A 57,671-nucleotide genomic window follows, 5' to 3' on the forward strand; every position below is an offset into this window, starting at 1 on the left:
GGGACGCTGGCGCAACCTGATCATGATCCTGGTGATCGCGCCCTTCTTCACCAGCTTCCTGATCCGCACCCTCGCCTGGAAGACGATCCTCGCGGACGGCGGGCCGGTCGTGGGCGCCCTGAACACGCTGCACGTCCTGGACGTCACGAGCTGGCTCGGCTGGACGGCCGGCGACCGGGTGCTGGCCACGCCGCTCGCGGTGGTCTGCGGTCTGACGTACAACTTCCTCCCCTTCATGATCCTGCCGCTGTACACCTCGCTGGAGCGCATCGACGGGCGGCTGCACGAGGCGGCGCGCGACCTGTACGCCAAGCCGTCCACGGTGTTCCGCAAGGTCACCTTCCCGCTGTCGATGCCGGGCGTGGTCTCCGGCACGCTGCTGACCTTCATCCCGGCGACCGGCGACTACGTCAACGCCTCGCTGCTCGGCTCGGCGGACACCGGAATGATCGGCAACGTGATCCAGTCGCAGTTCCTGAGGGTGCTGGACTATCCGACGGCGGCCGCGCTCTCGTTCATCCTGATGGCCGCGATTCTCGCCATGGTCACCGTCTACATTCGCAAGTCCGGCACGGAGGATCTGGTTTAAATGGCCTTCGTCAACTGGTTCAAGCGCAATCTGGTCGTCATCGCCGGACTGCTGACGCTCGCTTATCTCCTGCTGCCCAACGTCATTGTCACGGTGTTCTCGTTCAACAAACCGAACGGGCGCTTCAACTACGAATGGCAGAAGTTCTCCACGGACGCCTGGAAGGATCCGTGCGGTGTCGCGGGGTTGTGCGGTTCGCTGTCGTTGAGCCTCCAGATCGCCCTCTGGGCGACGCTCGGCGCCACGGCGCTGGGCACCGCGATCGCCTTCGCGCTGGTCCGCTACCGCTTCCGCGCGCGGGGCGCGATCAACTCGCTGATCTTCCTGCCGATGGCGATGCCCGAGGTCGTCATGGCCGCCTCGCTGCTCACCCTGTTCCTCAACATGGGTGCCCAGCTGGGCTTCTGGACGATCCTGATCGCCCACATCATGTTCTGCCTCAGCTTCGTGGTGACGGCCGTCAAGGCACGGGTGATGTCGATGGACCCGAAGCTGGAGCAGGCGGCGCAGGACCTGTACGCCGGTCCCTTCCAGACCTTCGTGCGGGTCACGCTCCCGATCGCGGCCCCCGGTATCGCGGCCGGCGCGCTGCTCGCCTTCGCGCTCTCCTTCGACGATTTCATCATCACCAATTTCAACGCGGGTTCCACCGTCACGTTCCCCATGTTCGTCTGGGGCTCGGCGCAGCGCGGAACGCCCGTTCAGATCAATGTCGTCGGTACGGCCATGTTCGTCATCGCCGTACTGTTCGTTCTGGCCTCGATGGCCATCGGCAACCGCCGAAATCGCCGCAAGGCGTAGCGCACGGAGCAACACATTCGTAGGGAGTTGAAATCATGGCCCCTAGCGCCATGAGCCGCAGCAACGACTGGACGAAATCCCTTTCCGACGCCCAGCCGGTCCCGTACTGGCTGGACGACCCCGGTCGCCCCCGCCCGCAGCCCGCCCTGACCGGCGCCGAGACCTGCGACCTGCTGGTCGTCGGCGGCGGCTACAGCGGCCTGTGGACCGCTCTGATCGCCAAGGAGCGCGACCCGGGCCGGGACGTGGTGCTGCTGGAGGGCCGCGAGGTGGGCTGGGCCGCCTCCGGCCGCAACGGCGGATTCTGCGCGGCCTCCCTCACCCACGGCCTGTCCAACGGCCTCACCCGCTGGCCGGAGGAGATCCACAAGCTGGAGGAGCTGGGCGCCCGCAACCTCGACGCGATCGAGACCGCGGTCGCCCGGCACTCCCTGGACTGCGACTTCGAGCGCACCGGCGAGATCGACGTGGCGACCGAGCCCTACCAGGCCGCCGAGCTGAAGGACTGGTACGAGGAGATCCGCGGCAAGGGCCTCGCCGACGGCGTGGAGTACCTGGACGCCGACGCCGTACGGGAACAGGTCGACTCCCCGACCTTCCGGGCGGGCCTGTGGGACCGCCGGGGCGTGGCCATGCTCAACCCCGCCAAGCTCGCCTGGAACCTCAAGCGGGCCTGCCTGGACCTCGGCGTGCGCGTCTACGAGAACACCCCGGCGCTCACCCTGAAGCCGTACGGCGCCGGGATGGCCGTCCGCACCCCCTACGGCGGGGTCCGCGCCCGCACGGTCGCGCTCGGCACCAACATCTTCCCGAGCCTGGTCAAGCGGGTGCGTCCGTACACCGTCCCGGTCTACGACTACGCCCTGATGACCGAGCCGCTCACCGACGGGCAGCTGGCCTCGATCGGCTGGCAGGGCCGGCAGGGGCTCGGGGACAGCGCCAACCAGTTCCACTACTTCCGGCTCTCCTCGGACAACCGGATCCTGTGGGGCGGTTACGACGCGGTCTACCCGTACGGCGGCCGGGTGCGCGCCGAGTACGACGACCGCCCGGAGACGTACGCCAAGCTCGCGGGGCACTTCTTCACCTGCTTCCCGCAGCTGGAGGGCGTCCGCTTCACGCACGCCTGGGGCGGCGCGATCGACACCTGCTCGCGCTTCTCGGCGTTCTTCGGCACCGCTCACCAGGGAAAGGTCGCCTACGCCGCCGGGTACACCGGCCTCGGCGTGGGCGCGACCCGGTTCGGTGCCGAGGTGATGCTCGACCTGCTGTCGGGGGAGCGCACCGAGCGCACCGAACTGGAGATGGTCCGCAGGAAGCCGCTGCCGTTCCCGCCCGAGCCCTTCGCCTGGACGGGCATCGCGCTCACCAAGTGGTCGCTGGCCCGCGCGGACGCGCAGGGCGGCCGGCGCAACCTGTGGCTGCGGACCATGGACAAGCTGGGCCTGGGCTTCGACAGCTAGGCCTGGGGACCCCCTTTCGGGCCCTGTGATCCGGATCACCCGAACGAGGTGCGGCGACTCGCGTAATGCCCGCCGCCGGCCGCCCTCTCCCTCGTGACGCACCCGCGTCCAACGAGCGAGAGGGAGGTCTCACATGCCTGGTGCGAAGACGGCGGTCGCGTGGCTGGCATCCGTCGCACCGGATCCCGAGTCCTGCCGGCGGGAGTGGGAGCGCAACCCCCTGGGGGTCGCCCTGCTGCCCGCCGGCAAGGCCTGGGACGTGCTCATCCTGCCGAGCAGACTCGGCTATCCCACCCTGGACGTGCTCTCCCGCGTCCTCGACCAGCCGGGCCCTGTACTCGTCGACTTCGGCGACGCGCGCACCGGCTTCTTCGTGCCGGCCGGCACCGCGACCCGCTGGGTGGGCACCGGGGTCCGCACGGCCGGGCTCGGCACCTGGATCGTGGTGCCCTACCCCGGCGGGCTCTCGGCCGGCGGAACCCGGTGGCTGATCCCGCCGGACGGGTCCGGAACCCTCACCGACCCGGCGCTGCTGGAGCTGGCGATGCACGAGGCGGCCGCGGCGCTCGCGGGGGAGGAGGGAGGGACATGACCTGCGCAAGGGGTTGACAAGCGAATTGGTCTGGACCAAGTTGGGCGCGCTCCACCCTCCCCATCTCCCCCATGTCCGGAGGCACTTGTGGACCGCTCCAGACCGCTCGCGCGTCGCCCCCTCGTCACCCTGCTCACCGCCGCGGCACTCGCCGCGTCCGGACTGACCGCGCTCACGTCGGCCGCCCGTGCGGCCGACGCGGACCTGGCGCGCAACGGCGGCTTCGAGTCCGCCCTGGACGGCTGGACCTGCACGGCGGGCGCGGTCGTGAACGCGCCCGTGCACAGCGGCGGCGCGGCCCTCAAGGCCACCCCGGCGGGCGCCGACAACGCCCGGTGCGCGCAGACGGTGACGGTCCGGCCCGACTCCCAGTACACGCTCTCCGGGTACGTCCGCGGCACCTACGTCTACCTGGGCGCGAGCGGCACCGGCACCACCGACGTCTCCACCTGGGCCCAGTCCGCACCCGACTGGCAGCGCCTGACGACGACCTTCCGCACCGGCCCCGCCACCACCCGCGTCACCCTCTACACCCACGGCTGGTACGGCACCGGCGCCTACCACGCCGACGACATCTCCCTCACCGGCCCGGGCGGCGAGACGGGCCAGCCCCCGGCGGTCCCCGGCGGCCTGACGGCCGGTTCCGTCACATCGACCGGCGTCGCGCTGAGCTGGTCGCCCGTCCCCGGCGCGACGGGCTACGCCGTCTACCGGGACGGCACCCGCGTCAGCACGGTCACCGGCACCTCCACCACCGTCACCGGCCTGACCCCCTCGACCGCGTACGCCTTCCAGGTCGCCGCCGTCAACGACGCCGGAGAATCGGCGCGTTCGGCGACGGTCACCGCCACCACCGCCGAGCGCCCCGACGGCGGGGGCTCCGGCGACCTCCCGGCCCACGCCCTGGTCGGCTACCTGCACGCCAGCTTCGCCAACGGCTCCGGATACACGCGGCTGGCCGACGTGCCCGACAGCTGGGACGTCATCGACCTGGCCTTCGGCGAGCCCACCACGGTCACCAGCGGCGACATCCGCTTCGAACGCTGCCCGGTCAGCGAGTGCCCGAACGTGGAGAGCGACGCCGAGTTCAAGGCCGCCGTCAAGGCCAAGCAGGCCGCGGGCAAGAAGGTGCTGATCTCCATCGGCGGCCAGAACGGCCAGGTCCAGCTGACCACGACCGCCGCCCGCGACAAGTTCGTCTCGTCCGTCTCCGCGATCATCGACGAGTACGGCCTCGACGGCCTCGACATCGACTTCGAGGGCCACTCCCTGTCCCTGAACGCCGACGACACGGACTTCAAGAACCCGAAGACCCCGGTCGTCGTCAACCTGATCGCGGCCGTGAAGACCCTCAAGGCCAAGTACGGCGACGACTTCGTGCTGACCATGGCCCCCGAGACCTTCTTCGTCCAGCTCGGCTACCAGTACTACGGCACGGGCAAGTGGGGCGGGCAGGACCCGCGGGCCGGCGCCTACCTCCCGGTCATCCACGCCCTGCGCGACGACCTCACCCTGCTGCACGTCCAGGACTACAACTCGGGCCCGATCATGGGCCTCGACAACCAGTACCACTCCATGGGCGGCGCCGACTTCCACATCGCGATGACCGACATGCTCCTCACCGGCTTCCCGGTCGCCGGCGACGCGGCCAACGTCTTCCCGCCGCTGCGCCCCGACCAGGTCGCGATCGGCATGCCCGCCTCCGTCAACGCGGGCAACGGCCACGTCTCCCCGGCCGAGGTGAACAAGGCGCTGAACTGCCTCACCAAGAAGACCGACTGCGGCTCCTACGCGACCCACGGCACCTGGCCGGAGCTGCGCGGCCTGATGACCTGGTCGATCAACTGGGACCGGTTCGCGAACTGGGAGTTCCAGAAGAACTTCGACGCGTACTTCGGCTGACCGCCCCCGGGGTGCGGCGGACCGACCACCACACCCCGGCGAGCAGCAGCGCGCCCAGGCACCAGGAGGCCGCCACGTCCAGCGGCCAGTGGTAGCCCCGCCGCACCAGCCCGTAGGAGGTGCCCAGCACGAGGAGTGCGCAGAGCACGGCCGACGCCCGGCGCACGGCCGGCGAACGCACCACGCCGAAGAGCAGCAGCGTCGCCGTGCCGTACGCGACGACCGCCGTGGCGGTGTGGCCCGAGGGGTAGTAGCCGACGGCCGGGGGCACCGCCGGGGTTCCGGGGCGGTCGGTCCACGCCTTCAGCGGCGCCACCAGCGCCGGAACCAGAGCCATCGCCAGGGCGCCGGCCAGCGGCGGCAGCCACCAGCGGTCCGCGCCGCGCGACCGCCCGTGCCAGGCCGCGTACCCCAGCGCCACGGCCAGGACGGGCACGGCGACCTGTACGTTGCCGAGGTCCGACAGCAGCTCCGAGAACCGGTCCGGACGGACGAGCGCCCGGCTCAGGCGCTCGTCCGCGCCGACGAGCGGCCCGTCGGCGAGGACCTGCCAAGTGATCAGCGCGAAGAGGAGCAGCGGGAGCCCGAGGAGGGCGGACGGTGAACGGAGCGGAGCGGCGGCCGGCATGAGGCCCAGCTTCGCAGGCCCGCCGGCACGTAGGCTCACCGGCCGTGACGACCATACGAACGGCACGGGACAACGAGTGGGGCAAGACCTTCGCTCGGCTGCGGACGATGACCGAAGAAGGCCGGTACGAGGAGGTCGAGGCAGAGGCGCGGGCACTGGCGAAGCTCCCGCGGCGGCCCTGGCGCAGGCGTCCGCCGCACTGGGAGGCGAGGGTGCTGGCCACCGGATCGGCCGTCATGCACGGCCGCGGGGCCGAGGTGCTGGACGAACTGGACGCGCTGATCGCGGAACTGGAACCGGTCGGCCTCAACTCGCAGATGCTGCGGCTGATCGCCCGCGGCCACCGCGCGGCCGCCCTGTCCGGCGCTCGGCGGTACGCGGAGGCGGAGACCGAGGCGCTCGCCGTGCTGAAGGAGCTGTCCCGGATCGCCCACCGCACGCCGGTGGCCCGGCTGGAGGTGACGATCCTGACGCACCTGGCGGGCGCGCTGTGCGGGCTGGGCCGCCACGAGGAGGCGGAGGCCGTCGCCCGCGGCAACCTGCCCCGGGCCCAGCCGCCCACATCCCTCGTCCTGCACCTGATGCTGGTGCGCAGCCTGAACGGGCAGGGCCGCCACGAAGAGGCGCTGGCCGAGGCCCGCCGGGGTGCGCCGGAGCCGCCGCGCATGGCCGGAAACCTGGACCTGGTCACCGCCGAGGCCCTGCACGGCCTCGGGCGCCGGGAGGAGGCGGAGGCGGCCGTGCGCAGGGCGCTGGGCGCGTTCGAGCGGCGTGTGCATCCCGGTCACCCGCGCTTCCGGGACGGCCGCGAACTGCTGGGCCGCATCACGGGCGGGGCCTGAGGGACAGCGGGCGCGAACGCGCCGAAGGGCCGGCACAAGGGGGGGAGTGTGCCGGCCCTTCGGAGAACGGCCGGCCCGGGTGCCGAGGCGGCCGTCGTGACCGGAACGCCGCGCGCCCCGGGGGGTTTGGGGCGGGCGACCGTCCGATCGGTGAGGATCCGGAACCCGTGGATTCCGGTTGTGTGCGCGAGGCACGACCAGGTCGAGGCTGGGGAAGCGACGGCCTGAGATCCGCCCACAGTCCCCTGTGGGCGGGTGTATCTCTCATCTGCGTAGAACCTACGGCAGGGGGTGCGCTCAGGGCAGGGCCATCGGCGTCCTGCCATCCACCCCGCACACGTTCTTCACACGCTCTGCCGCTCGCTTCGCCAGGCGTGCGAAACGCGGCTCGGATGGGCGTTCGGACACTCGCGCAGCCGCGCGTCCTAGAGCCCCGCGAAGCCCTGCTCGATGAGGTCGAGGCCCTCGTTGAGCAGGTCGTCGCCGATCACCAGCGGCGGCAGGAAGCGCAGCACGTTGCCGTAGGTGCCGCAGGTCAGCACCAGCAGGCCCTCGGCGTGGCAGGCCTTGGCGAGCGCGGCGGTCGCCTCCGGGTTCGGCTCCTTGGTGGCGCGGTCCTTGACCAGCTCCACGGCGATCATCGCGCCGCGGCCCCGGACGTCGCCGATGACGTCGAACTTCTCCGCCATGGCGGTCAGCCGGGCCTTCATGACCGCCTCGATGTGCTTCGCCCTGGCGTTGAGGTCCAGCTCCTTCATGGTCTCGATGGCGCCGAGCGCGCCCGCGCAGGCCACCGGGTTGCCGCCGTAGGTGCCGCCGAGGCCGCCGGAGTGCGCGGCGTCCATGATCTCGGCGCGGCCGGTGACCGCGGCGAGCGGCAGGCCGCCCGCGATGCCCTTCGCGGTCGTGATCAGGTCCGGGACGATGCCCTCGTCCTCGCAGGCGAACCACTGGCCGGTGCGGCAGAAGCCGGACTGGATCTCGTCGGCCACGAAGACGATGCCGTTGTCGTTCGCGAACTTCACGATCTCCGGCAGGAAGCCCTTGGCCGGCTCGATGAACCCGCCCTCGCCGAGCACCGGCTCGATGATGATCGCGGCCACGTTCTCCGCGCCCACCTGCTTGCTGATCTGGTCGATCGCCTGGGCGGCGGCCTCCGGTCCGGCGTTCTCCGGGCCGGTCGGCCAGCGGTAGCCGTAGGCGACCGGGACCCGGTACACCTCGGGCGCGAACGGACCGAAGCCGTGCTTGTACGGCATGTTCTTCGCGGTCAGCGCCATCGTCAGGTTGGTCCGGCCGTGGTAGCCGTGGTCGAAGACGACGACCGCCTGCCGCTTGGTGTACGCACGGGCGATCTTGACGGCGTTCTCGACGGCCTCGGCGCCGCTGTTGAACAGCGCGGACTTCTTGGCGTGGTCGCCCGGCGTCAGCTCGGCGAGCGCCTCGGCGACGGCGACGTAGCCCTCGTACGGCGTCACCATGAAACAGGTGTGGGTGAAGTCGGCGAGCTGCGCGGACGCCTTGCGTACGACGGCCTCCGCGGAGGCGCCGACGGAGGTCACGGCGATGCCGGAGCCGAAGTCGATCAGGCGGTTGCCGTCGACGTCCTCGATGATGCCGCCGCCGGCGCGGGCGGTGAAGACGGGCAGGACGGAGCCCACACCCTGCGCGACCACGGCCGTGCGCCGGGCCTGCAGCTCCTGCGACTTCGGGCCGGGGATGGCGGTGACGACGCGGCGCTCCTGCTCAAGTGCGGTCATGAGGGCTCCTGGGTCTTGCGCGATGGTGCGGACTCTTGCTTCTTTTCTCGCAGGCTAGGACCGGTGGCGCGGGGTGGGCATGCTCCATGTGGGCGTTGTCCGCGGCGCCGGTTGTCCGTCCTGGACAGGTGCCGGGAAGGGCGGCGTCGGGACACGTCGGTGCGGGCCCGGCCGCGTAAGCGGTGAACTCCCCTTGGGAGGGCGTTAGATTGGCTCGCTGATGGTGGACGGAGCGGCTGGTCAGGGGGCAAGGGCGATGGACAGCGACGGGAACCGGGACGCGCGGGGTACGCATGCGAATCCTGTGCCGCGTCCGGCGGGGCCTCCCGAGGTCCCCGGGGTGCCGCCGCGCCCCTCCCGGGCACCGGGGGCGGCCCCGCCGCCGCTGCCCGACGGGTCCGCCTTCCTCTCCTGGCTGCGCACCCCGCGCCCCGAGGCGCCGCCCGGCGTCTGGCGGCTCGGGCACCGGCCGCGCCCGCAGGAGGAGCCCGAGCGGGTGCCGGGCCGCCAGCTGGTGAGCGGCGCGGTGATCGCCTTCCTCGTCGGCTGGCTGATCTGGTCGCTGCTGTGGAACGGCTACCTGGGCGGCTGGTGGCTGCTGCCCCTGTACGCGATGATCCCGGACTCCTGGGCCGAGCCGCACAGCTTCGGGTCGGTCGTGGTCGTCTACGCCTACTACGCCCTGATCGCCGGCATCATCATGGTCGGCGTCGGCAGGCTCGGCCGCTGGGACGAGATCTGGCGGCGCTACGGCCCGCCCGCCTGGCGCCCCGCCACCCCGGCCGCCGGCCCGCCGCCCGCCCCGCGGGAGGACCCCGCCGCCTGGCCCGCGCTGCGTGCCGCCGGTGCCGTCGAGGCCGCCGAGCGGCTCGCCACCGAGGCGCACCAGGGCCTCATGCGGGACGTCGACCACGCCCGCATCGCGCGCGCCTGGCAGGGCGTGCAGAACGGCCGGCACAGCCTGGCCACCTTCACCGGCGCGGTGCTCGGCGCGGGTTCCGGCGCCTGCCCGCACCCCTCCGGCGACCGCGACCTGCCCGCCCGGCGGGCCCACCACGACCTGGTCACCGGCCAGGTGCGCATCGGCACCGCCGCCGACGACGCCCGCAACCCGTACGCCTACCGCGGGACCGGCCTCGCCCTCGGCCCCGACCTGCTCGGCACCTCCCTGCTCGCCGTCGGCCCCGCGGGCTCCGGCAAGACCGGCGGCGTCGTCCGGCCGCTGGCCGAGTCGCTGTGCCTGCACGCCCTCGCCGGACGGGCGGCGGTCGTCGTGGTCGGCGCCGCCGGCTCCGACCTCGGGCCCGCCGAGGCCTACGACGTCGTCGTGCGGATCGGCCACCCGGACTCCGTCTACGACCTCGACCTCTACGGCGGCACCACCGACCCCGACGAGGCCGCCGTCGTGCTCGCCGAGGCCCTGGTCGGCGACCTGACCGACCCGCACCCGGGCGGTGACACCCGCCGCTCCACCACCGTCCTGGCCCAGCTGCTCGGCCCCTTCCGCGCGGTGCACGGCCGCTTCCCCGGTGTGCCGGAGCTGCGGCAGCTGCTCGACGGGACCCCGGGGCCGCTCGCCGAACTGCGCCAGGGCCTGCGCGCGGCCGGCCAGGAGTCGCTGCTGCGCGAGCTGGACGCCCGCGAGCGGCAGATGGGCCACCCCGGAGACGTCGGCGGGGTGCTGGCCGACCGGGTGGCGCTCCTCGACCGGCCCGCCTTCGCCCCCTTCTTCGACACCTCGGGGCAGTCCCGGCCCTTCTCCCTCAAGTCCCTCGACCACCCCGTGCGGGTCCGCATCGACCTGCCGGAACGCGGCCACGCGGACGCCTCCCGGATGCTGGCGCGGCTGGTCCTCGCCCAGTTCACGGCGAGCGTCACGGTGCGCGAGGACCGGTCGCTCTTCGCCTGCCTGGTGCTGGACGACGCGAGCGGGGTGGTGACGCCCGAGGCGGTACGGGGCGTGCAGCGGCTGCGCTCGGCGGGCGCCGGGGCCGTACTGACCCTGCGGACCCTGGACGACGTGCCGCGGGCGCTGCGCGGGCCGCTGCTCGGGGCCATCGGCTGCCGCATGGCGCTCTCCGGGCTCACCCCCTGGGACGGCCAGGACTTCGCCGAGGTGTGGGGCAAGGAGTGGACCGAGGCCCGCGACGTCACCGACCGGCAGATCATCGCCGAGACCCCGGCGGGCAAGGCCGTGCACATGGTGCGCCGGGTGATCACCGGCAAGGCGCCCACCGCGCGCGCGGTCACCGTCCGGCAGGTCGAGCGGGAGCGCTGGTCGGCGTCCGAACTGGCGCACGCCGTGCCGGCCGGGCACGCGGTGCTGTCGCTGACCACCGTCCGGGGCGAGCACGCGCCGCCGCTGCTGGTGGACCTGCGGGGGTGACCCACCGGGGCGGGCACCCCGGACCGTACAGTGAGGCAGAATCGACACAGGTCGTTCATACGCGGCGGCCAAAAGATCACCGGTACCTCACACCACTGACACGGATCCGAAGGCCCAGGACCCCATGCCACCCACGCTCGCCTCGCTCGTCCACCACTCGGCGCTGAAACTGACCGTGCGCGCGGGCGGGGACCGCCTCGACACCCCCGTGCGCTGGGCCCACGTCAGTGAACTCGCCGACCCCGTCCCCTACATGGAGGGCGGGGAGCTGCTGCTGATCACCGCCCTCAAGCTGGACGCCGAGGACCCCGCGGCGATGCACCGGTACGTGAAGCGGCTGGCGGACGCCGGAGTGGTGGGCCTCGGCTTCGCGGTGGGCGTCAACTACGACGACATCCCCGCGGCGCTGGTCGACGCCGCCCGGCAGGAGGGGCTGCCCCTGCTGGAGGTGCCCCGCCGCACGCCCTTCCTCGCCATCAGCAAGGCCGTGTCCGCCGCCATCGCCGCCGACCAGTACCGGGCGGTCACCGCGGGCTTCGCCGCCCAGCGCGAGCTGACCAGGCGGGCGCTGAGCGACGGCCCGGAGGGACTGCTGGCCGCGCTCGCCGCGCAGGTCGACGGCTGGGCGGCGCTGTACGACGCCTCGGGCGCCGTGGTGGCGACGGCTCCGGAGTGGGCGGGGCGCAGGGCCGGGCGGCTCACCGCCGACGTCCGGCGGCTGCGCGAGCGGCCCGCACCCGCCTCCGCCGTGGTCGGCGGCTCCGACGACCCCGACCACCCGGAGAACGCCGACCGGGTCGAACTGCACTCCCTCGGCACCTCGCGCCGGCCCCGCTCCGCCCTCGCCGTCGGCACCGCGGCCGCCCTCGGCACCGCCGAGCGGTACGCCGTGCACTCGGCCGTCGCCCTGCTGACCCTCACCACCGAACGCTCGCGCTCCCTGTACGAGGCCGTGCTGCGCATCGACGAGGCCGTGCTGCGCATGCTGCTGGCCGGCGAGCCCGACCACGCCCGGACGGTCGCCGGTGACCTCTACGGCGGCCTGCTGGACGCGCCCTTCCGGCTGATCGTCGCCGAGTCGGCGCCGTCGTCCGGGGCGCGCTCGCAGGGGCGCGGGGGCACCGCGGGCGGCGGCGACCGGCTGGGCGGGCTCGCGGAGGCCGTGGAGTCCGCGGCGGCCCGCGCCGGCGAGGCGGTTCTGGTGGTCCCCGAGGGCGAGCGGCTGGTGGTGCTCGCCACCGACGGGGGCGCCGCCGTGGCCGCCTGCGTCGACTACGCGTCCGCGCTGGAGTCCGGCCGTCCGGCACCGGACCCGGCGGGCGGCGACGAGGAGGGCCTGACCGTGGGCCTGTCCGCGCCGTCCGGGCCCATCGCCGCCTCCGGCGCCTACAAGCAGGCCGAGCAGGCGCTGTCGGTGGCCCGCAGGCGCGGCCGGGTCTGCGTGGAGCACGAGCACCTGGCGGCGGGGTCGGTGCTGCCGCTGCTCGCGGACGACGCGGTGCGCGCCTTCGCCGACGGGCTGCTGCGGGCCCTGCGCGACCACGACGCGACCGGCCGGGGCGACCTCGTGGCGTCCCTGCGTGCCTGGCTCTCCCGGCACGGCCAGTGGGACGCCGCCGCGGCCGACCTCGGCGTGCACCGCCACACGCTGCGCTACCGGATGCGGCGCGTGGAGGAGATCCTCGGCCGGTCCCTGGACGACCCGGACGTGCGGATGGAGCTGTGGCTGGCCCTGAAGGCGACCTCGCCCGACTAGCGGGCCCGCCCCGGCCCGCATCTGGCCACACCGTCGAACAACCCGACCCCATCACTACACCCCGGACAAACGCCGACGGCCGCCCACCGCCCTACCTTGGATTCCGCAACCCCGTACAACACCCCGATGCGGAAGGGCCCGGACGCCACGATGACTTCCACCCACGCCTTCTGGCTCGCCGGCCGCCAGGCCACCGGCGAGGCCGCCTTCGACGTCACGTCCCCCTGGGACGGCGCCCTGGTCGGCGCCGTGAGCCTGCCGACCGACGCCCAGGTCGAGGAGGCCGTGGCCGCCGCGTACGCCGTACGGGACGAGTTCGCCGCCACCCCCGCCCACGTCCGCGCCGCCGCGCTGGACCACGTCAGCCGCCGGCTGGCCGAGCGGACCGAGGAGATCGCCCGCCTGATCTCCGCCGAGAACGGCAAGCCGGTCAAGTGGGCCCGCGGCGAGGTCGGCCGCGCGGTCTCCGTCTTCCGGTTCGCGGCCGAGGAGGCCCGCCGCTTCAACGGCGGCGAGGCGCAGCGCCTGGACACCGACGCGGGCGGTCAGGGCCGCCTGGCGCTCACCCGGCGCTTCCCCAAGGGCGTCGTCCTCGGCATCGCGCCCTTCAACTTCCCGCTGAACCTGTGCGCCCACAAGATCGCCCCCGCGATCGCGGCGGGCGCGCCGATCATCCTCAAGCCGGCCCCGGCGACCCCCCTCTCCGGGCTGATCCTCGGCGAGCTGCTCGCCGAGACCGAGCTGCCGGCCGGCTCCTGGAGCATCCTCCCGGTGCCCAACGACAAGATGCCCGCCCTCGTGCAGGACGAGCGGCTGCCGGTCATCTCCTTCACCGGCTCCGAGACCGTCGGCTACGCGATCATGGACTCGGTGCCGCGCAAGCACTGCACCCTGGAGCTGGGCGGCAACGGCGCGGCCGTCGTCCTCGGCGACTGGGCGAGCGACGCCGACCTGGACCGGGCCGCGCAGCGCATCGCGACGTTCTCCAACTACCAGGGCGGCCAGTCCTGCATCTCGGTGCAGCGCGTGATCGCCGACGCCGCCGTCTACGACCGCCTGCTGCCGCGGATCGTCGCCGCCGTCGAGGCCCAGGTCACCGGCGACCCGGGCGACGACGCGACGGACGTCGGCCCGCTGGTCAGCGAGGCCGCCGCCGAGCGCGTCGAGGCGTGGGTGCGGGAGGCCGTCGACGCCGGCGCGACCCTGCACACCGGCGGCAAGCGCGACGGAGCCTCGTACGCCCCGACCGTCCTCACCGGCCTGCCCGCCGACGTCACCCTCGCCAACGAGGAGGTCTTCGGACCGGTGCTCAGCGTGCAGCGGACCGAGGGCGAGGCCGAGGCGTTCGCCGCGGTCAACGACTCCAAGTACGGCCTCCAGGCGGGCGTGTTCACCCACGACCTCCAGGCCGCCTTCCGCGCCCACCGCGCCCTGGAGGTCGGCGGCGTCGTCATCGGCGACGTGCCCTCCTACCGCGCCGACCAGATGCCGTACGGCGGCGCCAAGCAGTCCGGCGTGGGCCGCGAGGGCGTCCGGTACGCGATGGACGACTACACCTACGAGCGCGTGCTGGTCCTGACGGACCTCGCCCTCTGAGTCGTCCCGGGAAGACCGGCGGCCCGAACCCACTGTGCGGGGGTTCGGGCCGCCGGTGCGTGTGCCGGGCTCACCCGGCGTCGAGCTGGTGATCGGCCCACACATACGTCTCGGGCAGCAGCTCGGCGACCGGAACGGCCCGCGGCGAGCCGCCCCCGCCGACGATCACCTCGATCGCGGGAAAGTAGTCGAGCAGCACCTGCCGGCACCGCCCGCACGGCGGAACGACGCCCCGCTCCCGGTCGCCGACGGCGACGATCGTGTCCAGCTCGCCCGCGCCCAGCGCCGCCGCGGCACCGATGACGACCAGCTCGGCGCAGGGGCCGCCGGTGAAGTGGTAGGCGTTCACCCCCGTGACGATCCGCCCGTCCCGGGCCCGGGCGGCCGCGGCCACCGTGTGGTTGTCCCCCCGGCACCGGCTACGGGCCACCTCCGCGGCGGCCGCCACGAGTTCGTGATCGACGGCCCGGCTCTGCGCGCTCATCCTCAGCACCTTCCTGGAGTGTCCGCCGACGGTGCCCCGGCCTCCGCGGCGGGCGCAAGGGGATATGCCGAGGGCGCGGACACCACGTCACTCCGGCCGCCCCGCTTCGGGCCTGGCCGTGGGGTCGAGCCCCAGCAGGCCGCGCAGCGTCTCGTGGGCGCGGTCCCAGGTCCACTCGGCACGCACCCAGGCCCTGCCCCTCGCGCCCATCGCACGGGCCTCGGCGGGATTGCGCAGCAGCCTGATCAGCCGGTCCGCCGTCGCGGCCACCGACCGCCCCTCGACGACATGCCCCGTCCTGCCCTCGCGCACGGCGTCCGGCGCCCCGCCCGAGTCACCGGCCACGACCGGGAGCCCGGACGCGGCGGCCTCCAGGTACACGATGCCCAGTCCCTCCACCTCGAGGCCGCCCCGGCGGGTACGGCACGGCATCGCGAAGACGTCGGCGGCGGCGTAGAACGCCGGGAGTTCGCGGTGGGGGTACCCGCCGGCCAGGACGACGGCGTCCAACACGCCCTCGCGCAGGGCCAGGCGGCGCAGCTCCGGCGCGTACGGGCCGTCACCGACCAGGAGCAGCACAGCGTCCGGGACCGCCCTGCGGACCCAGGGCAGAGCCCTGATCAGTGTGTCCTGGCCCTTGCGCGGGACCAGCCTGGCCGCGCAGAGGATCACCGGTCGGCGCCCCAGGCCGTACCGGTCCCGGACCGGGCCGCCGTCCACGGCCGGGTGGAAGGCGCCGGCGTCCACACCGGGGGCCAGGCGGGCGGTGCGAGTGCCGGGCGCGAGGGCCGCCTCGACGGGCCGGCGGGTGCTCGGGCCCAGCCAGGTCACCGTGTCCACCCCCGTTCCGACACGGCGCAGCAGGCTCCGGGCGCCGGGGGTGCGCGCCCACCACACCTCGTGGCCGTGGGTGGTAGCGACGGCCGTGCGGATCCCCGCCGTGTGCCTCAGCCGCTCCGCCATCAGCCCCAGGGGCGCCGCCGCGCCGAACCACACCCGGTCGCACCCGTACCGGCGGGCCACGGACGCGGCGTGCGCGGTGGCGTGGGGTGTGGGCAGGAGAGTACGGGCACCGTGGTGTGTCACCGGATACGGGAAGGACTCGCCCTCCCTCGCCGCTGCCGACGTGAACACGACCACCTCGTCGGGGGGAAAGCGGTCGGCCAGCTCCCGGACGAAGGTCTCGATGCCGCCCCGCGCGGGCGGGAAGTCGTTGGTGACGATCAGAGTGCGGGGGCGGGGCGGGCCGCTCGTCATGCGACGGCCCCCGCTCCGGCGCGAGTATGTCTCTCGGCGGGGACCTCCGGCACGGACCGCGTCGCATGCCGTTCCCGGTACGCCAGCGCCCCGAGGACCAGCGGATACACCAGGTAGCCGAAGCGGGTCGCCGGCATCAGCGCCGTCGCCAGGGCCAGACCGAGCGCGAGTCGCGCTGCCGCGGCCGGCACCGTCCCCGGCGGGCGCAGTACCAGTGAGACGCCGGTCAGCAGGGCCGCCGCGGCGAGCAGCACGAGAGCGATCACCGTGCCACCGGGGACGTACGACGCGAGCAGGCGCCCGGGCAGCGGGCTCTCGGCGGGGGACGCCGCCGAGGTGAGGCCGAGCGGGAAGGCCACGACGTTGCGTTGGAAGCCGGCAGGATCGATGAGCACGAAGGGCAGCACCACCGCCGCCGCCGTGCCGGACCCGGTGGCCGCGTACCGCAGCGCGGACCTCCCGCCCCGGGCCGCGGTGACCAGAACGAGAGCCACCGGAAGCGCGGGCCAGGCCGTCCACTTGAGCGCGGCGGCGGCCCCGAGCGCGAGACCGGCCCGGCCCGGCCGCCCCCGCCCGGCGAGCACGACGCCGAGACACATCAGCCCCACCACCGGCAGGTCGACGCCGCCCACCGCGAAGGGCAGCGCCACCAGCGGGCACGCGAGCAGCGCCGCACGGCTCCGGCCGTCCCCGGCCAGACAGACGGCGAACACCCCGCCCAGCCACCAGCGGGCGTCCCCGGGCAGCACACCGAAGACCGCCATGCCCGGTAGATAGGGGTTGAAGTCGCCGACGGCCACGGGCTGGGAGAGGTACGGACTCCCTGTCGCAAGCAGCAGCCGCCCCGACCGTTCCACCACGGCCACCTCCGACTGCGCGACCCCAGCCGCGACCAGGCCGGCCAACGGCACCAGAACCGCCCCCAACACCGCCGCGGCACGAGCCGCCGGGCGCGTCCGGGGGCCGGACGAGAGCAGCGCCGCGAGCGCGTACCCGATACCCGCCGTCCACCCCCAGACCCGGTGAGCCGCCTGGTCCGAGACCATCGCGAAGCCCGGCGCGACCACCGCGCACCCGGCCCATCCGTACCGCTCCAGCCGCCCCGCCGGCTCTGCGGCGAACCGCCGCCCCTCGTTCTTCCCCATGTCCGTCGACGCTACGAACCCGCAGGTCGCGAGGCGTCAACCGAGACTCCGCACCCGGGAGTCAACCCCTGGTACGACATCCGCCGCCGGACTCCACCCGAGCGGTGACGCGCGGCCCCGTCCGGGACGGAATCATGGAGCCCATGAGTTCGCCGTCGCAGCGGTTGGTCCGCGACCGGATCGCCGCACCCGCCTACCCCTGGGTCACCGGTGGCCTGGTGACCGTCGGGGCGGTCGCCGAACTGGTCGTCATCCCCGGAGGTGTGACGACGACGATCGGCGCCCTGGTCTCCGCCGCCTCGCTGATGTGGAGGCGCTCCTTCCCGCCGGTCGCCGTGCTCACCGTGGCCGCGGGACTGCTCGGCTTCGCCGGCGACGTCAACCTCTACGTCTCGATCACGGTGAGCGGGCTGATCGGCTGCTACTCCCTCGGCCGCCACCGAGTGCTGCACCCGGCCCTGACCGTCGTCGGCGGCGCGCTCGGCGCCCTGTGCGTGAACCTGGTGCACATCAACACCTGGTCGCGGATGGACCTGCCGGTACCGGCGCTGTGGGAGCGGGGCTCGCTCAGCCTGTTCGCCGAGTCCCTGCTGCTGAGTGTGGTGATCTTCGGAGCCGTGATGATGGGCGACGCGGTCCGCTCCCGCGAGGAGACCCGCGCCGAGCGCCACCTGGCCCACACCCGGACCATCGCGATGGAACGGCAGCAGGCCGCCGAGGCGGAACGCGCCGCCATCGCCCGCGAACTGCACGACATCGTCTCGCACTCGGTGTCGATGATCGCGGTCCAGGCGGAGAGCGCCACCTACACCACCCCGGGACTCACCCCCGAGGCCCGCGAGGGCTTCCAGCAGATCGCCGCCACCGCCCGCTCCTCCATGGCCGAACTGCGCCGCCTGCTCGGCGTGCTGCGCACCCCCCAGGGCGGATCGGCCCTCACCGCACCGCAGCCCACCCTCGACCACCTCGCCGAACTGGTCGAGCAGCACCGGGCGGTGGGCGGTACCGCCGAACTCCTGATCACGGGCGAGCGGGTGGCCCTGCCCGCCGTCTGGGAGCTGGCCGCCTACCGGATCACCCAGGAGGCGCTCACCAACGCCCGCAAGCACGCGCCCGGAGCCCATACGGTGGTGGAGGTCGACTACGGCGCCGACCGGCTGCTGACCCTCCGGGTGCGCGACGACGGTCCCGGCGTGGGCACCGGCTCGGGCCCCGGCGCCGGGCACGGCCTGACCGGGATGCGGGAGCGGGCCGCCCTGGTCGGCGGCCGGCTCACCGCGGGGTCGGGCCCGGGCGGCGGGTTCCTGGTGGAGGCGGAGCTGCCGTGGGGGAGCGGGTGAACACGACCGGCGCGGAGCGGGGGACGGGTGTGATCAGGGCACTGGTCGCCGACGACCAGGCGGTCGTCCGCACCGGCTTCGTGAACCTCCTGGGCACCCAGGAGGACATCGAGGTCGTCGGCGAGGCAGAGGACGGGGTGCAGGCGGTCCGGGTGGCCGCCGAGACCCGGCCCGACCTCGCCCTCCTGGACATCCGCATGCCGCACCGTAACGGCATCGAGGCAGCCCGCGAGATCCTCGCCGCGTCCGGCGGCGCGACGAAGGTCCTGATGCTGACGACGTTCGGCCTGGACGAGTACGTCTACGACGCGCTGGCGGCCGGCGCGGGCGGCTTCCTGCTCAAGGACGCCACCTTCCCCGAGCTGCTGCACGCCGTCCGGGTGGTGGCGCGCGGCGAAGCCCTGCTCTCGCCGGAGGTCACCAAGCGGCTGATCGCCGAGTTCGTCCACGCGCGGAGATCCCGGCTGCCCGTCCACGCGGCCGGCGACCTCACCGTCCGGGAGACCGAGGTGCTGACCCTCATAGCGCGGGGGCTGTCGAACGCGGAGATCGCGGGCCGCCTGACCATCACCGACCACACCGTGAAGACCCACATCAACCGCGTCTTCGCGAAGCTGGAGCTGCGCGACCGGGCACAGGCCGTCATCGTCGCCTACGAACTGGGCCTGGTCCGAGCCGGCGGCACGCCTGCACCCGGCCGGCACGGCACGCGCTGAGCCGCCCCGGCGGCCCATCCGCCCGCCGCCCGATTATCGGCCGAACGGCCGCACGAAGGGTGGTGGGGCTGCCCGGAATCGGGTACATACGATCGGGTAGCACCGACTAGTAACGTACGTCCGCAAGTTCGCGCAGGACGAGTCGTCGAGGTGAGCCTCATGTCCGCAGCAACCACCCCCTCCTCCCGGCCCACGGTCACCGAGCGTGAGGCCCGCCAGGTCGCCGAGGCGGCCCGCGAACAGGACTGGCGCAAGCCCAGCTTCGCCAAGGAGCTGTTCCTCGGCCGGTTCCGCCTCGACCTCATCCACCCCCACCCGTTGCCCGCCGACGACGACGTCCAGCGCGGCGAGGAGTTCCTCGCCAAGCTGCGCGACTTCTGCGAGACGAAGATCGACGGGTCCGTGATCGAGCGCGACGCGCGCATCCCGGACGACGTGATCACGGGGCTGAAGGAGCTGGGCGCCTTCGGCATGAAGATCGACACCAAGTACGGCGGCCTCGGCCTCACCCAGGTCTACTACAACAAGGCCCTCGCCCTGGTCGGCTCCGCGAACCCGGCGATCGGCGCGCTGCTCTCCGCCCACCAGTCGATCGGCGTACCGCAACCCCTGAAGATGTTCGGCACCCAGGAGCAGAAGGACACCTTCCTGCCGCGCTGCGCCCGTACCGACATCTCGGCGTTCCTGCTCACCGAGCCCGACGTCGGCTCCGACCCGGCCCGGCTGGCCACCACGGCCGTTCCGGAGGGCGACGACTACGTCCTCGACGGCGTGAAGCTGTGGACGACCAACGGCGTCGTCGCCGACCTGCTCGTCGTGATGGCCCGCGTCCCGAAGTCCGAGGGGCACAAGGGCGGCATCACCGCGTTCGTCGTCGAGGCCGCCTCCGAGGGCATCACCGTCGAGAACCGCAACGCCTTCATGGGCCTGCGCGGCCTGGAGAACGGCGTCACCCGCTTCCACCGGGTGCGCGTCCCCGCCGCCAACCGCATCGGCCCCGAGGGCGCCGGCCTCAAGATCGCCCTCACCACCCTCAACACCGGCCGCCTCTCGCTGCCCGCCATGTGCGTCGGCGCCGGCAAGTGGTGCCTGAAGATCGCCCGCGAGTGGTCGGCGGTGCGCGAGCAGTGGGGCAAGCCGGTCGCGCTGCACGAGGCGGTCGGCTCGAAGATCTCCTTCATCGCGGCGACCACCTTCGCCCTGGAGGCCGTCCTCGACCTCTCCTCCCAGATGGCCGACGAGAACCGTAACGACATCCGGATCGAGGCCGCCCTCGCCAAGCTCTACGGCTCCGAGATGGCCTGCCTGATGGCGGACGAGCTGGTCCAGATCCGCGGCGGCCGCGGCTTCGAGACCGCGGCCTCCCTGGAGGCGCGGGGCGAGCGCGCCGTGCCCGCCGAGCAGATCCTGCGCGACCTGCGCATCAACCGGATCTTCGAGGGCTCCACCGAGATCATGCACCTGCTGATCGCGCGCGAGGCCGTCGACGCCCACCTCACGGTCGCCGGCGATCTCATCGACCCCGACAAGACGCTGGCCGACAAGGCGAGGGCCGGCGCCCAGGCCGGTGCCTTCTACGCCAAGTGGCTGCCCAAGCTCGTCGCCGGACCGGGCCAACTGCCGCGCTCGTACGCCGATTTCCACCCCGCCGGCCACCCCGACCTCGCCGCCCACCTGCGCTACGTCGAACGCGCCGCCCGCAAGCTCGCCCGCTCCACCTTCTACGCCATGTCCCGCTGGCAGGGCCGGATGGAGACCAAGCAGGGCTTCCTGGGCCGGGTCGTCGACATCGGTGCCGAGCTGTTCGCGATGAGCGCCGCCTGCGTACGCGCCGAACACCTGCGCGCCACCGGCGACCACGGCCGCGAGGCCTACCAGCTCGCCGACGCCTTCTGCCGCCAGTCCCGGATCCGCGTCGAGGAACTCTTCGGCCGCCTCTGGACCAACACCGACGACCTGGACCGCAGGGTCGTCAAGGGCGTGCTTGGCGGCGCCTACGAGTGGCTGGAGCAGGGCATCGTCGACCCCTCGGGCGACGGCCCCTGGATCGCGGACGCGGCACCCGGCGCCTCCGAGCGGGAGAACGTCCGCCGGTCCATCGGCTGAGCCCCGTGGCGTCCGGCCCCGGCCCCGTGCCCGAGGTCCGCGGCCGGATGCCGGCGGCGCACCGCACTCCGCGACACCCGTGCGAGGGACGCGCTGTCCTCCCGGAGGGCCCTTGCGGCCACAATGGGGGGATGAGCGACAGTCCAGCCCCACTCGCCGACCCCCACCTCGTCCACGACCCGGTGGCGGGCGACGGCCCGAAGGACGTGGTGATCCTCGGGTCCACCGGGTCGATCGGAACCCAGGCCATCGACCTCGTGCTGCGCAACCCGGACCGCTTCCGGGTCACCGGCCTGTCCGCCAACGGCGGCCGGGTCGCCCTCCTCGCCGAGCAGGCGCACCGGCTGAGGCCGCGGACCGTCGCCGTCGCCCGCGAGGACGTCGTCCCCGAGCTGCGGGAGGCGCTGAGCGCGCGCTACGGCGGCCGGGACCCGCTCCCGGAGGTCCTGGCCGGCCCGGACGCGGCGACGACGCTCGCGGCCTCCGACTGCCACACCGTGCTCAACGGCATCACCGGCTCCATCGGACTCGCCCCGACCCTCGCCGCCCTGGAGGCCGGCCGCACCCTCGCGCTGGCCAACAAGGAATCGCTCATCGTGGGCGGCCCGCTGGTCAAGGCCCTCGCCAAGCCCGGGCAGATCATCCCGGTCGACTCCGAGCACGCCGCCCTCTTCCAGGCCCTGGCGGCCGGCACCCGCGCCGACGTCCGCAAGCTGGTCGTCACCGCGTCCGGCGGCCCCTTCCGCGGCCGGACCAGGGACGAGCTGGCCGCGGTCACCGTCGAGGACGCCCTGGCCCACCCCACCTGGGCGATGGGCCCGGTGATCACGATCAACTCCGCGACCCTGGTCAACAAGGGCCTGGAGGTGATCGAGGCCCACCTCCTCTACGACATTCCCTTCGACCGCATTGAGGTGGTCGTGCACCCGCAGTCGTATGTCCACTCGATGGTTGAGTTCACCGACGGATCGACCCTGGCCCAGGCGACGCCCCCCGACATGCGCGGGCCCATCGCCATCGGTCTCGGCTGGCCCGAGCGCGTCCCGGACGCCGCCCCCGCCTTCGACTGGAGCAAGGCCTCCACCTGGGAGTTCTTCCCGCTCGACGACGAGGCCTTCCCCTCCGTGAACCTGGCCCGGCACGTCGGACAGCTCGCGGGCACGGCCCCGGCGGTGTTCAATGCCGCCAACGAGGAGTGCGTCGAGGCGTTCCGCTCCGGCGCGCTGCCGTTTCTCGGGATCATGGAGACCGTCACGCGGGTGGTCGAGGAGCACGGCACCCCCCGTACGGGAACCTCGCTCACCGTCGCGGACGTCCTCGAAGCGGAGACCTGGGCCCGCGCCCGGGCCCGGCAACTGGCGGCACAGACGGCGGAGGCCCGTGCATGACGACCCTGATGTTCATCCTCGGCATAGTCCTCTTCGCCGTCGGCCTGCTGTTCTCCATCGCCTGGCACGAGCTGGGCCACCTCTCCACGGCCAAGCTCTTCGGCATCCGGGTGCCGCAGTACATGGTCGGCTTCGGACCGACGATCTTCTCGCGGAAGAAGGGCGAGACCGAGTACGGCGTCAAGGCCATCCCGTTCGGCGGCTACATCCGCATGATCGGCATGTTCCCGCCCGGCCCCGACGGACGCATGGAGGCCCGCTCCACCTCACCGTGGCGCGGGATGATCGAGGACGCCCGCTCGGCCGCCTTCGAGGAGCTCCAGCCCGGCGACGACAAGCGCCTGTTCTACACGCGCAAGCCGTGGAAACGGGTCATCGTGATGTTCGCGGGCCCCTTCATGAACCTCATCCTGGCGGTGGTGCTGTTCCTCACCGTCCTGATGGGCTTCGGCATCTCGCAGCAGACGACCACCGTCAGCTCCGTCTCCCAGTGCGTCATCTCACAGACAGAGCAGCGCGACGACTGCACCAAGTCCGACCCCGCCTCCCCGGCCGCCGCGGCCGGCCTCCGCGCCGGCGACAAGATCCTCTCCTTCGACGGCGTACGCACCGACGACTGGGACAAGCTGTCCAACCTGATCCGCGCCAACCCGGGCGAGCAGGTGCCGGTCGTCGTCGAGCGCAAGGGTGAGGAAGTCACCCTGAACGCGACCATCGCCACCAACCAGGTCGCGAAGAAGGACGCGAACGGCCAGATCGTCGAGGGCGAGTACGTCACGGCCGGCTTCCTCGGCTTCAGCGCCGCCACCGGCGTGGTGAAGCAGGACTTCGGGCAGTCCGTGACCTGGATGGGCGACCGGATCGGCGACGCCGTCGACTCCCTGGCGGCCCTGCCCGCCAAGATCCCCGCCCTGTGGGACGCCGCCTTCGGCGACGGGCCCCGCGAGGCCGACTCCCCGATGGGCGTGGTCGGCGCCGCCCGCGTCGGCGGCGAGATCGCCACCCTGGACATCCCGCCCACCCAGCAGCTCGCCATGTTCGTGATGCTGGTGGCCGGCTTCAACCTCTCCCTGTTCCTCTTCAACATGCTCCCGCTGCTGCCGCTCGACGGCGGCCACATCGCGGGCGCGCTGTGGGAGTCGCTGCGCCGGGCCGCGGCCAGGGTGCTGCGCCGGCCGGACCCGGGGCCCTTCGACGTGGCCAAGCTGATGCCGGTGGCCTACGTGGTGGCGGGCATCTTCGTCTGCTTCACGCTGCTGGTTCTCGTGGCGGACGTCGTCAATCCGGTGCGGATCACCTGATACCCGGACAATTTCCATGATCCGATGAGAAGCCCGATCCGGAGAGCCTGTCCCTCCGGACCGGGCTTCACTCGGCTCGCCGGGCAGATGGACGCCAAAGGGTGCATCTCGCGCCCACCGTGTGCCCGGCGTTCATGTCGGTGCCGTAATCTCGAATGCCGGAGCCCGCCGCAGAACGGGGCCGGACCTTGATCCACGACTTGGGGTTGCACAGCAGATGACTGCGATTTCTCTCGGCATGCCGGACGTTCCGACCAGGCTCGCGGAGCGCCGCAAGAGCCGGCAGATCCAGGTCGGCACCGTCGCGGTGGGCGGTGACGCCCCCGTGTCGGTGCAGTCCATGACCACCACCCGTACCTCGGACATCGGCGCGACGCTCCAGCAGATCGCCGAGCTGACGGCGTCCGGCTGCCAGATCGTCCGCGTGGCCTGCCCGACGCAGGACGACGCCGACGCGCTGCCCGTGATCGCGCGGAAGTCGCAGATCCCGGTGATCGCCGACATCCACTTCCAGCCCAAGTACGTGTTCGCCGCGATCGAGGCGGGCTGCGCCGCGGTCCGGGTGAACCCGGGCAACATCAAGCAGTTCGACGACAAGGTCAAGGAGATCGCCAAGGCGGCCAAGGACCACGGCACCCCGATCCGCATCGGCGTGAACGCGGGCTCCCTGGACCGCCGGCTGCTCCAGAAGTACGGCAAGGCGACCCCCGAGGCGCTCGCCGAGTCCGCGCTGTGGGAGGCGTCGCTCTTCGAGGAGCACGACTTCCGCGACATCAAGATCTCGGTGAAGCACAACGACCCGGTCGTCATGGTCGAGGCCTACCGCCAGCTCGCCGCGCAGTGCGACTACCCGCTGCACCTCGGCGTGACCGAGGCCGGCCCCGCCTTCCAGGGCACCATCAAGTCGGCCGTCGCCTTCGGCGCGCTGCTCTCCCAGGGCATCGGCGACACCATCCGCGTCTCTCTCTCCGCGCCGCCGGTCGAGGAGATCAAGGTCGGCATCCAGATCCTGGAGTCGCTCAACCTGCGCCAGCGCGGCCTGGAGATCGTCTCCTGCCCGTCCTGCGGCCGCGCCCAGGTCGACGTCTACAAGCTGGCCGAGGAGGTCACCGCCGGCCTGGAGGGCATGGAGGTCCCCCTCCGCGTCGCCGTCATGGGCTGCGTCGTCAACGGTCCGGGCGAGGCCCGCGAGGCCGACCTCGGCGTCGCCTCCGGCAACGGCAAGGGGCAGATCTTCGTCAAGGGCGAGGTCATCAAGACCGTCCCCGAGTCGAAGATCGTGGAGACCCTCATCGACGAGGCCATGAAGATCGCCGAGCAGATGGAGAAGGACGGCGTCGCCTCCGGCGAGCCCTCCGTCGCCGTCGCGGGCTGACCCTCCCCGCTCCGCCCGCGCCGCCCGGAGGGCGGCGCGGCATATTTCTGGCAGGTACAGTGCGGGGACCAGCAGATCTCAGGGTGAGGCCCCCGCACGTGTTGACGCAGACCACCTCCCGCGTGCTCGAACCGAGCGACCTGGACGCCGCGCTCGCCATCCTCGACCGCGAGCCCGTCGCGAACGCCTTCGTGGCCGCCCGGGTCAACATCGCCGGACTCGACCCGTGGCGCCTCGGCGGCGAGATGTGGGGCTGGTACGAGCAGGGCATGCTGACGTCCCTGTGCTACGCGGGCGCCAACCTCGTCCCCATCTGCGCCAACGAGCGGGCCGTCCGCGCCTTCGCCGACCGCGCCCGCCGGGCCGGCCGCCGCTGCTCCTCGATCGTCGGCCCCGCCGGCCCCACCGCCCAGCTGTGGCGGCTGCTCGAACCCGGCTGGGGCCCCGCCCGCGAGGTCCGCGCCCACCAGCCCCTCATGGTCACCGACCGGATGCCCGCGGACATCGTCCCCGACCCCTACGTCCGCCGCGTGCGCAAGGACGAGCTGGACCGGGTCATGCCCGCCTGCGTGGCGATGTTCACCGAGGAGGTCGGCATCTCCCCGCTGGCCGGCGACGGCGGCCTGCTCTACCAGGCCCGCGTCGCCGAACTCGTCGGCTCGGGCCGCTCGTTCGCCCGGTTCGACGCGGACGGCAAGGTCGTCTTCAAGGCCGAGATCGGCGCCGCCACCGACCGCGCCTGCCAGATCCAGGGCGTGTGGATGGCCCCCGAGTACCGGGGCAAGGGCCTCGCGGCACCGGGCATGGCCGCGGTCCTGCGCTACGCGCTCGCCGACGTCGCCCCCGTGGCGAGCCTCTACGTCAACGACTTCAACACGGCGGCGCGACGGACGTACCTGCGCGTCGGGTTCCAGGAGGCCGGCGCCTTCATGAGTGTGCTGTTCTGAGCCCTGTGGAAGGCCTGTAGGCTCCCCGCCATGGACCTCGTGATCGGCCCACTGGACCTCTCCGCGCACGTGGACGAGGCGTTGGCCGTCCAAGCCGCCGCGTTCGGCCTCGGCCCCGACGAGGTCGCCGTCCGCCGTCAGATCGTCCTGCGCCACATGACCCACCCCGGCGCCCGCGCCCTCGGAGCCACCTGCGACGGCGAGCTGGTCGGCTTCGTCTACGGCATGCCCAACGACCGCACCCACTGGTGGTCCACCGTGGTCGAGCCCTACCTCCGCGCCCAGGGCACGGACACCTGGCTCGACGACTCCTTCGTCATCACCGAACTGCACGTCCACCCGGCCCAGCAGAACCGCGGCGCGGGCCGCGCCCTGATCACCACGATCACCGACGGTGCCGCGGAACCCCGCTCGATCCTCTCCGCCATCGACACCGAGAGCCCCGCCCGCGGCCTCTACCGCTCCCTCGGCTACCAGGACCTCGCCCGCCAGGTCCTCTTCCCCAGCGCCCCCAAGCCGTACGCGGTGATGGGCGCCCCCCTGCCGCTGCTCAGGCGATAACCGATTTCCACCGCGCAGGACCACCCGGCTAACCTCCTAGCACCACCCTTACGCAGCAGGAGACACGAGATCCATGGCCAACGCACCGGTCCAGCGCATGTCGAAGTTGATGGCGAAGACGCTGCGCGACGACCCGGCGGACGCCGAGGTCCTCAGCCACAAGCTGCTGGTCCGCGCCGGCTACGTGCGCCGCACCGCCGCCGGCCTGTGGAGCTGGCTGCCGCTCGGCAAGAAGGTCCTCGGGAACATCGAGCGCATCGTCCGCGAGGAGATGGACGCCATCGGCGCCCAGGAGGTCCAGCTCCCCGCCCTGCTGCCGCGCGAGCCCTACGAGGCCACCGGCCGCTGGCAGGAGTACGGCCCCGAACTCTTCCGCCTCCAGGACCGCAAGGGCGGCGACTACCTCCTCGGCCCCACCCACGAGGAGATCTTCACCCTCCTGGTGAAGGACCAGGCGTCCTCCTACAAGGACCTGCCGGTCATCCTCTACCAGATCCAGAACAAGTACCGCGACGAGGCCCGCCCCCGGGCCGGCATCCTGCGCGGCCGCGAGTTCCTGATGAAGGACTCCTACTCCTTCGACGTCGCCGACGAGGGCCTGGCCGAGTCCTACGCCCTGCACCGCGCCGCCTACCAGCGGATCTTCGAGCGCCTCGGCCTCGACTACCGCATCTGCGCGGCGACGGCGGGCGCGATGGGCGGCTCGAAGTCCGAGGAGTTCCTGGCCCCCGCGGAGGCCGGCGAGGACACCTTCGCCGACTGCCCGAACTGCGACTTCGCCGCCAACACGGAAGCGATCACGTACGCTCTCAAGCCGGTGGACGCGGCCTCCGTACCCGCCGCGGAGGACATCCCCACCCCCGACACCCCCACCATCGAGACCCTGGCCGCCTCCCTCGGCGTCGAGGCCTCCGCCACCCTGAAGAACCTCCTGGTCAAGGTGGACGGCGAGATCGTGGCCGTGGGCGTCCCCGGCGACCGCGAGGTCGACATGGACAAGGTGGAGGCACACTTCGCCCCCGCCGCCGTCGAGCTGGTCACCGCCGAGGACTTCGTCGGCCGCCCCGACCTGGTCCGCGGCTACGTGGGCCCGCAGGGCCTGGGCGACAAGGTCAAGTACATCGCCGACCCCCGCGTCGCGCCCGGCACCGCGTGGATCACCGGCGCCAACAAGGCCGACACCCACGCCAAGAACGTCGTGGCGGGCCGCGACTTCGAGGTCGACACCTACGTCGACGTGGTCGTCGTACGCGAGGGCGACCCCTGCCCCAACTGCGGCACCGGCCTCAAGCTGGACCGCGCCATCGAGATCGGCCACATCTTCCAGCTGGGCCGCAAGTACGCCGACGCCCTCAAGCTCGACGTCCTCGGCCAGAACGGCAAGCCGGCCCGCGTCACCATGGGCTCCTACGGCATCGGCGTCTCCCGCGCCGTCGCGGCCCTGGCCGAGCAGCACGCCGACGACAAGGGCCTCGTCTGGTCCAAGGAGGTCGCCCCGGCCGACGTCCACGTCGTCGCCGCGGGCAAGGCCCTCCAGACCGAACTGGCCCTCGACGTCTCCGAGAAGCTGGCCGCGGCCGGCGTCCGCGTCCTGGTCGACGACCGCGCGGGCGTCTCCCCGGGCGTGAAGTTCACCGACTCGGAACTCATCGGCGTCCCCCAGATCCTGGTCGCCGGCCGCCGCTCCGCCGAGGGCGTCCTAGAACTCAAGGACCGCCGCACGGGCACCCGCGAGGAGCTGACGGTGGACGAGGCCATCATCCGCCTCACCAGCTGACCCCTCTGGGGAGCACAGGGCACCCGGCGTGGTGCGGGCGCCGCGTTGGGTGACGCGGCCCGGCGTTCACGTGTCACCCGGGGTGGGTGCGAGGCCGTGGGGGTGACGCGGCCCGGCGTAGCGGGGTGCCGCCCGCGCCCACCCTCCCCCACTCTCGGCTTCGCTCGAGCGGGGGGACCCCCATCGCCCCAGCGGCACGACTGCCCGCAGCTGGGACGGCGGAGAGCCGCGTACGGCGAGAAGGGGGTGTGCCGGGGGGTGTCCGCCCGCAGCGGTTGGCGCGTCAACGCCCCGCACCTCTTGAGGTACCGATTCCGCGCCGTTCCGAGGACGGACACCCCCCGGCGCACCCCCGACCCACCCCCGAACCGAAGGCGCAACGCGCACCCCCACCCAACCTGCCACAGGCCGCCGCAGGCACCGCCCCACTCACAACCAGCCCGCGAACTCCAGCAACAACTCCGCGTCCTTCTCCCGCCCCACCCGCCGAGCCCGCACCCCCGACTCGACCGCCCGGAACAGCGTCCACCCCCGCAGCCGTTCCTGATCGACCTCCAGCGACTCCGCGAGCCGCTTGACCCGCCGCCGGGTCGTAGAGGCCCCCGACGGCTGGGCGATGAGATCCTCCACCCGGTCCCGCACCAGCCGCGCGAGATCGAAGGCCGTCTCACCCACCACCGGATCCGGCCCCACCGCCAGCCACGGCATCCGCTCCCCGGCGAGCACCTTGCTCTGCCGGAACGTCCCGTGCAGCAGCCGAACCTCGGGCGGCGCGGCCAGCAGCTCCTCCCGCGCCCCGAGCGCCGCGGAGACCAGCGGCGCCACCTCCGCGTCCACGGCGGCCCCGGCCCGCATGGCCTCCGCCTGCCGCCCGGTCCGCTCGGCCACCGTCTCGAAGGGATGACCGCCCGGCGGCTCGACCCACAGCCGCCGCAACGTCCCCGCCGCCTCCAGCAAGGCCTTCGCCTCGGGCAACGACCGCACCGACACGTCAGGATGCAACCGCTCCAGCACCAGCACGCCGTCCTCGACGGCGTCCTCCTCGCGCAGCTGCACCGCACCCCGCCCGCCCCAGTGCGCGAGCGCGACCCGCTCACTCTCCGGCCGAGCCCGTCGCGGCGCCAGCTTCAGCACGGCCGGCGTCCCGTCGGCGGCCCGAACCAGGACGACCAGGCTGCTGCGCCCCCCGGGCACCTGCACCCGCTCGGCGCTCAGCCCGCGCAGCGAGACCGCCCGCTCCGCCGCCTCGGGCAACCGCGCCAGCCAGTCCTCGCCGTCCGGTGCCGACGCCGTCTCACCGAGCGCCCTGACCAGCCGCCGCGGCGGTTCGAAAGCCATGCGCGAGCCGTTCCCTTCCCATACGTGTCACCCAGTCGGCCCGACAGAAGCCGAACCCGAAGCCCCCGCTGCCGAGCCCTCCGGACCCGACCCCGAGCCCTCCGACCCCGACCCCGAGCCCTCCGACCCCGAACGCGAGCCCTCCGAGCTCGACCCCGAGCCCCCTGCCCCCGAACCGGACGACCGCCCCGAAGACGCCCCGCCCCGCTCCGAGAGCCCAGGGAAGGCTACGCTCCCGCCCCGCCACCGCGCCGCACGGACCGCCGCCTCCCGCAGCGCCCCCGCCGCGGCGGCCCGCCGCTCACCGCCGGCCGCCCGCACCAGGTCGGAGTAGACCCCGGCGAGCCGCTCCTCCAGCTCCGCGGCCAGCCGCACCGCCGCCACGGAGTCCGACACGGAGAACGGCAGCGCGTACCCCGCCGACGCGGCCACCGGCCGGCCGCCCAGATCCCGCACGTCCCGCGTCAGCGCGTCCCGCCGCGACCGGTGGGCGTCGTAGGCGGCCCGTGCCTCACCGCGCCGCCCCTCACCGATCCGGCCCCCGACGACCCCGTAGCCGTACACCGCCGCGTGCTCGGCCGCCAGCACCGCCTGGAGGGCGTCCAGCTCCCGGTCATCCGCCTCGCTCACCCGTCACCCTCCGTCAGCAGATACACGTGCGCCGCCCCGGCCGCCGCCACGGAGGCCAGCAGCCGCGCCAGCTCACCCGGCACCTCCAGGAGATCGGCCGCCCGCCGGTCGGCCAGCTTCCGCTCCGCGCCGGCCAGCAGCGCGACGGCGCCCTTCTCGTCCGCGGGCACCCGACCGCTGTCATCCCCGGGCCCGGCGGCCCGCGCGGACGCGGACGCCGAGGCGGACACTGAGTCCGGCGCGGCCGACGAGGCCCCGGGCGACGCCGTACGCCCGCCGCCGGCACCGAAGGCCGCGGCATGCCGTACGACTTCGGCCCGCAGCGGACGCAACCGCTCCGCCAGCCCGGGATGAGCGCTCATCACCGCCGCGTACCGCGCGGCAAGCGCCTCGCTGTCCTTGCCCGCACGCGCGCGTGCCGCGTCCCCCGCCGACCGTTCGGCGGCCCGTTCCTCGGACTCCGAGCCGCCGGAACACCCCGCGAGCAGGGCGGCCCCGGCGGCCGAGGCGAGCAGACTCCTCCTGCGCGGCCCCCACAGCGGGCGCGGGGATGCGGAAAACGACACGGCAGACGTCCTCGACAGGCTCGAACGGAACTCGAACGGAAGCGGCGGCAAAGCGACGGGCGGCGCGGCAGGGACCATCGGTGCGGCCGGGGCCCGTGATCACGGTACCCGGGCCCCGGCCGGGCGCCGGTCATCGGCACCGCCGAGCCGGGGTGGACGGCAACACCCTCCGGGACCCGATACCCTTTGACCAGACACGCGCCCCATCCCACAACAGCACACGCGGCCGAGGAGTCACCCGGATGAGCACCACCCAGAGCGAGAGGCTGCGAGAGCTGCTGGAGCCGCTCGTCGCCTCCCAGGGACTGGACCTCGAGGAGATCGCGGTGGACGCGGTCGGCCGCAAGCGGGTGCTGAGAGTGGTCGTCGACTCCGACACGGGTGCCGATCTGGACCTGATCGCCGATGTGAGCCGCGTGCTCTCGGCGAAGCTGGACGAGAGCGACGCGATGGGCGACGCGGAGTACACCCTCGAAGTGGGCACCCCGGGCGCGGAGCGCTCGCTGACCGAGCACCGCCACTACGTGCGCGCCACGAACCGCCTGGTCCGCTTCCAGCTGCACGAGGGCGGCGAGCTGGTCGCCCGAGTCCTGGCCGTGGACGAGGACGGGGTCGACCTCGAGGTGCCGGGCGTCAAGGGCCGCAAGGCCACCACCCGCAGACTCGCCTTCGGCGACATCGACAAGGCACGCGTGCAGGTCGAGTTCAACCGCAAGGACACCACGGACGCCGCGGGCGCCCAGAACGCCCAGAACGCCCAGAACGCCAAGAACAACGACACGACGGAAGACGAGGAGGCGTAGCCGTGGACATCGACATGAGCGCCCTGCGGGGCTTGGTACGGGAGAAGGAGATCTCCTTCGACCTGCTGGTCGAAGCGATCGAGTCGGCCCTCCTCATCGCCTACCACCGCACCGAGGGAAGCCGCCGCCACGCGCGCGTGGAACTCAAGCGGGACACCGGGCACGTGACCGTGTGGGCGAAGGAGGACCCCGACGACCTCGAGGAGGGCCAGGAGGCCCGCGAGTTCGACGACACCCCGTCCGACTTCGGCCGCATCGCGGCCACCACCGCCAAGCAGGTCATCCTCCAGCGGCTGCGCGACGCCGAGGACGACGCCACGCTCGGCGAGTACGCCGGCCGCGAGGGCGACATCGTCACCGGCGTCGTCCAGCAGGGCCGCGACCCGAAGAACGTGCTGGTCGACATCGGCAAGCTGGAGGCCATCCTGCCGGTGCAGGAGCAGGTGCCCGGCGAGACCTACCCGCACGGCATGCGGCTGCGGTCCTACGTCGTCCGCGTGGCCAAGGGCGTGCGCGGCCCCTCGGTGACCCTGTCCCGTACGCACCCCAACCTGGTGAAGAAGCTCTTCGCCCTGGAGGTGCCGGAGATCGCCGACGGGTCCGTCGAGATCTCCGCCATCGCCCGCGAGGCCGGCCACCGCACCAAGATCGCCGTGCGCTCCACCCGCTCAGGACTCAACGCCAAGGGCGCGTGCATCGGCCCCATGGGCGGCCGCGTCCGCAACGTCATGGGGGAGCTGAACGGCGAGAAGATCGACATCGTCGACTGGTCGGACGACCCGGCCGAGATGGTGGCGAACGCGCTCTCCCCGGCCCGCGTCTCCAAGGTGGAGGTCGTGGACCTCGCGGCCCGCTCCGCCCGCGTGATCGTGCCGGACTACCAGCTGTCGCTGGCCATCGGCAAGGAGGGCCAGAACGCCCGCCTCGCGGCCCGGCTGACCGGCTGGCGCATCGACATCCGGCCGGACACCGAGCAGCAGTCCGGGGAGCCCGCCGAGCAGCCCGCGGGCGAGCAGGGGGAATAGATCCAAGCCGCACGGCGCTGAGATCACGTCAGCTTTGCGTGCGGCACGTGTTCGATTCTTGCCCCGAAGGGGTGAGGTCGGTCCGGGGAGGTAGACTTAGGAGTGTCTGGCCGGACACGTACCCGAGCATGCCCTGAGCGCACCTGCGTGGGGTGCCGGGAGCGAGCGGTCAAGAGCGAGCTGCTGCGCACCGTGGCGGTCGAGGGTCATTGCACCCCTGATCCACGCGGTACGCTGCCCGGCCGGGGTGCGTACGTACACCCCGTTCCGGTCTGTGTCGACCAGGCGGTGCGCCGCAAGGCGTTCCCGCGGGCGCTCCGCGTCCCGGGTCCGCTCGACGTAAAGGCGTTGCGCCACTACGTCGAGCAGGCACAAGGTTGCTGAAAGCACCATGTAAGCAACGTGGTAAGGAAGACATGCCGTGCGGAAGCCCCCGCGCGGCCTGGTACCTCGCGAGTCGAAAGCAGGTCGAGATTGCGATGAGCACTCGATGAGTACGCGATGAGTACGCCCATGAACTAGCGACGGTCCGGACGCAACCCGGACCTCAGAGGAGCGAAGTGGCTAAGGTCCGGGTCTACGAACTCGCCAAGGAGTTCGGCGTCGAGAGCAAGGTCGTCATGGCCAAGCTCCAGGAACTCGGTGAATTCGTCCGTTCGGCGTCTTCGACCATCGAAGCGCCCGTAGTACGCAAGCTGACAGACGCCTTCCAGCAGGGTGGTGGCAACGGCCGGGCCTCCGGTCGCCCCGCCCCGAAGAAGGCCGCCCCCAGGCCCGCGGCGCCCTCCCAGGCGCAGGCGGCCCGTCCGGCAGCGCCGCGTCCGGCGGCCCCCAAGCCCGCGGCTGCCCAGCAGCCCGAGGCTCCGGCGGCCTCCGCTCCGGCGCCCTCCCAGGGTCCGCGTCCGACGCCGGGCCCGAAGCCCGCGCCGCGTCCGGCTCCGGCCGCCCCGGAGTTCACCGCGCCGCCGGCGGCTCCGGCCGCCCCGGCCGCCTCGACTCCGGCTCCGGCCGGCCCGAAGCCCGGTGCGCGTCCCGGCGCCCCCAAGCCCGGTGCCCGTCCCTCGGGTCCCGGCCAGGACCGTCAGGACCGGGGCCAGCAGGGCGGCCAGGGCCGTCCCGGTGGCCAGCGTCCCGGCGCTCCGGCGCAGCGTCCCGGCGGCCGCCCCGGCGGTCCCCGTCCGGGCAACAACCCCTTCACCTCCGGCGGCAACGCCGGCATGGCGCGCCCGCAGGCGCCCCGTCCGCAGGGCGGCCCCCGCCCCGGCGGTCCCGGTGCCCCCGGCGCCGGTCCCCGTCCGCAGGCCCCCGGTGGCCAGGGCGGTCCCCGTCCCCAGGCTCCGGGCGGCAACCGTCCGAGCCCGGGCTCGATGCCGCGTCCGCAGGGTGGCGGCCAGGGCGGTCCCCGTCCCGGTGGCGGCCCGCGTCCGAACCCCGGCATGATGCCGCAGCGTCCCGCTGCCGGTCCGCGTCCCGGCCCCGGTGGCGGCGGTCGCGGTCCCGGCGGTGCCGGTCGTCCCGGCGGCGGCGGTCGTCCCGGTGGCGGCGGCGGCTTCGCCGGCCGTCCCGGCGGTGGCGGTGGCGGCGGTCGTCCCGGTGGCGGCGGCGGCTTCGCCGGTCGTCCCGGTGGCGGCGGTGGCTTCGGTGGCGGCGGTGGCCGTCCCGGCTTCGGCGGCCGTCCCGGCGGTCCGGGTGGCCGTGGTGGCACGCAGGGCGCCTTCGGCCGTCCCGGCGGTCCCGCGCGTCGCGGTCGCAAGTCGAAGCGGCAGAGGCGCCAGGAGTACGAGGCCATGCAGGCCCCGTCGGTCGGCGGCGTGATGCTGCCTCGCGGCAACGGCGAAGCCATTCGCCTGTCGCGCGGTGCGTCGCTCACCGACTTCGCGGAGAAGATCAACGCCAACCCGGCGTCGCTCGTCGCGGTCATGATGAACCTCGGCGAGATGGTCACCGCGACCCAGTCCGTCTCCGACGAGACGCTCCAGCTCCTCGCCGACGAGATGAACTACACGGTTCAGATCGTCAGCCCGGAGGAGGAGGACCGCGAGCTGCTCGAGTCCTTCGACCTGGAGTTCGGCGAGGACGAGGGCTCCGAGGAGGACCTGGTCGTCCGTCCGCCGGTCGTGACCGTCATGGGTCACGTCGACCACGGTAAGACCCGGCTGCTCGACGCCATCCGCAAGACGAACGTCATCGCGGGCGAGGCCGGCGGCATCACCCAGCACATCGGTGCCTACCAGGTCGCGACCGAGGTCAACGAAGAAGAGCGCAAGATCACCTTCATCGACACCCCGGGTCACGAGGCGTTCACCGCCATGCGTGCCCGTGGTGCGCGGTCGACCGACATCGCGATCCTGGTCGTCGCGGCCAACGACGGCGTCATGCCGCAGACGGTCGAGGCGCTCAACCACGCCAAGGCGGCCGAGGTCCCGATCGTCGTCGCGGTCAACAAGATCGACGTCGAGGGTGCCGACCCGACCAAGGTGCGCGGTCAGCTGACCGAGTACGGCCTGGTGGCCGAGGAGTACGGCGGCGACACCATGTTCGTCGACATCTCCGCCAAGCAGGGTCTGCACATCGACTCCCTGCTGGAGGCCGTGGTCCTCACCGCGGACGCCTCGCTCGACCTGCGGGCCAACCCGAACCAGGACGCGCAGGGCATCTCGATCGAGTCCCGTCTCGACCGCGGCCGCGGTGCCGTGGCGACGGTCCTCGTGCAGCGAGGCACCCTGCGGGTCGGCGACACGATGGTGGTGGGCGACGCCTACGGCCGCGTCCGCGCCATGCTCGACGACAACGGCAACAACGTCGCCGAGGCGGGTCCCTCGACCCCGGTCCAGGTGCTGGGTCTGACCAACGTCCCGGGCGCCGGCGACAACTTCATCGTGGTCGAGGAGGACCGTACGGCCCGCCAGATCGCGGAGAAGCGCGCCGCCCGCGAGCGCAACGCCGCGTTCGCCAAGCGCACGCGCCGCGTCTCGCTCGAGGACCTGGACAAGGTGCTCAAGGCCGGCGAGGTCCAGCAGCTGAACCTGATCATCAAGGGTGACGCTTCCGGATCCGTCGAGGCCCTGGAGTCCTCCCTGCTCCAGCTGGACGTCGGCGAAGAGGTCGACATCCGCGTCCTGCACCGCGGCGTCGGTGCGGTCACGGAGTCCGACATCGACCTGGCGATGGGCTCCGACGCCATCGTGATCGGCTTCAACGTGCGCGCCGCCGGGCGTGCGCAGCAGATGGCCGAGCGCGAGGGTGTGGACGTCCGGTACTACTCGGTCATCTACCAGGCGATCGAGGAGATCGAGGCGGCCCTCAAGGGCATGCTCAAGCCGGAGTACGAAGAGGTCGAGCTGGGCACGGCGGAGATCCGCGAGGTCTTCCGCTCCTCCAAGCTCGGCAACATCGCGGGTGTCCTCATCCGCTCCGGCGAGGTCAAGCGCAACACCAAGGCGCGCCTCCTGCGCGATGGCAAGGTCATCGCGGAGAGCCTCAACATCGAGGGTCTGCGTCGCTTCAAGGACGACGTCACCGAGATCCGCGAAGGCTTCGAGGGCGGTATCAACCTCGGAAACTTCAACGACATCAAGGTCGACGACGTCATCGCGACGTACGAGATGCGCGAGAAGCCGCGGGTGTAACACCGCGACTTCCGAGACGGTGCGGCCCGGGGCCGGTCGGCGGAGCACAATATCCGTCGATCGGCCCCGGCCGTTCGTTGTACGGTTCTGATGTCCCCGCCCGTGGATGGCGGGGCCATCGATCCCGGACCGGCGGGTGAACCGGTTGCACACATGTATGTGGGGACGCTGTCCTTCGACCTTCTCCTCGGCGACGTACATTCGCTGAAGGAGAAGCGCTCCGTGGTCCGCCCGATCGTCGCCGAACTCCAGCGGAAGTACGCGGTGAGCGCGGCCGAGGTGGAGCACATGAACCTCCATCGCCGGGCCGTCGTCGGCCTGGCCGTGGTGTCCGGCGACGCGGGCCACCTCAGTGACGTACTCGACCGGTGCGAGCGGCTGGTGGCCGGCCGGCCCGAGGTGGAACTGCTGTCGGTGCGACGGCGCCTCCACGGCGACGACGACTGACCAGCAGCACGCCAGACCACGCAAGATCACGAAGAGAAGAAAGAACGGGAGACGGACCAGTGGCCGACAACGCGCGGGCGAAAAGGCTGGCGGACCTCATCCGAGAGGTGGTGGCCCAGAAGCTGCAGCGCGGGATCAAGGACCCGCGGCTCGGCTCGCACGTCACCATCACGGACACCCGGGTCACGGGTGACCTGCGGGAGGCGACGGTCTTCTACACGGTGTACGGGGACGACGAGGAGCGAGCGGCCGCGGCGGCGGGCCTGGAGAGCGCCAAGGGCATCCTGCGCTCCGAGGTCGGCAAGGCGGCGGGCGTGAAGTTCACGCCGACCCTGGCCTTCGTCATGGACGCCCTCCCGGACACCGCCCGCAACATCGAGGACCTCCTCGACAAGGCGCGTCAGTCCGACGCCAAGGTGCGCGAGGCGTCCGCGGGCGCCGCGTACGCCGGTGAGGCCGATCCCTACCGCAAGCCGGAAGAGGACGAAGCCGCCGAGGCCGCCGAGGGCGACGAGACGGACGACACCGCTAAATGACCGACAAGCACACCACGCCCGACGGCCTTGTCATCGTCGACAAGCCGTCGGGCTTCACTTCGCACGACGTCGTCGCCAAGATGCGGGGCATCGCCCGGACGCGGCGCGTCGGGCACGCCGGCACGCTCGACCCGATGGCGACGGGCGTACTGGTCCTCGGGGTGGAGCGGGCCACCAAGCTCCTCGGGCACCTCGCCCTCACCGAGAAGGAGTACCTGGGCACCATCCGGCTCGGGCAGACCACCCTGACCGACGACGCCGAGGGCGAGATCACGAGGTCCCAGGACGCCTCGAAGGTCACCCGCGAGGCGATCGACGCGGGCGTCGCCGAGCTGTCCGGCGACATCATGCAGGTGCCGTCCAAGGTCAGCGCCATCAAGATCAAGGGCGTCCGCTCCTACAAGCGGGCGCGCGAGGGCGAGGAGTTCGAGATCCCCGCCCGCCCGGTCACCGTCTCCTCGTTCTCGGTGTACGACGTCCGCGACGCCGTCGCCGAGGACGGCACCCCGGTGCTGGACCTGGTGGTCTCCGTGGTCTGCTCCTCCGGCACCTACATCCGCGCCCTGGCCCGCGACCTGGGCGCCGGTCTCGGCGTCGGCGGTCACCTCACGGCGCTGCGCCGCACCCGGGTCGGGCCCTACAAGCTCGAGACCGCGAAGACCCTGGACCAGCTGCAGCAGGAGCTGACCGTCATGCCCGTCGCGGACGCGGCCGGCGCCGCCTTCCCGCGCTGGGACGTCGACGACAGGCGGGCCAAGCTGCTCGCCAACGGGGTCAGGCTGGACATGCCCGAGGTGTACGCGGGCGCCGGTGCCGTCGCCGTCTTCGGTCCCGGGGGCCGGCTCCTCGCGCTCGTCGAGGAGCACAAGGGCAAGGCCAAGAGCCTGGCCGTCTTCGCCTGAACCGCACGCCGCCGGCGTCCGCCCGTGGAGCGGCGATCACGGGGACTTCACTGTCGCCGCTCCACGGTCCCCCCTCGGTTCCCCCACCTCCTAGGGTGTATCCAACCCACCCCTCCTGTTCACCCGTCCGGGCAGGCGCTCGGAGTGAAGCGGGGGAGCGGAAGGGGGCGCGTTCGCCAGGGGATCTGTCCCGCTGATCATCACGCGCCTACCGTCGAACGCACGGCACACGTGTACGGCGGGGAGGTTCGGCGATGGCGTCGAGGAACCGGTCCCGGGAGGCGGGCGACGGGGCGGGACACCGGTCGCGGGACGCGGCCCGGGACACGCGCGGCGGGACCGGGGGCCCCGCGGCCGACCCGGCCGACCGGGCACCGGACGACTCGCTGGTCCGGGTGCACGACCTCGCCGGGCGCCCGCGCGGCACGGGCTTCGTCGTGGACCACCGGGGCACGCTGCTCACCAGCCACGAAGCGGTCGACGGCCTGTCCCGGCTGGTCCTGCGCACCGCCGCGGACCGGCGCCGCGTGGTGGCCGCCGCCGACGTGACCGCGCTGCCCGCCCTCGGCCTCGCCCTCATCCGCACCGACGGCCTGGGCGTGCGCCCGCTGCCGGTCACCACGCGCGAGCGCATCGAGCCCGGGACCTACGTGCGCATCGCCGCCGGCGGCTGGCGCGAGGCGCGCGTCCTGGGCGCCACCGACGTCACCTACACGGCCACCGACCGCTTCCACCTGGTCGGCGACGCGCTGGAACTGGCCTGCGGGACCTCCGGGCGGGATGCGCTGCGGCTCGGCGGCGGGGCGGCCGGCGGGCCCGTCCTGGACATCGCGACCGGCGCCGTACTCGGCGTCCTCGGCACCGCCCTCAGCTCCGGGCACAGCCACGTCGGCTTCGCCGTCCCGCTGCGCCGCCCGGACACCGGTCCCCTCGCCGGCCTCCTCGCCGAGAACGCGGCGACGGTTCCCGCGTACGGAGCGGATCTCAACCTGGCGGGCATCCTCGCCCTGACGGCGGCCCCGGGCACGCAGGACGGGCCGCGGGGCGAGGCGTGGGAGGCCGCGTTCGCCGGGGCGGGCTCCGCGCCGGCGCCGGGGCACGGGCCGGACGGTGACGCGCGCCCGGTGGTGAAGCCGGTCGAACGGGCCGCGGTGGCCCGCGCGTTCACCGCCTTCGCCGCGAGCCGCGCCGCCGTACTGGGACTCGTCGGCCCGCCGGGCAGCGGACGTACGACCGAACTGGCCGCCCTCACCGCCCGCCGCTCCCGGGGACCCGCGCCGGCGCCCACCCTGCGGCTGCGCGGCGCCGACCTCGCGGACGAGGACCTGTCGCTGGCCGACGCGGCGCGCCGCGCGCTGGACCGGGCCGCCCGTACCGTCGCCGCCTCGGACGGCACCCGCCCCGAGGACCTCGGTGACGTCGCTCCCGAACGCGTCGCCCGCCTGGCCCGCACCGCCGGCCGCCCCCTGCTCCTCCTGCTGGACGGCCCCGAGGAGATGCCTCCCGCACTCGCCCGCCGCCTCCCCGAGTGGACCGAGCGCACCGCCGCCTGGCTGGGGGAGACGGGCATCCGGCTCGTGATCGCCTGCCGGGAGGAGTACTGGGAGCACGCGGGCGCGGAGTTCCCGCGGGACATGCTCTACGACCCGATGCCGGCGGAACGCTTCCTCGCGCCGGACCCGCTGGAGCCGCCGGCTCCGGGGGCGATGCGGCGGGGCGGTGGCGCGGTGAGGGTGCCGTCGTGGGCGGCGACGGCCGGGGGACACGGGGGGTCGGTCCCGGTGCCGAGGGGCGGGGGACACGGAGGGTCGGTCCCGGTGCCTCCCGGCGGGACGACGGGGGTGGGGGTGTGGCCCCGGAGGGCGGCGTCCACGGACGGGGCCGCTCGCGGGACGGGGACGGGCCAGACCCCCGAGACCTGGGCGCCGGTCCCGCCCGGCGGGGTGCCTGTGCCCGCGACGCCGACTCCGCCCGGCGGTGCGCGTGCGCCGGGAGCGGCGACGCCCGGGGGGTTGCCTGAGCGGGGGGCGGTGTCTCCGGGGGGCGGGGTGTCTGTGCCTGGGGCGGTGTCTGCGTACGGCGGGGTGTCTGCGTCCGGGACGGTGTCTGCGTACGGCGGGGTGTCTGCGTCCGGGACGGTGTCTCCGTACGGCGGGGTGTCTGCGCCCGGGACGGTGTCTCCGTACGGCGGGGTGCCTGTGCCCGCGACGCCGACTCCGCCCGGCGGTGCGCGTGCGCCGGGAGCGGCGACGCCCGGGGGGCTGCCTGAGCGGGGGGCGGTGTCTCCGGGGGGCGGGGTGTCTGTGCCCGGGGCCGTGGCTCCGCTCGGCGGGGTGCCTGTACCTGGGGCGGTGTCTCAGTACGACGGGGTGCCTGCGGGCGGGGCGGTGTCCCCGCCCGCCGGGGTGCCTGCGTCAGGGGCCGTGGCTCCGCGCGGCCCGGTGCCTCCCCCCGGGGCGGTGGCGTCTCCCGTTGGAGTGCTCGCGCCCGGGGTGCCCGCCCCCGGCGTGACCGCCCTGCCCGGCGGGATCCCCGCTCCCGGGGTCACGACGCCGCCCCGGCACAGGGCGACGGCGGTGCCCGTGCACAGGCCGACGGAGTTGCCCGTCACCGTGCCCCGCCCCGCGATGCCCGCGGCGACGGCCCCGCCCCGCGGCATGCCCGTGCCCGGGACGTCCGTGTCACGCGGCGGAGCGCAACCGACCGGCGGGGCGGCGACGGCCCCCCGCCCCCAGCCCGCCGGAGCGCACCCCGTCGGCCCCGTGTTGCCGCCCTGCGTCCCGCTGGGTGACCTCGGCGAGGACGAGGCCCGCGAGGCGCGGGTCCGCCACGGCGTCCCGGACGGCGCCCTGGCGGCCCCGGACGACCGGCATCCCCTCACCCTGCGCCTGCTCGCCGAGGTGCACGCCGCTCTGGACCGTCCCCCTGCCCCCGCACCCGTGGACCGGGACGAGGTCTTCGCGGCCCACCTCGACCTGATGTGCCTGCGCGTCGCGACCCGCCTGGCGGGGGAGACGGGCCTGCGCGGCACCGCCGTACGCCGGCTCGCGGCGAAGGTCTCCGGGCAGGTCCACGAGGCCGCCCGGCGCGCACTCGGCCCCGGGCAGGGCGCGCTGGACCCGGCCTCCTTCGAGGAGCTGTTCCCCTACGGCCCGGCGCCGGCCCGGCTCGGCGGCGCCACCGGGTGGGCGTCCGCCGTGCTCGCCGAAGGCCTCTTCGTCCCGGCCGGCACCGGCTACCGCTTCGCGCACGAGGAGCTGGCCGACTGGATCCAGGGCGTCCACCTCGACCTGGACGGCGCCCTGCGCGCCCTCGTCCACCGCCGGACGGCCCCGCACGACACGCACACCCCTCCCGTGCCGCACCACCGCGTCGGCCCCGTCGTCGAGGCCGTCCTCCTCCTGGCCCGGCAGCACGGCGTCCTCCAACTCGCCCTCACCCTCGAAGAGCTGGTGAACGCCCTCGACGCAGACCCGCACTCCTGGTGGGCCGCCCGGCTGCCCGCCCGCGTCCTCGCGCGCGTGCCCGACGCGGCGCCGTACACGGAGGTGCTGCGGCTCCTCGCCGACGGCCTCGCGGAACGGCGCGGGGAGGGACGGCCGGTCCAGCCGGAGTTCGGGCCCGCCTTCTGGACGGCCCTGAGGCTGTCCGAGGCCACCCGGCTCGACCTGCTGCGCCGCCTGGTCCTCGCCGACGGCCCCCCGCACGAACCGGGCCCCCGCCACCTCGACGCCGTCGCGGCCCTCCTCACCGAACGGCCCGGTGCCGTACAGCCCCTCCTCGTCCGCTGGTTCGACGACGAGCGGCCACTGCCCGCCACCCCGCACGCCACCGTCGCGACGGCCGCGCAGGCGCTGCTGCACACCCACCGCCACCGCGGCCTGGACGGACTCACCGAAGTCCTCGCCGACAGCACGCACCGCCGCGCCGACGAACTGCTCGCCGTGCTCGCCGAGGAGGAGCCCTCGGCCCTGTGCCGGGCCGTCGAGCGGTGGGCCCGGGACGAGCGCCCCGAGCGGCGGGCCGCCGCCGTCACCCACGGCCTGCGCACCGCCCCGCACGCCCGCACCGCCGCCGACCGCACGCTGCTCCGGCACGCCGCGCTCGTCCTGCTCGCCGGCCAGGCCGACAGCCGTCTGCACGGCGGCGCCCTCGCCCTGCTCGTGCGCGACCCGGACACCCGCGAACGCCACCTCCCGAGGGCGCTCGACCACTTCGCGGCCGGCGACCCGCAGCTGCCCCCGAGCGCGGTGGCCACCGCCCTGCCCACCCACCCGGAAGCCGTCCTCGAAGCCTTCCGGGTCCGGCTGCGCGGCCCGGACGCCGGGGAGGCGCTGCGCGCGCTCGCCGACGCCGCCACGCCCGCGCTGGCGCACCGGGTGGCCGCGCTCCTGGCCCGCGCGGTGGCCGAACGGCCCGAGACCGCCGGACACCTGGCCGCCTACGCCGACCACCGCCTCGACCGCGGCCCCGGCGCCCGCGCCGTACTCCGCCCGCTGCTCACCCGGCTCCTCGACGACGGCCCCGAAGCCGCGCGCGCCGCCCTCGCCGGGGTCCTCCCCGCCGACGGCACCGCCGCGGGCGGCCGGCTCCGCGGGGAGCTGCGCGAACACCTCCTCGCCTCAGAGCAGGCCCCCGCCGTCCTGGACGCGCTGCTGCACGCGGCCGCCCGCTGCACCGGCGAGGACCAGCGCGCCCTCGTCCACCGCACCGGCCTCCTCCTGGTCCGCACCCCAGACGGCGCCACCCGTTTCGACCGCGGCCTGGTCGACCTGGCCCGGCACCTCCCGGGCTTCGCCGCCCGGTTGACCGGCTGGCTGGCCGAGGCGCCGGCGGACTGGGCCGCCCTGGTCGGCCCCAGTGCGCGCCGCACGATCGAGAACCTGGCGGGCGCCCGGGTCCCCGCCTGACCCCGGCCCGGACGGCATGGCACCCTTAGAGCTGCGTAAGGGTCACCACCGAACCCACCGAGATCACGGAAACCACCAAGGAGCAGACACAGTGCAGCGCTGGCGTGGCTTGGAGGACATCCCCGAGGACTGGGGACGCAGCGTCGTCACCATCGGCTCCTACGACGGCGTCCACCGCGGGCACCAGCTGATTATCAAGCACGCCGTGGACCGCGCCCGCGAGCTGGGCGTCCCCGCCGTCGTCGTCACCTTCGACCCGCACCCCAGCGAGGTCGTCCGCCCCGGCAGCCACCCGCCCCTGCTCGCCCCCCACCACCGCCGTGCCGAACTGATGGCGGACCTGGGCGTGGACGCGATGCTGATCCTGCCGTTCACCAAGGAGTTCTCCAAGCTCTCCGCGGCGGACTTCGTGGTGAAGGTCCTGGTCGACCGGCTGCGGGCCAAGGCGGTCGTCGAGGGCCCCAACTTCCGCTTCGGCCACAAGGCGGCGGGCACCGTGGACTTCCTCACCGAGCAGGGCAAGGTCTACGACTTCGAGGTCGAGGTCGTCGACCTGTACGTGACCGGCGAGGCCGGCGGCGGCGAGCCCTTCTCCTCCACCCTGACCCGCCGGCTGGTCACCGAGGGCGACGTCGGCGGCGCCGCGGAGATCCTGGGCCGCCCGCACCGCGTGGAGGGCGTCGTCGTGCGCGGCGCCCAGCGAGGCCGGGAGATGGGCTTCCCGACGGCCAACGTCGAGACCCTCCCGCACACCGCGATCCCGGCCGATGGCGTCTACGCCGGCTGGCTGCACGCGCAGGGCGAGGCCATGCCGGCGGCGATCTCGGTCGGCACCAACCCGCAGTTCGAGGGCACCGAGCGCACGGTGGAGGCGTACGCCATCGACCGCGTCGGACTCGACCTGTACGGCCTGCACGTGGCGGTGGACTTCCTCGCCTTCGTGCGCGGCCAGGCGAAGTTCGAGACGCTGGACGCGCTGCTGGACCAGATGGGCCAGGACGTCCAGCGGTGCCGCGAGATCATCGCGGCGTCGGACCTCCACCGCCCCTGAGGCTCAGCCCGGCCGGACGGTCGCCCCGTCGCCCGTCCCGGCCGCCGGCTCCTCGGTCCGGGCCCGCGCCCAGTGGCAGGCCACCTGCGCCCGGTCGCCGCCGGACAGCACCGCCGGATCCTCGTGCCGGCACGCGTCCGCCACGCCGGCCCGCTCCGCCGCGCCCCCGGCCAGGACCTGGCAGCGGACGTGGAAACGGCAGCCGGAGGGGATGAACGACGGGTCCGGGGGCTCACCGGTCAGCACGACCGGCGTGCCCGGCGCCTCCGGCAGGACCGACAGCAACGCCTGCGTGTACGGGTGCCGCGGCGCCGTCAGCACCTGCTCCACCGGGCCCGTCTCCACGATCCGGCCCAGGTACATCACCGCCACCCGGTCCGCGATGTTCCAGGCCAGGCCCAGGTCGTGGGTGACCACCAGCGCCGCCAGGCCCAAGTCGGTGCGCAGCCGCAGCAGCAGGGCGAGGATCTCCCCGCGCACCGACGCGTCGAGCGAGGCCACCGGTTCGTCCGCGACCAGGAGTTCCGGTTCCAGGACCAGCGCGCCCGCGATGACGACCCGCTGGCGCTGACCGCCGGACAGCTCGTGCGGATACCGCAGGAAGAACCGCTCGGGCGGCCGCAGCCCGGCCCGCGACAGGGCCTCCGCGACCGCCGCCCGCTCGTCCCCCGGATGACCGTGGATGCGCAGTCCCTCCGCGACGATGTCGTACACCGTGTGCCGCGGGTTCAGCGAACCGCTCGGGTCCTGCAACACCAGCTGGGCGCGCCGACGGTACTCCTTCAGCGCGCGGCCCGAGCGGGCGAGCGGCGAGCCGTCGAAGGTGACCCGGCCCCCGGTCGGCTCCACCAGACCGAGCAGGGACCGCGCGAGCGTCGTCTTGCCGCAGCCCGACTCGCCGACCAGCGCGACGATCTCGCCCCGCCGGATGTCGAGGTCGACCCCGTCCACGGCCCGCGCGTCGGCCGCGCCCCGCCGGCCGGGGAAGGCGACGTGCAGCCCCTGGACGCTCAGCAGCGGGGGTGTGGTGCTCGTCATGGGGTACTGCTCCTCACTCCGTCGTTCGCCGCGGCGCCACCGGAGGTGCCGGAGCCCTCGGCCCCGCGGGGCGTCTCGCCGTCCCCCGAGCCCACGTGGACGCAGGCCGCCCGCCGCCGCGCCCCCGCCGCGCGCAGCGCCTGGTCCTCGGTGGCGCAGACGTCCAGGGCGACCGGGCACCGCGGGTGGAAGGCGCAGCCGGAGGGCACCGCCGCCGGATCCGGCGGATCACCCGGCAGGCCGCGCGGCGCGAACCGCGAGGCCGGATCGCCGATCGTGGGGAAGGCCTCCGAGAGCGCCCGCCCGTACGGGTGCCGGGCGTCGTCGTGGACCTGTCGCGCCGGGCCCTCCTCCACCACCCGGCCCGCGTACATCACGGCGAGGCGGTCGCAGGTGTCGGCCAGCACCGCGAGGTCGTGGCTGATCATGATCAGGCCGACGTTCTGCTCGTCCACCAGGCCCTCGATCAGCCGCAGGATCTGCGCCTGGATCATCACGTCCAGGGCGGTGGTGGGCTCGTCGGCGACGATCAGCCGCGGGTCGCAGGCCAGCGCCATCGCGATCATCACGCGCTGCCGCTGCCCGCCGGACAGCTCGTGCGGGTAGGCGCTCGCCCGGGAGGCGGGCAGCCCCACCTGCTCCAGCAGCTCGCCCGCCCTCTTCCGCGCCGCGGCCTGCGTGGCCCTGCGGTGCAGCAGCACGGGCTCGGCGATCTGGTCACCGACGCGGTGCACGGCGTTCAGGGAGTGCATCGCCCCCTGGAAGACGATCGAGGCGCCCGCCCAGCGCACCGCCCTGAGCCGGCCCCACTTCATGGTCAGCACGTCCTCGCCGTCCAGCAGGATCTCCCCGCCGGTCCGGGCGCCGGGCGGCAGCAGCCGCAGCAGCGCCCGGGCCAGGGTGGACTTGCCGCAGCCGGACTCGCCGGCGATGCCGAGCTTCTCACCCGCGTCGAGGCTCAGGTCGACCCCGCGCACGGCGGCCGCGCCACCGGCGTAGGTCACCTCCAGGCCGCGGACCTCCAGCAGACTCAACGGGACACCCCCAGCCTGGGATTGAGAACGGCCTCCACGGCGCGCCCGCACAGGGTGAACGCCAGCGCCACCACCGCGATCCCCACGCCCGGCGGCACCAGGTACCACCAGTCGCCTGAACTCACGGAACCCGCCTCCCGGGCGTCCTGCAGCAGCCCGCCCCAGGACACCACCGTCGGGTCGCCGAGCCCGAGGAACGCCAGCGTCGCCTCGGCCAGGATCGCGGAGGAGATGATCAGGGTGGTCTGCGCGAGGACCAGCGGCATGACGTTGGGCAGTACGTGCCGGGACATGACGTGCCAGTGCCCGCCCCCGAGCGCCCTGGCCCGTTCGATGTACGGCCGGGACTCCACCGCCAGCGTCTGCGCCCGCACCAGCCGGGCCGTGGTCGGCCAGGTGGTCACCCCGATCGCCAGCACGATGGTGCCGAGCGAGCGGGACATGACCGTCGCCAGCACGATCGCCAGCACCAGCGTCGGCATCACCAGGAACCAGTCCGTGATCCGCATCATCACCGTGGCGTACCAGCCGCGGAAGTGCCCGGCCGTGATCCCGATGACCGCCCCGATCGCCACCGACAGGGCGGCCGCGAGCAGCCCGACGAGCAGGGACACCCGGGAGCCCCAGACCAGCAGGCCCAGCAGGTCTCGCCCGAACTGGTCGGTGCCCAGCGGGAACCGGCCGCTGGGACTCTCCAGGGGCTGCCCCGGGGCGTCGGTGACGCTGTCCACGTCCGACCCGACGGTCAGCGGCGCGGTCAGCGCGACCAGCACGAACAGGGTGAGCGCGGCCAGCCCGAACAGGCCGGCCCGGTGCGCGCGGTACTCCTTCCAGAAGCGGGCGGCGGAAGCGCGGCGCCGCCGCCGGGCCAGCGCGCGCGGACTCGGCGCGTCCGCCGCCTTGCCGGGGGGCCCGGCGGGGTTCTCGGTGGTCTCGGCGGTCATCGGCCCACCCTCGGGTCGAGCAGCGGATACAGGAGGTCGGCCAGCGTGTTCATCAGGATCACCGCGGCGGCGAAGACGAAGAACAGGCCCTGCACCAGGGGGAGATCGGGCACGCTGAGCGCCTGGTAGAACAGCCCGCCGAGGCCCGGCCAGGAGAAGACCGTCTCGACGAGGATGACGCCCGCCACGGTCCGGCCCAGGTTCACGAAGACCAGCGTCACGGTCGGCAGCAGCGCGTTCGGCACCGCGTGCCGGCGCCGCACGAGGTCGTCCCTGAGCCCCTTGGCCCGCGCGGTCGTCAGGTAGTCGGAGCCCATCTCGTCCAGCAGCGCCGACCGGGTGACCAGCAGCGTCTGCCCGTACTCCACGGCGACCAGCGTCACCACGGGGAGGACCAGGTGGTGGGCGACGTCCAGCACGTGGGCGAAGCCCTGCTCGCCGCCCGACTCCATGCCGCCGGTCGGGAAGAGCCCCGGGATCGGGTCCACGCCGACCGACAGCACGATGATGAGCAGCAGCCCCAGCCAGAAGGACGGGATGGAGTACAGCGTCAGCGCGAGGCCCGTGTTGAGCCGGTCGCCGAGCCCGCCGTGCCGCCACGCCGACCGGGTGCCGAGGAAGGCACCCAGCGCGGTGTAGATCACGAAGGCCGTGCCGGTGAGCAGCAGCGTGTTCGGCAGCGCCTCGACGATCTTGTCGACGACGGGCGCGTGGAACTGGTATGACGTGCCCAGGTCCCCGCTCAGCGCCTTGACGCAGTAGTCAGTGAACTGCTGCCACAGCGGCAGGTCGAGCCCGAACTCCTCGCGGTAGACGTCGAGCTGCTCGGCCGAGACCGGACGGCCGCCGGTCATGAACTTCACCGGGTCGCCGGGGATCAGCCGGAACAGGAAGAAGCTGGTGACCAGGACGGCGAACAGGGAGACCGCCGCACCGGCGAGCCGCCCCGCCACATACCTCGGGTACCCGCCGCCTCCGCGCCCCCGCGACGCCCCCGCCGGCCGCTTGGCGACCGGGGCGCCGGGCGCGGCGAGGGGCGCGGAATCCGTCGCGCTACTCACGCTCGTCCGCCGTCGCCCGGCGGCGGACGGCGAAGAGCACCCCGAGGCCGACGAGGACGACGACACCCGCCACGATCCCGATCACGGTGCCCGTCGACGACGAACCGCCAGAGGAGTCGCCGGAGTCCGCGGGGACCGCCGACCACCAGCTCCAGTACCCGTCCTGGCCGTAGATGTTGCCCGCGGCGGACGGCATCGTGGTGATCGACTCGATCTGGTCCGTGCGGTAGGCCTCCACGGCGTTCGGATACGCCATGACGTTCATGTAGCCGGTGTCGTAGAGCCGGGACTGCATCTGCTTGACGACGTCCGCGCGCTTTCCGGTGTCGTACTCGCCCAACTGCCGTGCGTACAGCTCGTCGTACTTCTTGTCGCAGATGAAGTTGTCGGTGGCGCCGGTGTCCTTGGGCGTCGCCGGGAGCGCCGCGCAGGTGTGGATGGAGAGCACGAAGTCCGGGTCGGGGTTGACGGACCAGCCGTCGAAGGCGAGGTCGTACTTGCCGGCCAGCCACGGGTCGGTCACGTTGTCGAGGCAGTCCAGGGTGATGGAGATCCCCAGGTCGCCCCACCATTCCTGGAGGTACTTGCCGACCGCCTTGTCGTTCGGGTCGGTGGCGTGGCACAGGACGCGGTAGTTCAGCGGCTTGCCGTCCTTGCCGACGCGCTTGCCGTCGCCGTTCGTCCGGTAGCCCGCCTCGTCCAGCAGTTTCGCCGCCCCGGCCGGATCGTAGGCCAGCTCCTGCCCGGCCGCCGGCTCGTAGAAGTACTGCGAGAAGCGCGGCGGGATGTAGCCGGCGCCCTCGACGGCGTGGCCCTGGAACACCCTGTCGACGATCGCCTTGCGGTCCACCGCCATGAAGAGCGCGTTGCGCACCCGCTGGTCGAGGAGCGAGGGATCGCCGTCGCCGAACTTCGTGCCGTCCTTCGCCCGCGCGCCCGGGTTGGTGGCGAGGGCGTAGAAGCGGCGGCCGGGGGCGTCGTTGACGCGGATGTTCTCCTCGCCCTTCAGGGAGTCGGCCTGGGCGGGCGTCAGGGACGGCGACCCGGCCACGAACGACACCTCGCCCTTGCGCAGGGCGGCGACGGCGGCGTCCTGGTCCTTGTAGTAGCGGAAGATCAGGTTGTCGAACTTGGGGGCGCCCCGCCAGAAGTCCTTGTTGGCCTTCAGCCGCACATAGCTGTCGGGCTTGTAGTCCGTGAGGACGAACGGCCCGTTGCCGACGACCGGGAAGTCCTTGTCGTTGTTGAACTTCGAGAGGTCGCCGACCTTCTCCCAGACGTGCTTGGGCACGATCGGCACGTCCAGCGCCGTCATCGTGGCCTGCGGCTTCTTCAGGCGGATCACCAGCTCGGTGGGGCTGGGCGCGGTGACCTTCTCGAAGTTGCCGACGAAGCTGCCGTTGGCGGTGGCGGCCCCCGGGTCGGTCATCATCTTGTTGAACGTCCACGCCGCGTCCTCGGCGGTGGCCTGCTGCCCGTCCGACCACTTGGAGTCGGAGCGGATCTTGTAGGTCCAGGTCAGCTTGTCCGGCGACGCCTTCCACTCGGTCGCCAGCCCCGGTATGACGTGGTTGTCCTTGGCGTCGTAGTTGGTCAGGTACTCGTACGTCAGCTTGTGGATGCTCGTGCTGAGCAGGCGTACCGCCAGGAAGGGGCTGAGCGAGTCGACGCTCTGCGCCACGGCGACGGTCAGCGTCGAGTCGCCGCCGCCTTCGCCCTCGTCGGCCGAGACCGGGGGAGCGACGGCCCCCGAGGCGAGGAGCAGCGCGCAGGCGCCGGCCGCGGCCAGGAGCCGGGCTCTCCACGGGCGGCGGGCGGTACGTCCACTGCCGTGCTGATCGTGTGTGCTCATGACTACCTGACCTCGCGTCATCGCACGCGGGAACGCCCGGCGTCCCCGCGTGAGGCGGGCTTGAACAGTGGTGAACGCGGAATGAAGTGTGTGTCTACCAGCGGCAGTCTGCGCGCGTCAACGGTCCGTCAAACCCCATGTGGCCTGCGGAAACGGGGAGTTGACCAACCCGTCACTCTCATTGGCACAGACCACTGGCGCCTCCCTGGTGAGAGCCTGGCGCCCGCGTTTCAGCGGTTCCGCCCGCGCACACGCGAAGGCCCGCGCCGTCCGGGACGGCGCGGGCCTTCGGGGCTCCGGGGGCTACGGCGGTGGGCTACCGCTGCGGCGGGGGAGGAGGGGTCTGCCCCTGCTGCGGATACCCGTAACCGGGCTGCGCGTAGGGCTGGCCCGGCTGCTGCGGATAGGGCTGCCCGGGATGCTGCGGGGGGACCTGCCCCGGCTGCTGCGCGGGCGCCTGGCCGGGCTGCTGCGGGTACGGCTGTCCCGGCTGCTGCGGATAGGCCTGCCCGGGGTGGGGCTGTCCGGGGTGGGGCTGGCCCGGCACCTGCTGCGCGCCCGGCAGCGGCGGCGCGGCGACCGGCGGCGGGTTGCCGTCGGACGTCCACAGACCGTGCGACTGCTGGTGGCGGACGAAGTCCTCGGCCACCATCGCCGCGAGGTTGAAGTACGCCTCCCGCACCTTCGGCCGCATCATGTCGAGGTCGACCTCGGCGCCGGCGGACAGGTGCTCGTCGAAGGGCACCACGACGACACCGCGGCACCGGGTCTGGAAGTGCCCCACGATGTCCTCGACCTTGATCATCTTGCCGGTCTCGCGGACCCCGGAGATGACCGTGATCGACCGGGACACCAGGTCGGCGTAGCCGTGCGCGGACAGCCAGTCCAGCGTCGTACTGGCGCTGCTCGCACCGTCGACGGAGGGCGTGGAGATGATGATCAGCTGGTCCGCGAGGTCGAGCACCCCGCGCATGGCGCTGTAGAGGAGCCCGGTGCCCGAGTCGGTGAGGATGATCGGGTACTGCTTGCCGAGCACGTCGATCGCGCGCCGGTAGTCCTCGTCGTTGAACGTCGTGGAGACGGCCGGGTCGACGTCGTTGGCGATGATCTCCAGACCGGACGAGGCCTGGGAGGTGAACCGCCGGATGTCCATGTACGAGTTGAGGTACGGGATCGCCTGGACGAGGTCGCGGATGGTGGCCCCGGTCTCGCGCCGCACGCGGCGGCCGAGCGTACCGGCGTCCGGGTTGGCGTCGATCGCGAGGATCTTGTCCTGCCGCTCGGTGGCGAGCGTCGAGCCGAGGGCGGTGGTGGTCGTCGTCTTGCCGACGCCGCCCTTGAGGCTGATCACGGCGATGCGGTAGCAGGAGAGCACCGGGGTGCGGATCAGGTCGAGCTTCCGCTGACGCTCGGCCTCCTCCTTCTTGCCGCCCAGCTTGAACCGCGAACCGCCGGCCGCCGGACGGCTGCTCTTCGCCTTCTGCCGCTTGTTGTTGAGCAGCCGGTCGGACGACAGCTCCACGGCGGCGGTGTAGCCGAGCGGCGCGGCACCCGGATTGGTGGGCTGCCGCTGGTCGTGCTGCATGGGCTGCGGCCAGGCGGCCCCGAGCCGGGGGTCGACGGGCTGCTGCGGAGGCTGCGGCGCGACCGGCTGCGGGGGGTGCGGCTGCTGGTGCTGGGGCGCGGGCTGCTGCGGGTGCGGGTGCGGGTGCTGGGCCGCGGGCTGCTGCGGCTGCTGCTCCGGCTGCTGTGGTGCCTGAGGGGGCTGGGCCGCCTGGTGCTGCTGCGGAGGGCCGTCGGGCGACCCCGGCTGCTCTGGCTGACCCGGCTGCTGCACGGGCGCAGCCGGCTGCATCGCCTGCGGGGGCTGCATCGCCTGCGGAGGCTGCATCGCCTGCGGAGGCTGGGGCTCGTGCGAGGCCTGTGGGGCCTGGGGCGCCTGCGGCGGCTGGTGTACCTGGTCCGGCCGCGGCGTCGGCTGGACCGGAGGGACCTGCGGGGCGAAGTCCTGCGGGGCCGGCTGCGGTGCGGCGGGCTGCGGGTCCTGAGCCGCCTCGGGTCGCGGCTGCACCGGCGGCGGGGTGTGCGGGAACCCGTACGCGCCGGGCTGGGCGGGGGAGTGCGGCTGCGGAGGCTGCTGCGCACCGGGCTGCGGGAACCCGTAGCCCTGCCCCGATCCTCCGGGCTGTACCGGCCCAGGGAACGGCGCCACCGGCGCGGTGCGGGCGGGCGGCGGCGGGTTCCAGGCTGCGGGCGCCGGCTGCGGGGCCTGCGGCTGCTGGAACGGCGCGGGGGGCTGCTCCGGGGCGTCGGGGGCCGGCTGCGCGGGCCACTGGTGGGCGGGCGCGGGCGCGGCCGGCGGGTACGCCGGAGGCAGCGGAGGCATCCCGCCCAGCGGCGAGGGCGGCGCGTCCTGGGGGGCGGCGTCCTGCGGGGCGTCGTGACCGTCGGCGGCGTCGTCCGCGGGATCGGCGTCCCCCGGCACGGCGTCCTGCGGCTCGTCCACCGCCGGGACGACGTCCTCGGGCTCCGGCTCGGGTACGACGCTCAGGGCGACCGGCGCGGGCTCGGCGTCGGGCGTCTCTACCGCGTCCTCGATGTCCGCGACGTCCCCGGCGTCCGCGCCCTCCTCGGCGTCGTCCGGCACCCCGGCACCCTCCGCCACCGAGAACGGCTGGTCCGGCGCCTCCTCATGGGCCTCGTCGTCGGACCCGGTCGCGGACCGGGCCTCGGCGCCTTCGTCGGCGTCCGCGGCGGCCCGCTCGGCGATCTCCCGCTGAAGGGCGGCGGCGGAGAAGCGCATGGTCGCGCCACTCTCGAGGTCACCATTGGCGGGCTCGGGCTCGGGCTCGGGCTCGGGCTGAGGCTCGGGCTCAGGTTCGGTCGGCGGCTCCGGCTCGTGCTGCGGTCCGGGTTCCGGCCGAGGCTCGGGCTCGGTCGGCGGCTCCGGCTCCGTCCGGGGTTCCGGCTCGGGCTCCCGGGCCGCCGGGGAAGCGGGCGCCTGAAGCTGGAACCCTCCCGCGGGGAAGGCCGGCACGGCGCTCGGCGAGCTGAAGTCGGTCCTGGGCGCGGCCGCGGCTTCCGCCTCCCGCACCTCCGGCTCGGGCTCCGGAGCCGGCTCGGCCTCGGGCCGCGTCGACGGGGGCTGCGGCGGCTGCGGCTCGAAACCGCTCCCGACCGGCAGCCGAGGCACCCCGGCCGGCCCACCGGAGGGCGGCGCGGGCGGCGTGAACGGCGCCCCGGGCCCGGGCGCCGGCGGCGGCGTGTACGGAGCGCCCGGCGCGGGAGTCGGCGGCGGAGGCGTGAAGGGCGCACCCGGCGCCGGAGCGGGAACGGCGGAGGGCCCGCCGGACGGCGAGGCGTGCGGCGGGGGAGCAAGCCCCGGCAGCGGCGGAACCGGGCCACGGGGAGCGGGCGGAACGGGCGGAGCGGAGGGCGGGGCCGCGGCGCCACCGTCGAAGGCACCGGAGCCACCGGACGCCCCGGTGTTCCCGGAGGAGCCGGCGGCACCGGACGACGAGGCCCCCGCGCCCTCGTCTCCCTCCCCCGAGTCCCCTGCTTGCCCCGACTCACTCGGCTCGCTCGACGCGTTCTGCGTGTACCAGGCGGGCGGCGCGTAGTCGATCGTGAACTCGCCGGTCGTCTCGACTGAGGACTCCGCGTCGGTCTGGTCATCGCCGGGTGTGGCCCAGCCCCCGCGGTTCCCGTCCCGGTCGCTGCTCACAGTTCCTCCTGGTGTGGTCGAGCACCCTCAAGCCGTGCTGGGGCGACCCTTGCTTGTCGTTCGAAGTTGTCCGAGGCCGTTCGAGGTCGTCCGATGAACCGGCTCTTCCCCCTGGGACGCCGACGCCCGGTCCACGGGTTCTGGCGTCGCGCCGGTCCCAGCCTAATCACCGCAAGCCGCACCACGGCAGGCCCGTCGGCCCCCCGACATGAGCCCGCCGGGTCACAGTCCGGCCGAAAACGACACCCACGGCCCCCTGCCGATGAACAAAGCGGGCGATACCGGTGAACAACTCGGACGGAACCCGGCGCCACTCGGTCCGAGCCTGCCCGAACCCCGGCGTTCGAATCCCGGCGGCGGCCCTACTCGGCGGCCTCGCCGTCCCGCGCCGCCGGCTCCAGATCGAACTCGCCGTCCCGGGCCCCGAGCACGAAGGCCCGCCACTCCGCCTCCGTGTACCGCAGCACCGTGCCCGGGTCGAGCGAGGACCGCATGGCCACGGCGCCCTCGGGCAGGTGGGCGATCTCGACCCGCTCCTCGTGCTCCTCGGTACCGGGGGCGCTGTGCCACTCGACGCCGGAGATGTCGAGGGCGTAGAGCTCGTCCCGCTCCCGATCCTTGCGTGCCCTGAGTTCCTGGTCCTCGGCCTCGGCCATCGCGGTCCGGTCCTTCCTGCTGTGCTGAAGAGGTGTGTCAACGAGCTGTGGCGTCACCCTACTTGTCCCTGTTACGCCAGGTCAGCGGTTCGCCGATGTACCCCCGGCACGAGTGAGCGCCCCGCGGTCCCGTGACGCGCGGTGCGGGCCCGGTCGCGGCCGCCGGGCCCGCGGACAGGGGCGTCCGCCCGGGCTGGTACGCTGTGTGACGGCCGTTTGTGTACGCGCCCCCGGAGCCTGAGCCCTGGAGGCCGCGCCCAGCGGATCCCCGCCTTCCGAGTCAAGGAAGCTCCCCCGAGACGTAGACCGGGGGCACTCGGTGGCCACACACAGACTAAGAGGAGTACGCGTGTCGCTCGACGCCGCAGTGAAGAAGCAGATCGTCTCCGAGTTCGGTACCAAGGAGGGCGACACCGGCTCCCCCGAGGTCCAGGTCGCGCTCCTGTCCCGTCGGATCTCCGACCTGACCGAGCACCTCAAGACCCACAAGCACGACCACCACTCCCGTCGTGGTCTGCTGATCCTGGTCGGCCAGCGCCGCCGGCTGCTGCAGTACCTCGCCAAGAAGGACATCCAGCGCTTCCGTGCGCTGGTCGAGCGCCTCGGCATCCGCCGCGGTGCGGCGGGCGCCAAGTAGGACGCCGTGGAGGGAGCGGTTCCCATCGTTCGGGGGCCGCTCCCTTTGCTGTACGTGCGCGGTGTCGGCGCGACTTTGTAGTGTGGTATCAGACACAGCACGTACACACGTAGGACCCGACGAACGAAACGAGGGGAAGCGCGCCTCGCCGCCGCCGGTCCTCGGTAGTGGCCCCCGGGGGCAGAGCCCCGGGTGCTTCGATCGAAGACCGGCCCGCATTGCACGGAGCGCTTCTCCGCGACCGTCCCCCCGCCACACGGGCGAGGCGGGACGAAAGACGACAAGTAACGGAGAAGACACTAGTGGAGAACGAGACCCACTACGCCGAAGCCGTCATCGACAACGGCGCGTTCGGCACCCGCACCATCCGCTTCGAGACGGGACGGCTGGCCAGGCAGGCCGCCGGTTCCGCCGTGGCGTACCTGGACGACGACACCATGGTGCTGTCGGCCACCAGCGCCTCCAAGAACCCCAAGGACCAGCTCGACTTCTTCCCCCTCACGGTGGACGTCGAGGAGCGGATGTACGCCGCCGGCAAGATCCCCGGCAGCTTCTTCCGCCGTGAGGGCCGTCCCTCCGAGGACGCCATCCTCACCTGCCGCCTGATCGACCGCCCGCTGCGCCCGTCCTTCAAGAAGGGCCTGCGCAACGAGATCCAGGTCGTCGCCACGATCATGGCCCTCAACCCCGACCACCTGTACGACGTCGTGGCGATCAACGCCGCCTCCGCGTCCACGCAGCTGGCCGGCCTGCCCTTCTCCGGCCCGATCGGCGGCGTCCGCGTCGCGCTGATCCGCGGCCAGTGGGTGGCCTTCCCGACGCACACCGAGCTCGAGGACGCCGTCTTCGACATGGTCGTCGCGGGCCGCGCCCTGGAGGACGGCGACGTCGCGATCATGATGGTCGAGGCCGAGGCCACCGAGAAGACCGTCAAGCTCGTCGAGGGCGGCGCCGAGGCCCCCACCGAGGAGGTCGTCGCCGCCGGTCTCGAGGCCGCGAAGCCCTTCATCAAGGTGCTGTGCCGCGCCCAGGCCGACCTCGCCGCCAAGGCCGCCAAGCCGACCGGCGAGTTCCCGGTCTTCCTGGACTACCAGGACGACGTCCTGGAGGCCCTCGCCGGCGCCGTCAAGCCCGAGCTGTCCCAGGCGCTCACCATCGCCGGCAAGCAGGAGCGCGAGGCCGAGCTGGACCGCGTCAAGACGCTCGCCGCCGAGAAGCTCCTCCCGGAGTTCGAGGGCCGCGAGAAGGAGATCTCCGCCGCGTACCGCTCGCTGACCAAGTCCCTGGTCCGTGAGCGCGTCATCAAGGAGAAGAAGCGCATCGACGGCCGCGGTGTCACCGACATCCGCACCCTGGCCGCCGAGGTCGAGGCCATCCCGCGCGTGCACGGTTCCGCGCTGTTCGAGCGTGGCGAGACCCAGATCCTGGGCGTCACCACCCTCAACATGCTCCGCATGGAGCAGCAGCTGGACACCCTCTCCCCGGTGACCCGCAAGCGCTACATGCACAACTACAACTTCCCGCCGTACTCCGTCGGCGAGACCGGCCGCGTCGGCTCCCCGAAGCGCCGCGAGATCGGCCACGGCGCCCTCGCCGAGCGCGCCATCGTGCCGGTGCTGCCGACGCGCGAGGAGTTCCCCTACGCGATCCGCCAGGTGTCCGAGGCCCTCGGCTCCAACGGTTCGACGTCCATGGGCTCGGTCTGCGCCTCCACCATGTCGCTGCTGAACGCCGGTGTGCCGCTGAAGGCCCCCGTCGCCGGTATCGCCATGGGCCTGATCTCCCAGGAGATCAACGGCGAGACGCACTACGTCGCCCTCACCGACATCCTCGGTGCGGAGGACGCCTTCGGCGACATGGACTTCAAGGTCGCCGGCACCAAGGAGTTCGTGACCGCCCTCCAGCTGGACACCAAGCTGGACGGCATCCCCGCCTCCGTCCTGGCCGCCGCCCTCAAGCAGGCCCGTGACGCCCGCCTCCACATCCTCGACGTGATGATGGAAGCGATCGACACGCCGGACGAGATGTCCCCGAACGCGCCGCGGATCATCACCGTGAAGATCCCGGTCGACAAGATCGGCGAGGTCATCGGCCCCAAGGGCAAGATGATCAACCAGATCCAGGAGGACACGGGCGCCGACATCACGATCGAGGACGACGGCACCATCTACATCGG

Annotated in this window: 43 protein-coding genes and 1 pseudogene (2 of these 44 running past the window's edge); 29 read left to right on the forward strand and 15 right to left on the reverse strand. The window is 73.4% G+C overall.

Annotated elements, in window-relative coordinates; genetic code table 11:
* The 5 genes from IE108_RS24755 to IE108_RS24775 all read left to right on the forward strand — a co-directional run.
* A protein-coding gene (locus tag IE108_RS24755; RefSeq protein ID WP_064730086.1) for an ABC transporter permease crosses the window boundary here: on the forward strand, nucleotides 1-589 show its 3' portion. It extends 344 nt beyond the left edge of the window; 589 of the gene's 933 nt are visible here — the last part of the coding sequence; its start codon lies beyond the left edge, outside the window; its stop codon occupies nucleotides 587-589.
* Nucleotides 590-1,390, forward strand: a complete 801-nt coding sequence (locus IE108_RS24760; protein ID WP_064730087.1) for an ABC transporter permease — start codon at nucleotides 590-592, stop codon at nucleotides 1,388-1,390.
* Nucleotides 1,391-1,425: 35 nt separating this feature from the next.
* Complete coding sequence (locus IE108_RS24765) at nucleotides 1,426-2,853, forward strand: NAD(P)/FAD-dependent oxidoreductase (protein ID WP_064730088.1); 1,428 nt, start codon at nucleotides 1,426-1,428, stop codon at nucleotides 2,851-2,853.
* A gap of 133 nt (nucleotides 2,854-2,986) precedes the next feature.
* Complete coding sequence (locus IE108_RS24770; RefSeq protein ID WP_064730089.1) at nucleotides 2,987-3,445, forward strand: hypothetical protein; 459 nt, start codon at nucleotides 2,987-2,989, stop codon at nucleotides 3,443-3,445.
* An 87-nt stretch (nucleotides 3,446-3,532) separates the two neighbouring features.
* Complete coding sequence (locus IE108_RS24775; protein WP_064730090.1) at nucleotides 3,533-5,347, forward strand: chitinase; 1,815 nt, start codon at nucleotides 3,533-3,535, stop codon at nucleotides 5,345-5,347.
* Here IE108_RS24775 and IE108_RS24780 read toward each other — a convergent pair.
* A complete protein-coding gene (locus tag IE108_RS24780) occupies nucleotides 5,286-5,975 on the reverse strand; it encodes a phosphatase PAP2 family protein (protein ID WP_064730091.1) in 690 nt (229 codons plus the stop codon). The genes IE108_RS24775 and IE108_RS24780 overlap by 62 nt on opposite strands.
* A gap of 44 nt (nucleotides 5,976-6,019) precedes the next feature.
* Between IE108_RS24780 and IE108_RS24785 the strand changes: the two genes are divergently transcribed.
* Nucleotides 6,020-6,817, forward strand: a complete 798-nt coding sequence (locus IE108_RS24785) for a tetratricopeptide repeat protein (protein ID WP_229852328.1) — start codon at nucleotides 6,020-6,022, stop codon at nucleotides 6,815-6,817.
* A gap of 425 nt (nucleotides 6,818-7,242) precedes the next feature.
* On the opposite strand, the gene gabT is transcribed toward IE108_RS24785, so the two are convergent.
* Entirely contained in the window at nucleotides 7,243-8,577 is a 1,335-nt protein-coding gene (gene gabT / locus IE108_RS24790) for a 4-aminobutyrate--2-oxoglutarate transaminase (protein ID WP_064730093.1), read from the reverse strand.
* Nucleotides 8,578-8,833: 256 nt separating this feature from the next.
* Between gabT and IE108_RS24795 the strand changes: the two genes are divergently transcribed.
* The 3 genes from IE108_RS24795 (at nucleotide 8,834) to IE108_RS24805 (ending at nucleotide 14,315) form a co-directional block, all read left to right on the forward strand.
* Nucleotides 8,834-10,963, forward strand: coding sequence for a hypothetical protein (locus tag IE108_RS24795; protein ID WP_064730094.1), 2,130 nt, complete (start codon nucleotides 8,834-8,836; stop codon nucleotides 10,961-10,963).
* 124 nt (nucleotides 10,964-11,087) lie between these two features.
* The gene (locus IE108_RS24800; protein WP_064730095.1) at nucleotides 11,088-12,719 is read left to right on the forward strand and encodes a PucR family transcriptional regulator; all 1,632 of its coding nucleotides are present in this window, start codon (nucleotides 11,088-11,090) and stop codon (nucleotides 12,717-12,719) included.
* 150 nt (nucleotides 12,720-12,869) lie between these two features.
* Nucleotides 12,870-14,315 (forward strand): aldehyde dehydrogenase family protein, encoded by a 1,446-nt coding sequence (locus IE108_RS24805; RefSeq protein WP_064731990.1) that lies wholly within the window; start codon nucleotides 12,870-12,872, stop codon nucleotides 14,313-14,315.
* A gap of 70 nt (nucleotides 14,316-14,385) precedes the next feature.
* On the opposite strand, the gene IE108_RS24810 is transcribed toward IE108_RS24805, so the two are convergent.
* From IE108_RS24810 to IE108_RS24820, 3 genes are all read right to left on the reverse strand, one after another.
* Entirely contained in the window at nucleotides 14,386-14,799 is a 414-nt protein-coding gene (locus tag IE108_RS24810) for a cytidine deaminase family protein (RefSeq protein WP_064730096.1), read from the reverse strand.
* An 87-nt stretch (nucleotides 14,800-14,886) separates the two neighbouring features.
* On the reverse strand, nucleotides 14,887-16,056 hold the full coding sequence (locus IE108_RS24815) for a glycosyltransferase family 4 protein (RefSeq protein ID WP_064730097.1): 1,170 nt from the start codon (nucleotides 16,054-16,056) through the stop codon (nucleotides 14,887-14,889).
* A complete protein-coding gene (locus IE108_RS24820) occupies nucleotides 16,053-17,201 on the reverse strand; it encodes a glycosyltransferase 87 family protein (protein ID WP_064730098.1) in 1,149 nt (382 codons plus the stop codon). Before IE108_RS24820 ends, IE108_RS24815 begins: the two co-directional genes overlap by 4 nt.
* A gap of 143 nt (nucleotides 17,202-17,344) precedes the next feature.
* Between IE108_RS24820 and IE108_RS24825 the strand changes: the two genes are divergently transcribed.
* The 9 genes from IE108_RS24825 (at nucleotide 17,345) to IE108_RS24865 (ending at nucleotide 28,712) form a co-directional block, all read left to right on the forward strand.
* A complete protein-coding gene (locus tag IE108_RS24825; RefSeq protein ID WP_064730099.1) occupies nucleotides 17,345-18,541 on the forward strand; it encodes a sensor histidine kinase in 1,197 nt (398 codons plus the stop codon).
* A complete protein-coding gene (locus IE108_RS24830) occupies nucleotides 18,538-19,257 on the forward strand; it encodes a response regulator (protein WP_107420492.1) in 720 nt (239 codons plus the stop codon). Before IE108_RS24825 ends, IE108_RS24830 begins: the two co-directional genes overlap by 4 nt.
* A gap of 159 nt (nucleotides 19,258-19,416) precedes the next feature.
* A complete protein-coding gene (locus tag IE108_RS24835) occupies nucleotides 19,417-21,363 on the forward strand; it encodes an acyl-CoA dehydrogenase family protein (protein WP_064730100.1) in 1,947 nt (648 codons plus the stop codon).
* Nucleotides 21,364-21,494: 131 nt separating this feature from the next.
* A complete protein-coding gene (gene dxr / locus IE108_RS24840; RefSeq protein WP_064730101.1) occupies nucleotides 21,495-22,751 on the forward strand; it encodes a 1-deoxy-D-xylulose-5-phosphate reductoisomerase in 1,257 nt (418 codons plus the stop codon).
* A complete protein-coding gene (locus IE108_RS24845; protein ID WP_064730102.1) occupies nucleotides 22,748-24,052 on the forward strand; it encodes a M50 family metallopeptidase in 1,305 nt (434 codons plus the stop codon). Before dxr ends, IE108_RS24845 begins: the two co-directional genes overlap by 4 nt.
* A gap of 217 nt (nucleotides 24,053-24,269) precedes the next feature.
* Nucleotides 24,270-25,427, forward strand: a complete 1,158-nt coding sequence (ispG, locus tag IE108_RS24850) for a flavodoxin-dependent (E)-4-hydroxy-3-methylbut-2-enyl-diphosphate synthase (RefSeq protein WP_064730103.1) — start codon at nucleotides 24,270-24,272, stop codon at nucleotides 25,425-25,427.
* A gap of 98 nt (nucleotides 25,428-25,525) precedes the next feature.
* On the forward strand, nucleotides 25,526-26,374 hold the full coding sequence (locus IE108_RS24855; RefSeq protein WP_064730104.1) for a GNAT family N-acetyltransferase: 849 nt from the start codon (nucleotides 25,526-25,528) through the stop codon (nucleotides 26,372-26,374).
* 30 nt (nucleotides 26,375-26,404) lie between these two features.
* Nucleotides 26,405-26,935 carry a GNAT family N-acetyltransferase gene (locus IE108_RS24860; protein WP_064730105.1) on the forward strand — a complete coding sequence of 177 codons (531 nt, stop codon included), beginning with the start codon at nucleotides 26,405-26,407 and terminating at the stop codon, nucleotides 26,933-26,935.
* A 73-nt stretch (nucleotides 26,936-27,008) separates the two neighbouring features.
* Nucleotides 27,009-28,712, forward strand: coding sequence for a proline--tRNA ligase (locus IE108_RS24865; RefSeq protein WP_064730106.1), 1,704 nt, complete (start codon nucleotides 27,009-27,011; stop codon nucleotides 28,710-28,712).
* 429 nt (nucleotides 28,713-29,141) lie between these two features.
* Here IE108_RS24865 and IE108_RS24870 read toward each other — a convergent pair whose 3' ends face one another.
* The 3 genes and pseudogenes from IE108_RS24870 to IE108_RS24880 all read right to left on the reverse strand — a co-directional run bounded on the left by IE108_RS24870 (nucleotide 29,142) and on the right by IE108_RS24880 (nucleotide 31,246).
* Nucleotides 29,142-30,050, reverse strand: coding sequence for an aminoglycoside phosphotransferase family protein (locus IE108_RS24870; protein ID WP_064730107.1), 909 nt, complete (start codon nucleotides 30,048-30,050; stop codon nucleotides 29,142-29,144).
* A 186-nt stretch (nucleotides 30,051-30,236) separates the two neighbouring features.
* Nucleotides 30,237-30,680 (reverse strand): annotated as a pseudogene (locus IE108_RS24875) (ferritin-like domain-containing protein); the annotation flags it as partial.
* Nucleotides 30,677-31,246, reverse strand: a complete 570-nt coding sequence (locus IE108_RS24880) for a hypothetical protein (protein WP_064730108.1) — start codon at nucleotides 31,244-31,246, stop codon at nucleotides 30,677-30,679. The pseudogene IE108_RS24875 and the gene IE108_RS24880, both read right to left, overlap by 4 nt.
* A gap of 242 nt (nucleotides 31,247-31,488) precedes the next feature.
* Between IE108_RS24880 and rimP the strand changes: the two genes are divergently transcribed.
* The 9 genes from rimP to IE108_RS24930 all read left to right on the forward strand — a co-directional run bounded on the left by rimP (nucleotide 31,489) and on the right by IE108_RS24930 (nucleotide 44,549).
* Nucleotides 31,489-32,049 (forward strand): ribosome maturation factor RimP, encoded by a 561-nt coding sequence (rimP, locus tag IE108_RS24885; RefSeq protein ID WP_064730109.1) that lies wholly within the window; start codon nucleotides 31,489-31,491, stop codon nucleotides 32,047-32,049.
* A 2-nt stretch (nucleotides 32,050-32,051) separates the two neighbouring features.
* Nucleotides 32,052-33,074 (forward strand): transcription termination factor NusA, encoded by a 1,023-nt coding sequence (nusA, locus tag IE108_RS24890; RefSeq protein WP_064730110.1) that lies wholly within the window; start codon nucleotides 32,052-32,054, stop codon nucleotides 33,072-33,074.
* Between the two features lie 102 nt (nucleotides 33,075-33,176).
* Nucleotides 33,177-33,458 (forward strand): YlxR family protein, encoded by a 282-nt coding sequence (locus tag IE108_RS24895; RefSeq protein WP_079163683.1) that lies wholly within the window; start codon nucleotides 33,177-33,179, stop codon nucleotides 33,456-33,458.
* 176 nt (nucleotides 33,459-33,634) lie between these two features.
* Nucleotides 33,635-36,703, forward strand: a complete 3,069-nt coding sequence (infB, locus tag IE108_RS24900; protein WP_079163684.1) for a translation initiation factor IF-2 — start codon at nucleotides 33,635-33,637, stop codon at nucleotides 36,701-36,703.
* A gap of 153 nt (nucleotides 36,704-36,856) precedes the next feature.
* Entirely contained in the window at nucleotides 36,857-37,150 is a 294-nt protein-coding gene (locus tag IE108_RS24905; protein WP_064730112.1) for a DUF503 domain-containing protein, read from the forward strand.
* Between the two features lie 59 nt (nucleotides 37,151-37,209).
* On the forward strand, nucleotides 37,210-37,686 hold the full coding sequence (gene rbfA / locus IE108_RS24910; protein WP_064730113.1) for a 30S ribosome-binding factor RbfA: 477 nt from the start codon (nucleotides 37,210-37,212) through the stop codon (nucleotides 37,684-37,686).
* Nucleotides 37,683-38,588, forward strand: coding sequence for a tRNA pseudouridine(55) synthase TruB (truB, locus tag IE108_RS24915; protein WP_064730114.1), 906 nt, complete (start codon nucleotides 37,683-37,685; stop codon nucleotides 38,586-38,588). Before rbfA ends, truB begins: the two co-directional genes overlap by 4 nt.
* Before the next feature lie 254 nt (nucleotides 38,589-38,842).
* Complete coding sequence (locus IE108_RS34880) at nucleotides 38,843-43,498, forward strand: hypothetical protein (protein ID WP_229852331.1); 4,656 nt, start codon at nucleotides 38,843-38,845, stop codon at nucleotides 43,496-43,498.
* Nucleotides 43,499-43,589: 91 nt separating this feature from the next.
* Nucleotides 43,590-44,549 carry a bifunctional riboflavin kinase/FAD synthetase gene (locus tag IE108_RS24930; protein ID WP_064730115.1) on the forward strand — a complete coding sequence of 320 codons (960 nt, stop codon included), beginning with the start codon at nucleotides 43,590-43,592 and terminating at the stop codon, nucleotides 44,547-44,549.
* Between the two features lie 3 nt (nucleotides 44,550-44,552).
* On the opposite strand, the gene IE108_RS24935 is transcribed toward IE108_RS24930, so the two are convergent.
* The 7 genes from IE108_RS24935 to IE108_RS24965 form a co-directional block, all read right to left on the reverse strand.
* Nucleotides 44,553-45,587 carry an oligopeptide/dipeptide ABC transporter ATP-binding protein gene (locus IE108_RS24935; RefSeq protein WP_064730116.1) on the reverse strand — a complete coding sequence of 345 codons (1,035 nt, stop codon included), beginning with the start codon at nucleotides 45,585-45,587 and terminating at the stop codon, nucleotides 44,553-44,555.
* Nucleotides 45,584-46,621 (reverse strand): ABC transporter ATP-binding protein, encoded by a 1,038-nt coding sequence (locus IE108_RS24940; protein WP_064730117.1) that lies wholly within the window; start codon nucleotides 46,619-46,621, stop codon nucleotides 45,584-45,586. Before IE108_RS24940 ends, IE108_RS24935 begins: the two co-directional genes overlap by 4 nt.
* On the reverse strand, nucleotides 46,618-47,565 hold the full coding sequence (locus IE108_RS24945; RefSeq protein ID WP_064730118.1) for an ABC transporter permease: 948 nt from the start codon (nucleotides 47,563-47,565) through the stop codon (nucleotides 46,618-46,620). Before IE108_RS24945 ends, IE108_RS24940 begins: the two co-directional genes overlap by 4 nt.
* Complete coding sequence (locus IE108_RS24950) at nucleotides 47,562-48,626, reverse strand: ABC transporter permease (protein ID WP_064730119.1); 1,065 nt, start codon at nucleotides 48,624-48,626, stop codon at nucleotides 47,562-47,564. Before IE108_RS24950 ends, IE108_RS24945 begins: the two co-directional genes overlap by 4 nt.
* Nucleotides 48,619-50,478 (reverse strand): ABC transporter substrate-binding protein, encoded by a 1,860-nt coding sequence (locus IE108_RS24955; RefSeq protein ID WP_064730120.1) that lies wholly within the window; start codon nucleotides 50,476-50,478, stop codon nucleotides 48,619-48,621. Before IE108_RS24955 ends, IE108_RS24950 begins: the two co-directional genes overlap by 8 nt.
* 316 nt (nucleotides 50,479-50,794) lie before the next feature.
* Nucleotides 50,795-54,202 carry an SCO5717 family growth-regulating ATPase gene (locus IE108_RS24960; protein ID WP_079163685.1) on the reverse strand — a complete coding sequence of 1,136 codons (3,408 nt, stop codon included), beginning with the start codon at nucleotides 54,200-54,202 and terminating at the stop codon, nucleotides 50,795-50,797.
* Nucleotides 54,203-54,564: 362 nt separating this feature from the next.
* Nucleotides 54,565-54,858, reverse strand: a complete 294-nt coding sequence (locus tag IE108_RS24965) for a DUF397 domain-containing protein (protein WP_064730121.1) — start codon at nucleotides 54,856-54,858, stop codon at nucleotides 54,565-54,567.
* A gap of 349 nt (nucleotides 54,859-55,207) precedes the next feature.
* Here IE108_RS24965 and rpsO point away from each other — a divergent pair, with 349 nt between their 5' ends.
* Nucleotides 55,208-55,495, forward strand: coding sequence for a 30S ribosomal protein S15 (gene rpsO, locus IE108_RS24970; protein WP_064730122.1), 288 nt, complete (start codon nucleotides 55,208-55,210; stop codon nucleotides 55,493-55,495).
* Nucleotides 55,496-55,797: 302 nt separating this feature from the next.
* Nucleotides 55,798-57,671, forward strand: the 5' portion of a protein-coding gene (locus tag IE108_RS24975; RefSeq protein ID WP_064730123.1) for a polyribonucleotide nucleotidyltransferase. 346 nt of this gene lie beyond the right edge of the window; 1,874 of the gene's 2,220 nt are visible here — the first part of the coding sequence; its start codon is at nucleotides 55,798-55,800; its stop codon lies beyond the right edge, outside the window.

The organism is Streptomyces parvulus (assembly GCF_014648855.1).
Taxonomy (GTDB): domain Bacteria; phylum Actinomycetota; class Actinomycetes; order Streptomycetales; family Streptomycetaceae; genus Streptomyces; species Streptomyces parvulus.

Coding starts and splice junctions, on each gene's coding strand:
- IE108_RS24760 (WP_064730087.1), top strand. CDS start 590: ATGGCCTTCGTCAACTGGTTCAAGCGCAATCTGGTCGTCATCGCCGGA.
- IE108_RS24765 (WP_064730088.1), top strand. CDS start 1,426: ATGGCCCCTAGCGCCATGAGCCGCAGCAACGACTGGACGAAATCCCTT.
- IE108_RS24770 (WP_064730089.1), top strand. CDS start 2,987: ATGCCTGGTGCGAAGACGGCGGTCGCGTGGCTGGCATCCGTCGCACCG.
- IE108_RS24780 (WP_064730091.1), bottom strand. CDS start 5,975: ATGCCGGCCGCCGCTCCGCTCCGTTCACCGTCCGCCCTCCTCGGGCTC.
- gabT (WP_064730093.1), bottom strand. CDS start 8,577: ATGACCGCACTTGAGCAGGAGCGCCGCGTCGTCACCGCCATCCCCGGC.
- IE108_RS24795 (WP_064730094.1), top strand. CDS start 8,834: ATGGACAGCGACGGGAACCGGGACGCGCGGGGTACGCATGCGAATCCT.
- IE108_RS24800 (WP_064730095.1), top strand. CDS start 11,088: ATGCCACCCACGCTCGCCTCGCTCGTCCACCACTCGGCGCTGAAACTG.
- IE108_RS24805 (WP_064731990.1), top strand. CDS start 12,870: ATGACTTCCACCCACGCCTTCTGGCTCGCCGGCCGCCAGGCCACCGGC.
- IE108_RS24810 (WP_064730096.1), bottom strand. CDS start 14,799: ATGAGCGCGCAGAGCCGGGCCGTCGATCACGAACTCGTGGCGGCCGCC.
- IE108_RS24815 (WP_064730097.1), bottom strand. CDS start 16,056: ATGACGAGCGGCCCGCCCCGCCCCCGCACTCTGATCGTCACCAACGAC.
- IE108_RS24820 (WP_064730098.1), bottom strand. CDS start 17,201: ATGGGGAAGAACGAGGGGCGGCGGTTCGCCGCAGAGCCGGCGGGGCGG.
- IE108_RS24825 (WP_064730099.1), top strand. CDS start 17,345: ATGAGTTCGCCGTCGCAGCGGTTGGTCCGCGACCGGATCGCCGCACCC.
- IE108_RS24835 (WP_064730100.1), top strand. CDS start 19,417: ATGTCCGCAGCAACCACCCCCTCCTCCCGGCCCACGGTCACCGAGCGT.
- dxr (WP_064730101.1), top strand. CDS start 21,495: ATGAGCGACAGTCCAGCCCCACTCGCCGACCCCCACCTCGTCCACGAC.
- IE108_RS24845 (WP_064730102.1), top strand. CDS start 22,748: ATGACGACCCTGATGTTCATCCTCGGCATAGTCCTCTTCGCCGTCGGC.
- ispG (WP_064730103.1), top strand. CDS start 24,270: ATGACTGCGATTTCTCTCGGCATGCCGGACGTTCCGACCAGGCTCGCG.
- IE108_RS24860 (WP_064730105.1), top strand. CDS start 26,405: ATGGACCTCGTGATCGGCCCACTGGACCTCTCCGCGCACGTGGACGAG.
- IE108_RS24865 (WP_064730106.1), top strand. CDS start 27,009: ATGGCCAACGCACCGGTCCAGCGCATGTCGAAGTTGATGGCGAAGACG.
- IE108_RS24870 (WP_064730107.1), bottom strand. CDS start 30,050: ATGGCTTTCGAACCGCCGCGGCGGCTGGTCAGGGCGCTCGGTGAGACG.
- rimP (WP_064730109.1), top strand. CDS start 31,489: ATGAGCACCACCCAGAGCGAGAGGCTGCGAGAGCTGCTGGAGCCGCTC.
- IE108_RS24905 (WP_064730112.1), top strand. CDS start 36,857: ATGTATGTGGGGACGCTGTCCTTCGACCTTCTCCTCGGCGACGTACAT.
- truB (WP_064730114.1), top strand. CDS start 37,683: ATGACCGACAAGCACACCACGCCCGACGGCCTTGTCATCGTCGACAAG.
- IE108_RS34880 (WP_229852331.1), top strand. CDS start 38,843: ATGGCGTCGAGGAACCGGTCCCGGGAGGCGGGCGACGGGGCGGGACAC.
- IE108_RS24935 (WP_064730116.1), bottom strand. CDS start 45,587: ATGACGAGCACCACACCCCCGCTGCTGAGCGTCCAGGGGCTGCACGTC.
- IE108_RS24945 (WP_064730118.1), bottom strand. CDS start 47,565: ATGACCGCCGAGACCACCGAGAACCCCGCCGGGCCCCCCGGCAAGGCG.
- IE108_RS24955 (WP_064730120.1), bottom strand. CDS start 50,478: ATGAGCACACACGATCAGCACGGCAGTGGACGTACCGCCCGCCGCCCG.
- IE108_RS24965 (WP_064730121.1), bottom strand. CDS start 54,858: ATGGCCGAGGCCGAGGACCAGGAACTCAGGGCACGCAAGGATCGGGAG.